The sequence below is a fragment of the Paraburkholderia franconis genome, from assembly GCF_009362735.1.
Classification (GTDB): Bacteria; Pseudomonadota; Gammaproteobacteria; order Burkholderiales; family Burkholderiaceae; genus Paraburkholderia; species Paraburkholderia franconis.
Genome location: NZ_WHNP01000004.1, coordinates 57,672 through 115,342, shown reverse-complemented (window position 1 = coordinate 115,342; position 57,671 = coordinate 57,672). Strand labels below are relative to the sequence as shown.

The following is a 57,671-nucleotide window of genomic DNA, read 5'->3' as shown; positions in this document are numbered from 1 at the left end:
CAAGTGCTGATGACGGCCGCGATGCGCCCCGAACTGTTCGGCCCGATCGTCGTCGCGGGCGCGCCTGTGTCGTATTGGGCCGGCTGGCGCGGCAAGAATCCGATGCGCTATTCGGGCGGCATGCTGGGCGGCTCATGGCTCACGGCGCTGACGGGCGATATCGGCGACGGCCGTTTCGACGGCGCGTGGCTCGTCGAGAACTTCGAGAGCCTGAATCCCGCCAACACGCTGTGGACGAAGCAGTACAACCTCTACGCGAACATCGACACGGAAGGGCCGCGCTATCTCGGCTTCGAAAAGTACTGGGGCGGCCACGTGTTCCTGAACGCGGGCGAAATGCAGTACATCGTCGACAATCTGTTCGTCGGCAACCGGCTCGTCAAGGGCGAGATCGTGACAGCGGACGGCGTGCGGCTCGACCTGCGCAATATCCGCTCGCCGATCGTCGTGTTCTGCTCGTATGGCGACAACATCACGCCGCCGCCGCAGGCGCTCGGCTGGATCACCGATCTCTATCGCGACGACGCCGATCTTCTCGGCCACGATCAGACCATCGTCTACGCGACGCATGACAGCATCGGCCACCTCGGCATCTTCGTGTCGAGCAGCACGGGACGCAAGGAGCATCACGAATTCGTCAGCAATATCGATCTGATCGACCTGCTGCCGTCCGGCCTCTATGAAGCGCACATCGGTGCGAAGACGGAAGCGACCGAGCATACGGACCTCGTGATCGGCGACAACGTGCTGTCGATTTCGCCGCGCACGATCGCCGACGTGCGCGAGATCGTGCAGCCCGATCCGGAAAGCGACCGGCGCTTCGCAACGGCCGCGTATCTGTCGCGCTTCAATCTCGGGCTGTACCGCAGCATCATGCAGCCGTGGGTGCACGCGGGCGTGATGCCGTGGATGGCCGATTTCGCAAGCAAGCTGCATCCGCTGCGCGTGACCTACGAGCTGTGGTCCGATCGCAATCCGCTTGCCGCGTCCGTTGCGCAGGCTGCGCAAAGCGTGAAGGAAGCGCGCGCGCCCATCGAGGCCGACAATCCGTTCCTGCAGATGCAGACGTTCATGTCGCACGCGATCGAAGCGTCGCTCGACTACTATCGCGACATGCGCGACGCCGCCGTCGAGCAGATGTTCGAAACGGTGTACGGCGCGCCCTGGCTGCAGGCGTTCGCGGGTCTTCCGCCGCGAGCGGGCGGCGAGAAAGCGGCGGCATTGACGGAACCCGGCGACACGGAAGAGCGCGAAGCATCGATCGTCGCCGAGCACGCGCGTCTGCGCAACGACATGACGGAAGGCGGCCTTCTCGAAGCGAGCGTGCGCGCGCTGCTATACGTAAAGCGCACGCACGGCGAAGCGGACGAGCGCCGCTTCAACCTCGCGCGAGAAATGCTCAGCACGCTATCGGATCAGGGCATCCTGGCGTTCAAGCACGTCGTGCGCGAGCAGGCCGCGTTGCTGCGCCTCGACACGGAAGCAGCGATCGACGCCCTGCCCAGCATGCTGGCCGACGCGTCCGCCACGCACATCCGCAACGCCGCGCGCGACATCGACAAGATCAGCACGACGCTGCCGCTCGACGACAACGAGCGCGCCGATCTCGCCCGCGTGCTGACGATTTTCGAATCGGCGTCGAAGAAGAAAACGGCGCGGCGCACGGAAGCGGGCCAACAGGTCGAATGAACGATGCATCGACGCAGCGCGAGCGGGTGGCCACAGCCCGCCGCGCGCATCGACGATGCGGGGTCGCTTTTCACACGATGTCACATACGAGGGCACACACGATGGAACCCCAGCGCGAACACAAGCGCGAAAAGTACGAGCGTCTCGTCGACTTTGCTGCAAGCCTTCCGCCGACGCCGACAGCCGTCGCGCATCCATGCGATCACGATTCATTGTCGGCCGTCGTCGAAGCCGCGCGCCTCAAGCTGATCGCGCCGATTCTCGTCGGACCGCGCGCGAAGATCGAGGCGGCCGCGAAGGAAGGCCTGCTCGATCTCGGCGATCTGCCCATCGTCGATGCGCCGCACAGCCACGCGGCCGCCGAATGCGCGGTACGCCTCGTGCACGAAGGCAAGGCACAGGCGCTGATGAAAGGGTCGCTGCACACGGACGAGCTGATGGCCGCCGTGGTTGCGCGCGAAACGGGCCTGCGCACCGAGCGGCGCGTGAGCCACTGCTTCATCATGGACGTGCCGGGCCGCGAAGATCCCCTCATCATCACCGACGCCGCCGTCAACATCTCGCCGACGCTCGACGAAAAGCGCGACATCGTGCAGAACGCAATCGACCTTGCCCACGCGCTGCGTTTTCCGGAGGCGCGCGTGGCGATCCTGTCCGCGATGGAAACGGTCAACTCGAAAGTGCCGTCGACGCTCGAAGCCGCCGCGCTCTGCAAGATGGCCGATCGCGGACAGATCACGGGCGGCATTCTCGACGGCCCGCTCGCGCTCGACAACGCGATCAGCGAAGAGGCCGCGAAGATCAAAGGCATCGTGTCGCCCGTCGCGGGCCATGCGAACGTGCTCGTCGTCCCCGATCTCGAAGCGGGCAACATGCTCGCGAAGAGCCTCACGTTTCTCGCGGGCGCGGACGCGGCCGGCATCGTGCTCGGCGCGAAGGTGCCCATCATCTTGACGAGCCGCGCCGACTCGGTGATCACGCGGCTCGCTTCGTGCGCGGTCGCGTCGATGGTCGCGCTCGCGCGGCGCGAGCAACCCTCGGCCGCCATCGTCTGAGAACGTTTGAGGAACCGGCATGGACGTCATCCTCGTCATCAACGCTGGATCGTCGAGCATCAAGTTTCATGCGTTCGCCGTGAACGGCGCGCAGCTCGATCCCATTGCGGGCGGCAAGATCGAAGAGATCTATTCGAATCCGCATTTCATCGCGAAGCGGCAAAGCGGCGAAGTGCTCGAAGACAAGAGCTGGCCGGAGGGCGAGCGGCTCGGACATGACAACGCGATCGCGTTTCTGCTCGACTGGCTGCGCAGTCATGGCGAGGGCCGCGCGACCTTGCGCGCGGTCGGCCATCGTGTCGTGCATGGCGGCGACCGCTATTCGGAGCCTGTGCGCATCGATGCGCACGTGATGGAAGAACTCGAAACGCTCGTACCGCTCGCGCCGCTGCATCAGCCGCACAATCTCGCGGCGATCCGCTCAATCATGGCGCGCAACGCAAACGTGCCGCAGATCGCGTGCTTCGACACCGCGTTTCATCACACGCAGCCGGCCGTCGCGACACGCTTCGCGCTGCCGCCCGACATCACGAGCCGGGGTGTCAGACGCTACGGCTTTCACGGGCTGTCGTACGAATACATCGCGAGCGTGCTGCCGGACTGCGACGAACGCGCGGCGCAAGGCAAGACCGTTGTGCTGCACCTGGGCAACGGCGCGAGCATGACGGCCTTCGATCGCTGCAAGAGCATCGCGAGCACGATGGGCTTCACGGCCGTCGAAGGGCTCGTGATGGGCACGCGCTCGGGCAGCCTCGATCCCGGCGTCGTGCTGTGGATGCTCGAAGAAGCGAACATGGATGCACGCGCGATCGAATCGCTGCTGTACACGCGCTCGGGCCTGCTCGGCGTATCCGGCATCTCCAGCGACATGCGCACGCTGCTCGCAAGCGCCGACCCGAGAGCCGCCGAAGCCGTCGAGCTGTTCTGCTACCGCATCTCGCGCGAGCTCGGCTCGCTCGCGGCGGCGCTCGGCGGACTCGATGCGATCGTGTTCACGGCAGGCATCGGCGAATACGCTGACGCCGTGCGCAAGCGCGTCTGCGAGCTGGCGGCATGGCTCGGCGTCTCGCTCGACGAAGAGGCGAACGCGCGTCACGGTCCGCGCATCAGCGATGCGAAAAGCGCCGTCGACGTCTGGGTCATTCCGACCAACGAAGAACTGATGATCGCCCGGCATGCGCTCAGCCGGCTGGAGGGTTAAGCATGGACAAGCCAACGGGTCAGCCGCTCGCGCAGCGCAAGGTCCTGATCATCGGGATCGCCAATGAGCACTCCATCGCCTATGGCTGCGCGCGCGCGTTTCGCGAACTCGGCGCGGAGCTGGCCATCACGTATCTGAACGACAAGGCGAAGGGCTACGTCGAGCCGCTCGCGCAGGAACTCGGCGCGTCGATGCTGCTGCCGCTCGATGTGTCGAAGCCCGGCGAGCTCGAAGCCGTCTTCGACGCGGTCCGCGATACATGGGGACGGCTCGACGTCGCCGTGCATTCGATCGCGTTCGCGCCGAAAGCCGATCTGCAAGGCGGCTTGCTGAACAGCTCGCCGGAAGGCTTTTCGGTGGCGATGGACATCTCGTGCCATTCGTTCATCCGCATGGCGCGCCTCGCCGCGCCGCTGATGGACGAAGGCGGCTCGATGTTCGCAATGAGCTATCTGGGCGCGACGCGTGTCGTGCCGAACTACGATCTGATGGGCCCCGTGAAAGCGGCGCTCGAAGCGTCGTGCCGCTACCTCGCGCACGAGCTCGGGCCGAAGCACATCCGCGTGCATCCAATTTCGCCGGGGCCGCTAAAGACGCGCGCTGCGTCCGGCCTCAAGGACTTCGATCTGCTGCTCAACGAAGCGGCCGCGCGAGCGCCCATCGGCGAACTCGTCGACATCATGGACGTCGGCTACACGTGCGCGTTCCTCGCGACACCCTACGCGAGGCGCGTGACGGGCAACACGGTGTTCGTCGACGGCGGGGTCAATATCATCGGCTGAATGCAGGGCGTCATTCGATAATGGCGCCCCGCTCCCGCGTGTAAACCATTCGCGCCTGACAGGCGTTGTACTTCTGCACGCAGCCGCGTCCCTCGGCTGACGCCGGCGAGGACATCTCATAACATGATGGATGGTGCGCGGCCGCCCGCAGCAGCCTACGCGCGCGTTTCAGTCAACGATCCGAAAGCAACACGTAGTCGAAGTGAACGATGCGTCGCATAAGATAACTTCCATTTCCTCTTCGTCGAAAACGCGCGCCGTGCCCACGCCTTCCATCATTCCGGAGCAGGACAACGCGCAGGACGCGGCTTCTGCCGCGCGCGAAGACAAGGTCGCGCATGGCGGCACGCCGTGGGCGATGTTCGCGCTGTCGGCCATCGGGCTGCTGGTCGGCGCGTTTGCCGTCATCGGACCGGAACATGTGTCGATGGCCGTCGCCAAGACGTTGCTGACGGTCGGCTGCCTGGTGGTCGCGGCGCTCGCGGGCATCGTCGCGGCGGACCTTTCCAGAAGGCAATGACGCCCCCACCGCACCACGGCGGCGCATTTCATGCTACATAAAGTGGTGCGCTGCACCACTTTTCTGCTATACTCACAGATTCACTTTTTTCGCACGCGTCGAATTGCGTCCTAACTGGAAGGCACCGCGCGAAGGGTCCAGCGAACGCACGGGCATTTCAGTGCGCTTCGGCGGCCTCCAGCGCATCGTTCCGCGTCAATCGATTCGTGCAACACCCCGCCCTTCCTCACGATCCGACAGGTCACGCTGCCTGCCGCGCGCGTGCGCGCGGGGAAGCGAAACAGCCTGCCGAGGAGAACGTATTGGCAAAGCTTGACCGGGATAACTCCCAGTTCGAAACCACCGCACCGAAGGCGCCGAAGCGCGCCGCAAAGGCGAAGGCCCAACCCGCCGTCGTGCCGCAAGACGCGGCCCTGTTGGAATCCCTCGCTGAAGAACGTCAACGTCAGATGCGCGCGCTGATCGCGCTAGGCCGCGAGCGCGGCTATTTGACGCACGCCGACATCAACGACCACCTCCCCGACAATTTCACCGAAACGGCCGCGATGGAAACCATCGTCAGCACGTTCGGCGAAATGGGCGTCTCCGTGTACGAAACGCCGCCCGACGCGGAAACGCTGTTGTTGAACGACGGCCCGTCGGCTGCCGCATCGGACGATCAGGCCGATGAAGAAGCAGAAGTCGCGCTGTCCACCGTCGACTCGGAATTCGGCCGCACGACCGACCCCGTCCGCATGTACATGCGCGAAATGGGCGCGAGCGAGCTGCTCACGCGCGCCGGCGAAATCGAAATCGCGAAGCGCATCGAAGGCGGCCTGCAGGACATGGTGCAAGCCATCGCAATGTGCCCGTCCATCATCTCGACGATTCTCTCGGACGTGGACCGCGTCGTCGCGGGCGAAATCCGCATCGACGAACTGGTCGACGGCATCAGCGACACCAGCGAAGCCGCCGAGATGGACGACGAAGCAGCCGACGCCGCCGCGGAAGAAGAACTCGAAGCGAGCGCATCGGACGAAGATTCGGATGACGAAGACGGCGATCTCTCCGACGACAGCGGCGAAAAGGCCAACGCCGCGCGCCTCGAACAGCTGACGGCGGACAGCCTCGCGATTTTCGAGCGCGTGCGCGCGCTGTTCGCGAGCGTGCCCGACATGCCCGTCACGGACAAGCGCCGCGCAACGGCCATCGCGAACCTGCGCGAGTCGATCCAGCAGGAACTCACGCCGATCCGCTTCACCGCGAAGACCATCGACCGGCTGTGCGCGGACGTGCAGGCTCAGGTCGCGCAGGTTCGCGCGATCGAACGCAACATCCTCTCGATCGCGGTCGACCGCTGCGACATGCCGCGCGAAGCGTTCGTCGAATCGTTCCCCGGCAACGAGACCGATCTCGAATGGACGACGCGCACGGCCGCGAAGTCGAAGGCGTATGGTCCGGCGCTCGAGCGTCACCTGCCCGCGATTCAGGCCGAGCAGCAGAAGCTCGTCGATATCGAAGCCGCGATCGCGCTGCCGCTGCAACAGCTCAAGCAGATCAACAAGCAGCTGAACTCGGCGGAATCGAAGATGCGCCAGGCCAAGCGCGAGATGATCGAAGCGAACCTGCGTCTCGTCATTTCGATCGCGAAGAAGTACGTCAATCGCGGCATGCACTTCCTCGATCTGATCCAGGAAGGCAACATCGGCCTAATGAAGGCCGTGGACAAGTTCGAATACCGCCGTGGCTGGAAGTTCTCGACGTACGCGACGTGGTGGGTGCGTCAGGCCATCACGCGCGCGATCGCGGACCAGGCGCGCACGATCCGCGTGCCTGTCCACATGATCGAGTCGATCAACAAGCTGAACCGCATTCAGCGCGAGATCGTCCAGCAGACGGGCCAGGAGCCGCATCCGTCCGTGCTCGCCGAGCGCATGGACATGCCCGAGGCGAAGATCCGCAGCATCCTGAAGATCGCGAAGAATCCGGCGTCGCTCGATTCGCCCGTCGGTGAAGATGCCGACACGACACTCGGCGACATGATCGAGGACACGTCCGCGACGTCGCCCGCCGATGCCGCCGTGCACGCGAACATGCGCCGCGCGATCGACGAAGCACTCGACGCGCTCACGCCGCGCGAAGCGAAGGTACTGCGCATGCGCTACGGCATCGACACGGCATCGGAACTGACGCTCGAAGAAGTGGGCCGCCAGTTCGACGTGACGCGCGAGCGTATTCGACAGATCGAAGGCAAGGCGATCCGCAAGCTCAATCACCCGAGCCGCGCGGACAAGCTGCGCCCGTTCCTCGAACGCGGCTAACGACTCGAAGCTGCGCGTCTCCGTGACGTGCGGCACGCGACAACAAAACGCGCGACAGCCCTGGGCTGCCGCGCGTTTTTTATTGCACCCTCAACGCGTGCGTCACGAGTGCATCTGATGCAATCAACGCATCAGTGATGCTCGCCGTACTCCTTGCGAGCCATCGGCGTCGCGCGCACTTTCGCATACTGGAACGCGGGAATCGCCTTCACCGCGTCTTTCGTAGCGCCAGCCCATACCAGCTTGCCACCCGTATAGTCGAGTTGCGCCATCGGAATCGCGACATCGTGCTGCGACACGCCAAGGAACTGATGCGCGGCGACGACTGCAAACGAGGCCGCGTTGTCCGGCGAAATGATGATGTCGTGCAGCACGCCGACCTTCTGGCCCTGCTCGTTGTAGATCGGCTTGCCCAGCAGGCTCTTCTTCGCGCTCCAGCCGTTGATGATGATCGATTCCTGCTCGACGCTCACGCCGATGGTCTGTGCGCCCGCCACCTGTGCGCTGGCTTGACCCGAAAACACGCCGACCGTCGACGCCGCGATCAGAACCGCTGCCCACTTTGCCTTCATAGTTATTCTCCGATGTGAAATGTTGCGAGGGACTGCCGCTACTGTGAGAAGCGACATACCTTACCGCATCAGAAACAAACCGTCGCGGAAGGGTACATGGGCGTGCTTTTCGGTGCGCTACTTCGCGAGGCTCAGCCCTTTCCCCAGCACGGAGCCGTCCTTCTGGTTCACGAGCCAGACGGCCTGAACGCTTGCGTGAAGCGTGGAGGTTCGACGGGTGATGTCGGTGGGCTCTTCGTCGGTCGGATCGCTGTGCTCGCTTGTCTCAGTCAGATACGGCGGCTCCAGCGTGCAGACGAGCACGATCGCGAAGTTGTCGCCGGCGTTTTCGAACGCCTCTTGCGAAAGCATCAGGCGGCCGCGCGCGACGGTTTTCGCCGCACCTTCAGTCTTCAGCTGGATCAGGTCGATGTTCTGGATGAAGCCCTTGGCCTTCGCGTCAGGCGCGATCACGAGCCCGCGCCCCCTCGGGCCGACGATGTTCAGATAGAGCTGGATCGCCTCAGGATGCTCATCGCTGGCAAGCGGCACGTTCACGCTCAGGCGATGCGTCGCCGAGCGGTACAGAATGCCGTGCGGCGCGGGGATCATGAACAGGAACGTGCGCTGTCCGTTCTCCGTGGTCGCCGCATGGCCGTGAAAGATGCGATCGAACGGCTGACGCGCGAGATTGCGAATGCGCTCGCTGAGCGATTGCGTCGCGGCAGCGGGCATCTGGCCAGCGAGCGCATCGCGCACCTTCACGGGATCGTCTGCGGTGACGTGTTCCGGCATGGACGTCGTGCCCGACGCTTCCGGCTCGACGGCTTTGGAGGCGGCATTCGTCGTTGCATTTTTCGATGCATTCGTCGCCCCATAGGCGGCCGCGCCCATGCACAGTGCCGCCGCGATACACAGCTTGAGCCCGACTCCATTTGCCCTGGCAACCGTGCTATTCAGAAAATGCACAACATCCTCTCCGTTGATGATGACGCTATCGGTGCGTCTTGTTCTTCTCACGGTTCGTCTCGACGGGTCGAACGCGCTACCAGTACGCATTCTAAGCGTATTCGATGAACGGGATGCGGCAAGCGGGCTATGGCTCTGGGAAACGTTCTGGCAAGCGTTCTGCCAAGAAAAAACGCCAGGCACCGAAGTACCTGGCGTGCAGTTCGACTACACAGGCGCTCGACGCACCTTTTATTCTTGCCTATATATCGACGCCGAATCGCAGATCTTTAGGCCTTTGCGCATACATTTAATCAGGGAAGAATGAACGCAATGCGTTTAACTTTGCCATCCTCAGCGTATCGAAGCTTGCGTGCCTAATGAGTGAGACTCGCAAACGTTTCCTCCATTCCCCTTCGCACCATTTGACATTCGCCAACTACCACGCCCACTACTGCGCGCCCGAGCCGAGCAGCCCACGCGCGGCGAGATTCGCATACAGCGCGCGCACGCCGAACGTCCACGGCGTGATTTCCGTGCACAGCTGCACGGTATTGCGCAACGCGCCGAGTTGCGGCGTCGAGATCGTCACGATGTCGCCGAGGTGATGCGTGAAGCCGCCGCCCTTTGCATCGCGGTCCTTGATCGGCGAGAACATCGTGCCGAGAAACAGCATGAAGCCATCGGGATACTGATGATGCCGGCCGCACGTCTGCGCGACGAGATCGGCGGGATCGCGGCTGATCTCCGACATATGGCTCACGCCTTCGAGCAGAAAGCCGTCGTCGATGCCTTCGACGCGCAGCGCGACGCTCGCGCGCCGCACGGAATCGAGCGTGAATTCGCCGTCGAAGAGCCGCACGAACGGCCCGATCGCACACGAGCCGTTGTTGTCCTTGCACTTGCCGAGCAGCAGCGCCGAGCGCCCTTCGATGTCGCGCAGGTTCACGTCGTTGCCGAGCGTCGCGCCCACGACCGTCCCCTTGCTGTTGACGGCGAGCACGATTTCCGGCTCGGGGTTGTTCCATGTCGATGCCGCCAGCAAGCCGACGTCATCGCCGAAACCGACCGACGACATCGGCTGCGACTTCGAGAACACTTCCGCATCGGGGCCGATGCCCACTTCCATGTATTGCGACCACGCGCCCCTCCGTTCGAGCTCCTCCTTCAGGCGCGCCGCCGCTTCCGAGCCCGGCTCGATCTTCGACAGGTCCGCGCCGATCAGCGTCGCGATGGTCTGCCGCACTTCATCCGCTTTCGCCGGATCGCCGCCCGCCTGCTCTTCGATCACGCGCTCGATCAGGCTCACCGCGAACGTCACGCCACATGCCTTGATCGGCTGCACGTCGCACGGCGCGAGCAGATACACGGGCGCAGCCGGATCGGCCGCGAGACTCGCCGCGATCAGCTCCGCCGCCGTGCCCAGACGCTCGCCCGGCGCATTGCGCGCGACATCGACGGCATCGTCGCGTTCGAACAGATCGGCCGTGGTCGGCGCGCTTGCCGTGATGTCGAACACGTCGCCGTTGCGCACGGCGACGACGCTCGGGCCTTCATAACGCGGCGTCTTGCGCCACACGCGGCCGATCAGCAGCGCGCGGCCGAGGTCGTCGGGCAGATAGTTCGTTTCGGTCGATGCGGTCATGACAGGCGATCCTCCGATGATGTACGGCCCCTGCGCCTTGCCATGCGCGACAGGCCGATGGTCCGATGAAAAGCGTGCTACGCGCTCTCGCGCGCGATCACGCTGAAGTCGATCTTCACGCTCTTGCGCGCCGAAGCGCGCGTCGATCCTGCCGCGCCGTCCTGTGCCGCGAGCGCGGCCAGCAACGCTTCGCCCGTGCGCGTGCCGATGCCGTACGCGTCGACGGAAATCGTCGTGATGGTGGGCGCGCAGCACGCGGCCACTTCGAAATTGCCGAAACCTGCGACGGCGATGTCGCCCGGCACCGACAGGCCGCGCCGGTGGCATTGCATGATCGCGCCGAACGCGGACATGTCGCTCACGCACATCACGGCATCCGTATCGGGCCATTGACGCAACAGCGCATCGAGTGCGGGCGCGCCGTGGCTCATCGTGACGGGCGACTCGCCGAGACGCACGACGCGCGGCTCGCCCAGGCCCTGCGCCTTCACTTCCTGCAGATAGCCCTTCAGGCGGTCGAGGCCGCGCCGGTCGAGCTCGCTCGCGCCGCCGAGAAAGCCGATGCGCCGATAGCCGCGCTCAACCAGATAGCGGACCATCTCGCGCGCGGCCTTCGCGTTGGAAAAGCCCACGGCCGCATCGATCGGCGAGGCGGGCAAATCCCACATCTCGACGACGGGCACGCCCGAGCGCAACAACAGCTCGCGTGTCCCGTTCGTATGCTGCGCACCCGTCAGCGCGATGCAGCGCGGCTGATGGCGCAGCATCGAGCGCACGAGCCGCTCTTCGCGTTCGAGATCGTAGTCCGTATCGCCGATCAGCAGTTGCAGCCCTTGCGGCTCGAGCGCGGCCGTGAGCCCGCGCACGGTGTCGGAGAAGTTGGAACTGGCAAGCGACGGCACGAGCACCGCGGCGAACGCCGAACGGCCCGACGACAACGCGCCCGCCGCAGCATCCGCGACGTAGCCGAGTTCGTCGATGGCCCGCTGCACGCGCTCGCGTGTGGCGGGCGCCACGCCGCGGCCGGCGAGCACACGCGACACCGTCATCTTCGATACGCCCGCGAGCGCCGCGACATCCGACATGCGCGGCGGTCCCGCGAGCGCGTTGCGTGTTTCGATGGCGCGTCTGGTGCTGCGTGGAGTGCTGGACATGCTGATCGTTTGGGGTCGCGTTCTTTATCAGCCGCATATGATAACGGCAACCTCGCGCGCGGCCCGTCCGTCTGCGACAGACGCGACACGAAGCATCGTGAACGCAGCGCCGGGTTCGACGCGTGCGCGATCGCCCATTCAATCCGTCACGCGCAACGCGCTGCGCTTTTCGATCAGCCCCGGCACGAATACACGCATCGCAAAGACCCCGCCCGATTGCGGATACTGTTCGAGTTCCTCGGCGGGACGGCCCTGGCGCGCGGTGGTCACATAGAGCGTGCGCAGATCGTCGCCGCCGAACGCGCACATCGTCGGGCAGCGCGCCGGCAGCGGATATTCGCCGACGACCTTGCCTTCCGGCGAAATGCGCACGACCCGTCCGCCTTCGTACAGCGCGGACCAGTAGCAGCCTTCGCTATCCACTGACGCACCATCGGGACGCCCGCGATCCGTCGGCGTCGGCTCGAACTTCACCCAGTCTTCGCGCGGTCCGACCTCGCCGTTGTCGACGTCGTACGGGTGCCGGTAGATCGTGAAGCGCGGCGTATCCGAGTGATAACACCAACGGTAGTCGGGACTGAACGCCATGCCGTTCGACGTCAGCAGCCCCGCGTCGATCTTCGTCAGCTCGCCGTTTGCATAGCGATACAACGATGCGGCATTGCCCGCCTTGGGTTCGTCGAGCGTGCCGAGCCAGAACCGGCCATGCGCATCGCAGCGGCCATCGTTGAAGCGGCTCGTCGCGGGGTTCTCCGGGTTCGCGCAGAGCTTGCGCACGACCTGCCCTTTCGCGTCCAGCAGAAAGATGCCCGTGCGCATGCCGGCAATGAAACTGTCGTCTTCCGTCAGCGAAAAGCACGCGATGTTCTCGGGCATCGGAATCGCCACGTCCTGCCCTGTCTTCGGATCGAAACCGTGCAGCGCGGGCGCCTGGATATCGACCCACCACAGCTTCGCGCGGCGCTCATCCCAGCGTGGACACTCGCCAAGCGCGGCGGCAGCGGGCAATACGCATTCGAACGTCTGCATGATGATGGTCCTCTCTCGTGGCTCTGGAAAACGCACGCGGCGCGGATCGATCAACAGTAGCAAACAATCATGCAACGTTCAGCGTCGAAGCCGTTCTTCGCACACAAACCGTCGCGCGAACCATTCTGCGCGCATCGCCGCGCTGCATCCGCGCGCGCGTCCCGCGCCGCTCCCTGAGCCGTTCGGGACGCATGCTCGCGCCATGACGCTGGCGGCTATCCTCTTCTTCGCTCGCGGGGGCGGCCACGGGCACGCGATCGCGGGTGAAGAAGTCGATCAACGTCGAGAGGCGCTGCTTCATTTCGTCTCCAGGTGCTTGTCATGCCGCGTTCGTGTGCATTCGACGCGAAGAACGCGCGAGAGTAAACGCCAACGGCGTCCCGCCAGTCCGGTTCGAAGACCAGACCGAGGGGACGCCGTTGTCCAATTCGATGCTGCGGAATGCTACGAAGGTTTGCTGCGGCGCGGCTCGTCGTTGACGCTGCGGCAGTTCGATGCAGCAAGTCATATGCCATGCGCGACATTTCGGCGGACAGCCGCGCGAGCAGGCGATGTGGCGATTCATTTGCCTTGAAAGCAGCCCCGCGCGGCGAATCATGATGATGCTCGAAAGCACTTTCGTGGTGCGCCGCAGCACTGCACGGGTGCGCTACAAGGCGCGATCCAATCATCAGACGCAATGCATCGCACACTCGATTCGCCCGCTCGCAACGAAGCCTGCCGCGCCTTGCACGCATGAACGCCTCGAGCGTTTCGGCGACTGGCCTCGTTCTTGCGGTAACACCGTTCGCCGGCAAAGGCGCCGGCATCCGGTCCGGGCGAGCAGCCCCACTGAAACAGGTTAAGAAAGCAGACAGGACAGCGGCGTCCCCTTCGTGCAAGCACGAGCGGGACGCCGTTTGCATTGGCGGCATCGACTGACGAACACACGCGATGGAGAAACGGATGAACACGGGCAAAGTCACACTGGTCAGCGCGGGACCCGGCGATCTCGACCTGCTCACCTTCAGGGCGGCGAAGGCCATCGCGGCCGCCGACGTGCTGCTGATCGACGATCTCGTCAATGACGAGATCACGACGCTGAAGGCGGCGCATGCGCGCGTGATCAAGGTCGGCAAGCGCGGCGGCTGCAAGTCGACGCCGCAAGCGTTCATCCAGCGCCTGATGCGCCGCTATGCGCTGCAAGGCCGGCACGTCGTGCGGATCAAGGGTGGCGATGCACTGCTGTTCGGCCGCGCGGGCGAAGAGATCGCCGATCTGCGCAGCGCGGGAATCGACGTCGATATCGTCAACGGGATTTCGTCCGGCTTTGCGGCGGCGGCGGGACTCGGCGTGTCGCTCACGCATCGCGATCATTGCCAGGGCGTGATCTTCGTGACGGCGCATCTGCGCGACGGCAGCGAACCCGACTGGGAAAAGCTCGCGGCAACGGGCATGACGCTCGCGATCTACATGGGCGCGAGCCGCATCGAAGGCATCAGCGAAGCGCTCGGCAAGACGCTGCCCGTCGACACGCCCGCCGCCGTCGTGCAGTGGGCCGGCACGTCGCGCGAAAAGCGCGTGTGCGCGACGCTCGGCGAGATTGCGGCGCGTGCCGCGTCGGAAAACATTGCGAGCCCGGCCGTGATTCTGATAGGCGGGGCGATCGGAGAAGGCGTGGCGCAACTGGCCGCGCGCAGCGAGTCGATGTGCCGGTTGAGCGCGTAAGCGCGCTGATTTATTGCTGATTAATCGCTTATGGGTGGCTTAGCAGCCGCTCATTGCCCGCACATGATCTTCATGATGTCGGCCTGTGTGAGCACGCCGACCACACGGCCGCCCTCGCCCAACACGGGCAGGTGGTGATGCCCTTCTTTTTGCGTGAAGAGCGGAATGACATCGGTAAGCGGCGTCGTTTCCGCCACGCAGCGGACCTGGCGCGACATCACCGTGGTCACGGGCCGCTGGCGCCGCTCGCTCTCGGGCACGGTGGTATCGGATGCGAGCTTGAGGAAAGGCAGGACTGCATCGAGCGGCTGCAAGTCGACATGCGTCACCACGCCTTTCAGACAGCCCTCTGCATCGACGACGGGAAGCAGCTTGATATGGTGCGAATCGAGCACCTTCAACGCTGCGCCGATCGTATCGTCGAGGGTCACGGTGACGGGTGGCTTGCGCATCACGTCCGCGCAGGTGAGCCGCAGCAACTGCTGGAAATAGGCCTGCCGTTGCAGCTCGCCAAGCGCCGCTCGCCGATCGTCCTGTTGCTCCCGCGCACTGCGATCACCGCGGCTCGTTTCGCCGTCGCCCTTCGCGCGGTCATCCGCGGCCCCGACGTGATGGCTCGGGTTCCCGAAACACCAGTTCAATACCGACGAGATTGACATGTTGGCCCTCCCCAAGGGTACGTTGACCGTGCATGAAACGGCAATTCCAGTGATGCATATCAGCTTTCATCGCTTGCTGGCAGTTTACATCATAACGTGAGGCATTTGCGCGCGACGCTCTGTCGCTGTTCGAACACGGAAAAGGCCGGCAAAAACGGGGCAAAAACGCCGACATGCGATAATTGCGTATTACGTCGCGCCGCGACGGCCCGTGTGCCCCAACCCTTGAAATCGCTTCTCGCCCCGCTCGACCAGATATCGGAGTTCGACGAAATCGTCGATGTCCGCACGCCGCTCGAATTCGCCGAAGACCACATTCCCGGCGCAATCAATGCGCCCGTGCTGTCCAATGAGGAACGCGTCATCGTCGGCACGATGTACAAGCAGGTGTCGCCGTTCGAGGCGACCCGGCAAGGCGCGGCCATGGTGTCGCGCAACATCGCCGCGCACCTCGAAACGACCTTTGCGGACCGTCCGCGCAACTGGCGGCCGCTCGTCTACTGCTGGCGCGGCGGCAAGCGCTCGGGGTCGATGACAACCTGGCTCAACCTGATCGGCTGGCGCGCGCGGCAACTGGACGGCGGCTACAAGAGCTACCGGCACGCCGTCGTCGAGTCGCTCGACACGCTGCCGGGGCAATTCCGCTACGTGGTTCTCGCGGGCCATACGGGCAGCGGCAAGACGCGGCTCCTGAACGCCCTTGCCGAAACCGATGCGCAAACGCTCGATCTCGAAGGGCTCGCATCGCATCGCGGTTCGATTCTCGGCATGCTGCCGAACGAGGCGCAACCTTCGCAGAAGGCCTTCGATACTGCGCTTGTATCGGCGTTGCGCGGGTTCGACCCGGATCGGCCCGTATTCGTCGAAGCGGAAAGCCGGCGCATCGGTTCCGTATCGCTGCCCGTCTCGTTGACGGAGCAGATTCATCGCGGCACGTGCATCCGGGTGGAAACGGAGCGCGGCGAGCGCATCCGCCTGCTGCTGCAAGACTATGCGCACCTGTTCGACAACCGCGAGTTCTTCAAGGCGCAACTCGCGAAGCTCATCGAGTTGCACGGTCGCGCGAGAATCGTTGAATGGCAGACAATGATCGACGAGGACAAACGCGTCGAACTCTTCGAGCAGTTGATCGACCTGCACTACGATCCCGCCTACTCGCGCAGCACTGGCAAGCATTACGCGCAGTTGCCGGAGTCGATGCGCTTCGCGCTTCGACCCACGGACGCCGATATCCACGAACAGGCACGCGCGCTGCTCGCGCAACTGCGCTAGCGCATCAACGCATCGATGCGCTGGAGCGCTAGCGCGCGCGACGTATCACCATTGCTCGGCCGTCGGCCACGGCAGACGCCGCAGCGACCAGTCCAGTTCCGCGCCGACCACGCAGCGCCCCTCGGGCGACTGCAACGCGACCGTCACCGCGATGCACGGCCTGCCGCTCGCGAGCGACAGATACGGGCTGCTCGTGACGGGCACGCCCGGACGCAGCACGGCATTGCGGAAATACGGCCGATGATCCCAGCGCGCATCGCGCGGATTCGCGACGGGATACAGCGACCCGCCTTCGACCGCCGACGCCCTGCCCATCACTTCCTGTCCGATCTGCCGCCCCGTATCGTCGAGCACGAAGCAGCTGACGCATAGCTCCAGTTGCGCAAGATCGCGGAACGCTTCGTCGAGCGGCACGCCTTTGAGCCATGCGTCGACGCCCGCATCGAGCGCCTGCCGGTACGGCCGCACTTCCGATTCGAACAGCGCATGCTGATGCGCGCGCCCTTGCGCGATCACATCGAATGCGTGATCGATGCGCCGGTGCACGGCATCGGGCGGCGTGATGGACGGCGACGGCCGGCCAAGCAGAAAGCCTTGCGCGAAGTCGACGTTCGATTCGACGGCGAGAATCAGCTGCTCCGTCGTCTCGACGCCTTCCACCACGACCAGCATGCCCGCCTGATGCAGCAGCGAGACGAGCTTCGGCAAGATCGGCTGCTCGACGCCCGGGCTTGTTGCGCGTATCAGCTCGCCGTCGAGCTTCACGAGATCGGGCCGGATGCGCAGCAGACGATCGAGGTTCGAGTGGCCCGCGCCGAAATCGTCGACGGCAATCAGAAAGCCGTGCTCGCGATACTGCCCTGCCGCGCGCGACATGTCGTCGACGCTGCCGCCGTGCGACTCCAGCAGTTCGAGCACCACGCGATCCGGCGCGAGCCCCGCTGAGCCTACGAGCTGCGCAAGCTGACCGGCATAGCCGTCGGCGATGAAAGTGGCAGGCAGGATGTTGAGAAAGAGCCATGCGTCGTCGGGAATCAGGCGGCGCGCATTACCGAGATGCAATGCGTGGCTCGTGCGGTCGAGATCGCCCTGATCGCTGAACGGCCTCGGCGAGAACAGCACGGCGGGCGGCACGTGCGAGCCGTCCTCGCGCTCGCCGCGCAACAACGCCTCGAAACCAACCTGCTTCTGGTGCGAAAGGCTGTAGAGCGGCTGGAAGTGCGAGTTCAGCCAGAAATCGTCCCACAACTGGCGAAGCGGCTCCGACGACGCGCCGTCCACGAGATCATGCGCCCATGTGAGACGCACGGGATCGACGGGCGCCGCGCGTTCGACGCACACGCAGTCGCGCCCCGTATGCTTCGCTCGCAGCAAGGCCTCGTCGGCGCGATCGAGCAGCGCCATCATGCTCTCGCCGCGCCGGTATTGCGCAACGCCGAAGCTCGCGCTCAAGAGGCCATCGGGACGCGCAATGCGGCCGATCGCGCTGCGCAACGTTTCAGCGAGCTGCGCGGCGGGACGCAAGGCCGCGTCGTGCAGCAGCACGAATTCTTCTCCACCGATGCGGCCCACGATGTCGGCCGGCGTCGTCATCTCCTTCAGCACGCGCGCGACGTTCGACAGCGCCTGATCGCCGACTGCATGGCCGAACCGGTCGTTCAGCGACTTGAAGTGATCGATGTCGAGAAAGACGGCGCTCACTGTCGCATCGCCATCCAGCTTCGACAGACGCATCGCCGCCTGGTCGAGAAACGCACGGCGGTTGTGCAGTCCGGTCAGCGGATCGGTTGCGGCAAGGCGCGCGAGGCGGTCTTCGAGCAGAAAGTGATTGCGTCTGAAGCGGTAAAAGCCGAAATGAAACACGGCGGCCGTCGGCAGCGCGATGGCGAGCCACATCCACCACGCGACGCTCGCATCGCCTTGCGCGCGCGGCAAGCTCATCAGCAGCGGCACACCCGTTGCGCAAAAGAGCGCGCTGCCGATGAAAAAATGCATTGGCTTGAGCCACAGCGGCGCCGCGCAGACGGGAATCGCCACCATTGCGGGCAGCACCCACACCAACGGCACGTCGAGCCCGTCGACATTCAACGCGAGCCCCGCGAGCAGCACGAGCATATACGCGACGCCGATCGCGCCGAATTGCGATGTGGTCTTCGCGCGGGCAATCGCGGCGACGAGCAGCGCAAGGCACGCGGCGCACCCAAGCCGCCAGATGAGCGGCACGGCCGGCCCCGTCGCGAAGCAGCGTGCGAACGCGAACGCCACGAATGCGACGACGGTAAACGCCATCGTCATGGTCGCAAGGGGTCGCTGATGTTCCAGTGAACGTCGGTGAAACCGGTGTTGCAATCCGGCGTCGGACGTCCGATCCGTTAGGGAGGAAAGCATTATTAGCTCAGGCCAGTTCCGGTGACTCTGCCGATGTATAACGGCAACTCTGGCCCGAGGTTGATACTTCATATGAAAACAGCGATGCACGTTGGCATCGACTGATGCTGCATTTGACAATTGCACGCCTCGCGAGCGCGAACCGTCTGCATCAAATGTCAATTGCGTCGCGGGTGCAAGCTCATGCTCTCTCAGCGTGAGATCGAGAGCGATCGAGCACGTCCTCCTTCCCCTTCAGAGAACGAGTTCGAGAAAGCGAGTCCCTGCAACGGGATTCGCATAGTAGGCGGCCGTTTCGGTAAACCCCATGCGTTCGTACAAACGCTGCGCGAAGGCCGTTTGAGGAACCGAATCGAGCACGAGCTTCGCATATTCCAGCGCCTTCGCTTTGCCGATCACCGATGCAACGAGTTGCTCTCCAAGCGACAGACCACGATATGCAGGACGCACATAAAGCCGCTTCACTTCGGCAATTTCATTTGAATGACGCAGCAGTCCCACGCAGCCCGCTAAATCGCCGTCTGCTTCCGCGACGAAGAACATGCCCGATGGCAACGCGTATGTCTGCTCGAAAGACTGCATTTCACGTTCGAAGCCGCGATACGACAGGTCCATGTCGAGCCATTGCACGTACTCGCGAACGATCGCGACAAGAGGCGCCGTATCGGCCGGAAAAACGGCTTCGCGAATTGAGGGAAGCACTTGATGCGTGATTGAAGCCGACATGTCGTCCTCGCGCTGAATACCCGGATCATCCGTACGGGACTCAGCGTAGTGCTCGCGACTGCGCACAGTCTTGAACGTTTGTGCAAACGCGCAGCGCACTTGCATTCCCACTATCCGACGCAGAACGCTAACGCGCGGCACGGCGCGCGACACACAACGAAACGCGGCGAAAGGCGTATCGTCCTTCACCGCCGCAGTCCGCATCAGTGTGCTGTGATGCCCCCTTCACAGCACGCCGAGCACCGCCTTCGGTTCGAGAAACGCTTCGAGTCCGAACGTGCCGTACTCGCGCCCGATGCCCGACTGCCTGAATCCGCCGAACGGCGCGGCGGGCTCATGCGCAAGCGTGTTGACGAGCACGCGACCCGCGACAATGCGCGACGCCACGTCCCGCGCGCGCTTTGCGTCCTGCGAGAACACATAGGCCTGCAGGCCGTAGTTCGTATCGTTGGCAATTGCGATCGCTTCTTCGGTATCGCGGTACGCGATGATCGACAGCACGGGGCCGAAGATTTCCTCGCGCGCGATCGTCATGTCGTTGGTGACGTCGGTAAAGACGGTCGGCCGCACGAACCAGCCCGCATCGAGACCATCGGGACGCCCCTCGCCGCCTGCGATCAGACGCGCGCCCTCGTCGATGCCGATGCGGATATAGCGCTGCACGCGCTCCCATTGCTTCTGGCTGACCATCGGGCCGATCGTCGTGCGTGGATCGCGCGGGTCGCCTGACTGCGTACGCGCCACTTCGTCGCGCACGCGGGCCTCGAACTCCGCGAGACGCTGCTGCGGCACGAGAATGCGCGTGCCCGCGATGCACGCCTGGCCGCTGTTCATGAAGCCCGCCTGAATCGCGAGCGGCACGATCTGATCGAAGTCGGCGTCGTCGAGCACGACGACGGGTGACTTTCCGCCGAGTTCCAGCGTCACGCGCTTCAGCGTGTCGGCGCCCGTGCGCAGGATCGTCTTGCCGACGGCCGTCGACCCCGTGAAGGATAGCTTCGCGACGTCCGGATGCGAGCTGATCTGCGCGCCGACGGTCTCGCCGCGCCCCGTGACGATGTTGAACACGCCGGGCGGCAAGTCCGCTGCATGCAGCGCTTGCGTCACGATGCGCGTCTGGATCGCGCTCATCTCACTGGGCTTGATGACGGCCGTGCAGCCCGCCGCCAGCGCGGCCGCGAGCTTCCCGCAGATAAAGCCCGCGTTGCTGTTCCAGGGCGTGATCAAGCCGGCGACGCCGAGCGGCTCCATCGTCACTTCGGCCGTGCCCGCGCGCCGCGTGAACTCGTAGCCTTCCAGCACCTTCGCCGCTTCGAGCAGCACACTGCTCGCATGCTGCGCCATCCAGCGGCCGCGCGACACGGGCGCGCCGTATTCGTCGACGATCGCCTCGTATAGCTCGTCCTCTTTCGCAACGATGGCGGCGTGCATGCGCTTGAGCATGTCGATGCGCTCGCGCTTGCCTGTGCGTGAAAACGACGCGAATGCGCGCTTCGCCGCCGCGATCGCATCGCGCGCATCCTTCGCGTCGGCGAGACGCACGCGGCCGATCACGCTCTCCGTCGCCGGATTGAAGAGGTCGAACATCTCTTCGCCATGCGGCGTGACGAACGCGCCGTTGATATAGATCCTGTCGATTGTCTGCATCTGTCTGTCCCGTAACACACGTTTAGTGGCATACGATAGCGGCGCCGCATTGAACGGACTAGCCGTACAATCAGGCATGACCTATTGAGCGAAACAGGATAATGAAAACCACAGGACTCGGCGAACTGGAAGCGGTGCTGGCCGTCTCGCGTCATCGCAGCTTCCGTGCGGCCGCCAATGATCTGGGCGTGTCGACGTCGGCGCTCAGTCATGCCGTCGCGTCCCTCGAAGCGCGCATCGGCGTGCGGCTCTTCAACCGGACGACGCGCAGCGTGTCGCTGTCCGAAGCGGGCGCTCAATTCGTCGACAGCGTCGCGCCCGCGCTTTCGACGATCCGCGTCGCGCTCGAACAGGCGGGCAGCTTCCGCGATACGCCGAGCGGCACGCTGCGCATCAACACATCGGTGGGCGCCGCGCATCAGGCGATGCCCGTTTTCATCGCGTTTCTGCAGCGCTATCCGGAGATGAAGCTCGACATCGTCACGGAAGGCCGGCTGATCGACATCGTGGTCGAAGGGTTCGATGCGGGCATCCGTCTCGCGGAAACGGTACCGCAAGACATGATCGCCGTGCCGTTCGGCGACAAGCAGCGTTTCGCCGTGGCGGGCAGTCCCGCGTACTTCGCGCAGCACAAGCCGCCGCGCACGCCCGCCGATCTCCATCAGCACGACTGCATCCGCACGCGTCTGCCAAGCGGCGCGATCTATCAGTGGGAATTCGAGCGCCACGGACAGACGCTGCGCATCGACGGCAAAGGCGCGCTCACGCTCGACGAACCTGGCCTGATGCTCGCCGCCGCGCGCGCCGGTCTCGGCCTCACGTACCTGACGGAATGGACGCTCGCGGCGGATCTCGAAGCGGGCAGGCTCGTGCGCGTGCTCGAAGACTGGACGCCGCCGCTCGACGGACTGTGCCTGTACTATCCGGGGCGGCGGCATGTGCCCGCCGGATTGCGCGCACTGATCGCGATGATCCGCGAATGGGCCGACATGAACCGGACCGAAGCGGCAAAAGCGGCCGACGCGACGATCAGGCGCAAGGCGAGCGCGAAACAGGTGCCCGCTGTATCGAAGAAGACGGCGGCGAAAGCGCCACGCACATCGACGCCGAAGCGGAAATCAGCGGACAAAACGCGTCGAACGGAGCGAGCGAACTGAACCCGTCCGACGATCGTCAAACGTTCGCACGCTGTCGATTTCAGCTATCGTCGATCGTCGTAACGATGAAAGCCGCCTGATCGCGGCTTCGACAACCCATTCGAGGAGAAGCAACGATGAAAGTGATGGTGATCGTCAAGGCCACGAGCGATTCGGAAGCCGGCAAGATGCCGGATACCGAACTTCTGGCCGCCATGGGCAACTTCAACGAAGAACTCGTGAAGGCGGGCGTGATGCTCGCGGGCGAAGGCCTGCATCCCAGCTCGCGTGGCAAGCGCGTGCGCTTTTCGGGCCCGCAGCGCACCGTGATCGACGGTCCGTTCGCGGAAACGAAGGAACTGATCGCCGGCTTCTGGCTGTGGCAGGTGAAGTCGATGGAAGAAGCCGTCGAATGGGTCCGGCGCTGCCCGAACCCGATGGAAGGCGAATCGGAAATCGAAATCCGTCAGATATTCGAAGCCGACGATTTCGGCGCCGAGTTCACGCCCGAGCTGCGCGAACAGGAAGACCGCTTGCGGGCCGATATCGAACGGCAGGCGCACAAGGCGAAGTAACGCTCCGCTCGTCGGCGGAGCGAAACGCGCTCAACGTGCGCGGAGGGCATCGACGATGCTCATACGCGCGGCGCGCATCGCGGGCAGGAATCCGCCGACGAGTCCCATCGTCATCGAAAACGCGAGCGTCTTCACGACGATGGCGGGCGTCAGGATGAAGCGGAACGACAGGTCCGCGAAGGTCTGGAAGTTGGTCGTCGAAAACGACGCGAACTGCATGAAGGCCGCGCAGCCCAGGCCCGCCATGCCGCCGACGAATCCGAGCAACATCGCTTCGACGAGAAACGCGGCGAGCACGTTCGAGCGCCTGAAGCCGAGCGCGCGCAACGTGCCGATCTCCGCCACGCGATTCGCGACGGACGCATACATCGTGATCATCGCGCCGATCATCGCGGCGATCGAAAAGATCGTCGACAGCGTGAAGCCGAGAATGTTGATGAACGTCGAGAGCGCCTTCGACTGGTCGCTGTAGAACGTCTGCTCGCGCTTCGCTTCATCGGCGAGGCGCGGATCGACGTCGAGATCCTGTTTGAAGCCATCGAACTGATCGGACTGCGCAAGGCGCACCACCATCGACGAATAACTGGTGCGGCGAAACGATTGCATCAGCTGATCGACGTCGCCCCAGATTTCCGAATCGAAGCCGCTGCCACCGGCATCGAACGTGCCGACCACCGTCCAGTCGCGCTGCGCGAAGTGCAAATGCTCGCCCGGCTGTGTGCCGCTGAAGCTCTTCGCGACGCCGCTGCCGACGATGATCTCCGACGAGCCGGGACTGAACATGCGCCCCGACGCGAGCTTCACTTGCGGCCGCAAGCTCATGCCGGCGGGCGACACGCCGCGTATCACGACGTTCGACGGTTTGCCCGTGCTGAGCTTCAGCAGCGAAATCAGCACGACGGATTCTTTCGACGCCATGCGCCTGCCATCGCTGCCCATCGCAACGGCAGGATGCATTTCGATCACGTTGGCCTGAGCGCGGTCGATCGCGCTCTGCACTTCCGTTTCGGCGCCCTTGCGGATCACCACGACGTTGTCCTCTTCGCCCGTCGAAACGAGCGTTTTCTTGAGGCCCGCATCGAGCATCAGCACGGTCGCGAACACGAACACGACGAGCGCGAGTCCACTCGCGGTGAGCGCCGTGGTCAGACGGCGCGTCCACAGGTTGCGAGCGATGTACGAGAGCGGGATCGCCACGATAGACCTCGCCTCTAGCCGATTGCCCGCAGGCCTTCGACGATTCGCACGCGCGCCGCCTGCATCGCCGGAATGATCGCGGCAGCGAGCCCGACGGCGAGCGCGCACGCGGCCTGCAACAGCATCGTCTGGTGCGATACGACGAACACGGGAAACACGCCGCCCGTCGCCTGCTTGAAGAAGCTCGCGGCGGGCGGCGTCGCGAGCATGCCGAGCGCGCCGCCCACCGCGCTGATCGTCACCGATTCGCCGAACATCAGCAGCGCGAGAAAGCCAGGCCCGAAGCCGAGCGCCTTGAGCGTCGCGTATTCGACGGTGCGCTCGCGCGCGCTCATCGCCATTGCATTCGCCATCACGGCCATGATGATCACGATCACCACATACGACACGAGACGAATGGCCGCGATGATCTGATTCGACATCGCGACGAATCCGAGCTGGAATGCCTGCTCCGTCTCCGTGAGCGTTTCGGCGAGCGAGTTCTTGAACACGGCGTCGACGTTGCGCGAGATCGCGGCGGCATCGTCGGGGCTAGCGATGCCGAGCACGTACACGCCGACCTGATCGGCTTTGCGCCCCGGCATCTTGCGCACCGTTTCGTTCAGATAGTCCCAGTGAAAAATCAGCTGGCGCGTGATCGTCGATTCGTCGCGCCCATCGAGAATGCCGCGCACCGTGAATTCCCACGTGCCCGGATAGATCGTGCCCTTGATGGGGATCACGTCGCCGACCTTGAAGCCAAACGCGTTCGCAAGCTGCCTGCCGATCAGACAGCCCTTGCGGTCACGTTCGTAATCGCTGCGCTGCTGCGCGGGCAGAATGAATTCCGGGTACAGGTCCAGATAGTTATCCGACACGGCGAACTGCGCGAAGAAGTTTTTCGGCTCGCGATAGATGCCGCCGAACCAGCTCGAACGCGCGACCATCGTCACGCCGTCGACGCCTCGAATGCGGTTTTCGTAGCTAAGCGGCAGCGGGAACGTGAGCGAGATCGCATTGCGCGTGACGAGCCGCGCATTCGACGCCGCCGCCGCGCCCGCGTACCACGCGTCGACCACCGTATGCAGCAGCCCATACGCGAGCACGGCGATCGTCAGCCCGAGCACGGTCAGCATCGTGCGCAGCTTGTGACGCAGCGCGTTGCGCGTGATCAGCTTCAGCAGATGCATGGCAGCCTGCGATTGCGCGCTTCATTGGGCATTTCAGCGAGCCGTTCCATCGATCAGCTCCCCTTTCTCCAGATGCACGAGCGCCCTTGCCGCGCCCGCCGCATGTGCGTCGTGCGTCACCATAATGATGGTCTTGCCCAGCTCGCGGTTGAGCCGCTGCAACATCGACAGCACTTCCTCGGCGGACGCGCGGTCGAGGTCGCCCGTCGGTTCGTCGGCGACGATCAGCGTCGGATCGGTGATCAGCGCGCGGGCAATCGCGACGCGCTGCTGCTGGCCGCCCGACAGCTCCGACGGATAATGATGCGCGCGGTCCGACAGATTGACCATGTCGAGCACGAGCGCCACGCGCTCGCGACGGTCCTTGCGCGTCAGGCGCGTGAGCATCAACGGCAGCTCGATATTCTCGAACGCCGTCAGCACAGGCATCAGGTTGTAGAACTGGAAGATGAAGCCGACGTGCGCCGCGCGCCACTGCGCAAGCGCCGCTTCGGAGAGCCGCGTGATATCGACGCCGCCGACGCGCAGCTCGCCGCCGTCCGGCCGGTCGATGCCCGCGATCAGATTGAGCAGCGTGCTCTTGCCCGAGCCGGACGGCCCCATCAGCGCGATGAAATCGCCATCGCCAATGGCAAGCGTGATGTCCGACAGCACGGGCACCGTCTGCACGCCGCGCCGATACGACTTCACGAGGTGCCGGATGTCGACGAGGGGCATCGCCTCTTTCAGTGCCGCGCTCGCGTCATGACTCATGTCGTTCACGGCTTCTTCGCCACGGTGACTTTCGCGCCGTCCTTGATGTGCTCGTTGGGCGAGCGCACGAGCACGTCGCCGGGACGCACTCCGCTGACGGCGACCAGTTCGCCGAGCGTCGCGCCCGTCATGACGGGCACTTCGCGCACGGCATCGTCCCTGATAGCGAACACGACCTTGCGTCCGCCGCGCTCGACGATGGCGGCCGGCTGCACCGCGACCACCGGCTGTCTGTCCTGCGGCGGCACGGGCTTCGACAGGAACGCAATCTTCGCGCTCATGTCGGGCAGCACGCGTTCGTCGCGATCGACGAAACGCACCTTGACGAGCACGGTCGCCTTCGAGCGGTCGACGGTCGGCACGATGCGCGACACGCTTCCCGCGAGGCGAACCTCCGGCAGCGCGTCGAGCTGGATCTCGCACGGCTCGTTGACGGTGATCTTCGCGATGTTCGATTCGGCGACGTCGGCCTCGACTTCGAGCGTTGCCATGTCGGCGATCGTCACGACGGCACCCTTGCTGTCGGACGCCTGCGAAAACGGCGTGATGTTGTCGCCGACGTTCGCGTGCTTTTCGATCACCACGCCGTCGAACGGCGCGCGGATCACCGTCTGATCGACGGAGACCTGCGCAGCCTGCGCGTTCGCCTGCGCCGACACGATTGCGGCGCGGCTATTGTCGATCGACGCCTTCGCCTTGTCGTAGCGTGCGAGATCGGCGTCGTACTGGGTAGCGGGAATGGCGCCGTTCGGCGCGAGGATCGCCGAGCGGTGCAGATTGATTTCCGCGTTCTTCAGTTCCGCTTCCTGCAGCGCGAGATTGGCCTGCGCGACCTTGACCTGCGCCTTCGCCTGCGCGAGTGCGGCCTCGACGTCATTGCTCTCGATCCGCGCGATCACCTCGTTCTGCTTGACGCGCGTGCCTTCGAGCACGCCGAGCCATTCGAGCCGCCCTTGCGCCTTCGACGCCACGGCCGCCTTGCGCTGCGGCACGACGTAGCCCGTCGCGTTGAGCAGCGTGTAGGTTTGCGAAGGGTAAGCGGACACCACGGTCGTGGTGTCGACGGTCTGCGGCCCGGCGAGCCGCAGGCCGGCAAAGAGCGCGCCGGCAAGCAGCAGCGCGACGGCCCCGTAGCCGATCCAGTTGCGCCGGCGGCCGCCCGTAGCGACGGCCGGCCGGTCGATTTTGAGCCGCTTCAGATCGTGATCTGCCAATTTATATGTCGTCGCCGGATGGCTCGTGCAACCCTGGACGCCTCATGTGATGAAGAGCGCATTGGGCGCACCGCCATGCCGGCTACCTGTCCTGTAGTCGGGCCCACAGTATAGCGCTGCGCACCATCCCTACTTTTGTCCGCAGGCATGCGATTGCTTTACAGTCTTGTCGTCGACATTCGATTATTCGAAGGGAGAAGATCATGCAGGACAAGCCGACGGTGGCGGCCGACAGCACCGCTGTACGCGTCGCGTTGTGGCGGGCCATGCATGTGCAGGTCGATGCGCCGCCGCACGTGCTCGTCGACGAGATCGGCTTGCGCCTCGCCGCGCCCGACGAAGGCTGGCGCAACCGCCCCGACATGGACCCGCAGGGCACGCGCGGCTATCGGGCATCGATCGTCGCCCGCGCGCGTTTCATCGAAGACCTGGTGACGCAAGAGGCGAACCACGGCGTGTCGCAATACGTGATTCTCGGCGCGGGGCTCGATACGTTCGCGCAGCGCAAGCCGGAGATCGCGTCGCGGCTGCGGGTGTTCGAAGTGGATCGTCCGGGAGCCGAAGCGTGGAAGCGGCAGCGCCTGATCGAACTCGGCTACGGCATTCCGCCGTGGCTACGGCTCGTGCCCGTTGACTTCGAAGCGGGCCAGTCGTGGTGGGACTGCCTGTCGGGCGCGGGCTTCGAAGCGGGCGCGCCGTCCGTGGTGGCATCGACGGGCGTGTCGATGTATCTCACGCGCGACGCGAACCTCGCGACGCTGCGTCAGATTGCGAAGCTCGCGCCGGGCTCGACGCTCGCGATGACTTTCCTGTTGCCGCTCGAACTCATCGATGCCGCCGAACGCGCGCAGCATCAGGCCGTGTACGAACGGGCGCGCGCGGCGGGCACGCCGTTCGTCAGCTTCTTCAGCCCCGACGAGATGCTGGCGATGGCGCGCGAAGCGGGTTTCAGCCAGGCCCGGCACGTATCGACGGCCGACCTGACCGAGCGCTATTTCTCGCATCGACGGGATGACCTGCGGCCGGCGACGGGCGAGGCGTTTCTCGTTGCGAGCACCTGAGTGCCGATCACCAGGCCCGCGACGCGTTCGACGCGCCTCGGGCCGTTGGACCCGCGGTTGGTCGAACCGGCGGCCCGCGGTTGGACCCTATAACAACAAGGTGTCGAGCATGCGCGATACAACTGAAAGTCCCGCACGCCTGAGCGTTCTGAAAGGCCTGCTGCCCATCGACCGTACCCGGGCGTTGCGCGATGTGTTCGCGGGCATATCGCTCGCGTCGATGGACATTCCTCAGGTGCTCGGCTACGCGCGCATCGCCGGGATGCCTGCCGTGACGGGGCTTTACACCGTCTTTGTGCCGCTCGTCGCGTTCGCGTTCTTCGGCGCGTCGCGTCACCTCGTGGTGGCGGCCGACTCGGCCACGGCCACGATCTTCGCGAGCCGCGCATCGGCGCTTGCGCCGATGGGCAGCGCCGAATATGTGGCGCTGGCGGGCACGGTCGCGCTGCTCACCGCAGCGCTGCTGCTGCTCGCGCGCATCTTCAAGCTCGGCTTTCTCGCCGACTTCCTGTCGCGCACGGTGCTGGTCGGCTTTCTGACGGGCGTCGGCATTCAGGTGTCGATTGCGATGCTCGGCGACATGTTCGGCATGACGGTGCCCTATCCTTCGTCGCGAAGTCTCGCGCAGTTCGCGTACGTGATCGGCCATCTCGCTCTCGCGCATCTGCCGACGCTGGCGCTCACGGCACTGGTGGTGGCGGCCATCCTCGGCTCGAAGGCGCTGTCGCCGCGCTTGCCGATACCGCTCGTCGTCGTGGTCGGCAGCATCGCGGCAAGCAAGACCTTCGACTTCGCGTCTCACGGCATCTCCGTGCTGGGGCCGCTTGCGGGCGGCTTGCCGCCGCTGCGCTTTCCGGACGTCACGTGGCAGCAGTTTCTCGATCTCGTGCCCGTCGCGGCATCGTGTTTCGTGATGGTCATCGCGCAAAGCGCCGCGGCGGCGCGCGTGTTCGCGCAGCAGTATCACGAAGACGTCGACACGAACGCCGACATCCTCGGGCTGGCCGCCGCGAACGCAGCCGCTGCGTTCAGCGGCACGTTCGTCGTCAACGGCAGCCCGACGCAGACCGCGATGGCCGAACGCGCCGGCACGCGCAGCCAGCTCGGGCAACTCGCGTTCGCCGCCGTAGTCGTGGTCGTGCTGCTGTTCCTGAGCACGTGGCTGCAATATCTGCCGCACTGTGTGCTGGCGGGCATCGTGTTCACGATCGCGATCGGCATGATCAACGTGCAAAGCCTGATAGCGATCCGCAGCGAGAGTCCCGGCGAGTTCACGCTGGCGCTCGTCACGGCGGCCGCCGTCGTGATGGTGGGCGTCGAGCACGGCATTCTGCTCGCCGTTGCGCTGTCGCTGATGCGGCACGTGCGGCACAGCTACCGTCCGCATACGATGGTGCTGGAGCCCGCGCCCTCGACGGGACGCTGGCTGCCCGTGCCCGCGCAGCCGGGAACGATGACGGCGCCCGGGCTGATCGTGTACCGCTTCGGCTCGGATTTGTTCTTCGCGAACGATCACTTCTTCACTGCCGAAGTCTCGCGGCTGATCGACGCGGCGCCGGGTCCGCTGCACTGGTTCGTCGTCGATGCGGGCGCGATCACCGATCTCGACTATTCCGCCGCGCGCACGTTGAACGATCTGATCGACAACCTGCACGAGCGGCGGATCGGCGTGCTGTTCGGACGGGTGAACCGCTATCTGCGCTCCGATATGGACCGGCACGGCATCACGCAGACGATCGGCAATTCGAACATATTCGAAACGCTGCACGAGGCGCTCGCGGCGGCGGGCGTCGGGAGTCCGTCGGCGCACGAGCCCGGCGTGCTGTAAGGGTTGCGCCGCGCGGACATGCGCCGCAGAAAAGTACGACATGCCGTGCCATACTTGCGAACCGTCCTCTTCACACGTCAATGCGATGACCGCCCCTTCCGCTTCCATCGGCTTCAACCTGAACCCGCTCGACCGCCGCTCCGACAAGCGCGACGACGACGCCTTCATCGAACGCCTGCGCAGCGATCCCGCCGCGCGCTTTTTCGTCTTCGATGGCGACGTCCCCTTGCTCAAGCGCGGCGACGAACAGGATGCGTGGTTTCTCGCCGGTGAAGTGGCTGCATTCGGCGAGCCGCTGCAAAGCGTGTTTCTGGGGCAGCACGACGACGGCAGCGGCCGCTTCGCGCTCGGCTTCACGCTCGGCCTGGAGCCCGGTGAAGGGCAGACGCAAGGCGTGCTGCACGAGCGTATCGATCTGCGCTCGATCGCGATGCGGGGCCTCGTTGCGCCTGAGCTGGTCGGCATGCTGGGCCAGGCGAAGTCGATGCTCGACTGGCATCGCCGCCACAGCTTCTGCGCGAACTGTGGCGCGGCCAGCCGTTCGGCGGCGGCAGGCTGGCAGCGTGTATGCGACGCATGCGGGACGCGTCACTTTCCGCGCGTCGATCCCGTCGTGATCATGCTGGCGGTCGACGGCGAGCGGTGCCTGCTCGGACGCCAGCGCCAGTTTGCGCCGGGCATGTATTCGGCACTCGCGGGTTTCGTCGAGCCGGGCGAAACCGTCGAAGATGCCGTGCGCCGCGAAGTGCTGGAGGAAGCCCACGTGACGTGCGCGCAGGTCGTCTACTTCGCGTCGCAGCCGTGGCCGTTTCCTTCGTCGATGATGATCGGCTGCTTTGCGCGGGCCGCCGACACGGAGATCGTCATCGACGAGGCGGAGCTCGAAGACGCGCGCTGGTTCACGCGCGCGGAAGTCGCCGCGATGCTGGCGGGCACGCATGCGAACGGACTGTCCGCGCCGAAGCCGTTTGCGATCGCGCATCATCTGCTGCGGGCCTACGTCGAACACGGCGAGGCGGTGCTGCAACGCGATGGCGATCAGACTATGGCGCCTTCGAGGGCCTCGTCATAACCCTGAAACGCCGCGCGCTCGCGCGCGAATAGGCATCCCGCGTCAGTCGATGACGGCCACGACATTGACGGTTCCCTGGCGGGCCATCTTCGCGTAGGGACACAGGCGCTCGGCATTTCGCACCATCTCTTCCGCCACGGCCCGCTCGACGCCCGGCATCCGCACGCGGACATCGATGACCAATGCGTAGCCGCCGTCCATCGGATCGCGGCCGAACGCGACCTGCACCTCGACGGCCGTATCGTCCAGCTCCAGCTTCGCGCGCTTTCCGAGCAGATTCAGCGCGCCATGAAAGCACGCGGCAAAGCCTGCTGCGAATAGCTGCTCGGGATTCGTTCCGTTGCCGGGGCCGCCGAGTTCCGTCGGCAGCCGCAGATCCACGACGAGATTCCCGTCATCCGAACGGGCCACGCCGGATGCGCGGCCGTGTCCCGTCTCGCCGCCGGAAACCGTGACGGTCGTCGTGTACAGCGGCGCGAAATCCCGGCCCCGATACCGGTCGAGCAGCGAAAGCGGAGGAGCCTGCAGTTCCTCGTTGTCTTTTTCGTTGTCCATGTTGCCCCCTGGCTCGGCGACAAGCGCTCTGATTTTCAGCAGACAAGCGTACCGGATTGGCTTCTGCCCCGGTATCGGCGAATCCGCGCCCGCCTTCGTCGATTTGAGCAAAACGAACGATCGTATAGCTGGCGTCGGCCTTCTGCATGTTTTTCGCCTGGACGCGTCCGTTGCGGAACAAGGTGTCCTGACGGCGCAACCAACATGCTAGGCGAGCGCGGACCGAGGCGGTAGAGCCCTCCACGGCCTCACGGTGTTTCCCGTGCGGCGTCAATCGACAAGACGGCCGCCAGAACGCTGTACCGCATCTCTTCAACGTGTCCTACACTACGAAAGCCAGCCGAAAGCCGCGCCGAATTGCTGCGGCTGCGCGAAAACTCCCGATACCCAAATACAAACAGGCACCCCCGACGGCTCAGCGATGCCGGTGCCCACAGTCGGAGCCCTCAATGGATCAACCGGATATACCGCAGCATGGTTTTCGCGTTGGCCTGCCCAATCCCGCTGACGCCTTGTCGACCTGTTTTGCGACGAGCTACGCGGGCATCATCTCGTTCATGGCCGTCGCCACGGAAGGAAGCTTCGCCAAGGCGGGCGAGCGATTGGGGATCGGGCGCTCCGCCGTCAGCCGCAATGTCCAGAAGCTCGAAACGCAACTCAGCACGCGCCTCTTTCTGCGGACGACGCGAACGACCCATCTGACGCGCGAGGGCGAGCGGTTCTTCGAGAACTGCAACCGGGGCGTGACCCATATCGTCGAGGCGATGAACGACATGCTGGATCTTCGCCACGGCCCGCCGCGCGGCTTGCTTCGCATCAGCTCGACGGTGGGATTCGGGCGCAAGGTGGTTGCGCCGCTGATTTCCACGTTCACCGAAGCCTACCCGGATATCGCAGTCGATCTGCTTCTCGATGACCGGCCTACGGATTTCGCCGCCGAACAGATCGATGTCGCGTTTCGCGACGGGCGCATCGAGGACTCCAGCATCATCGCGAAACAGCTGATTCCGATGCAGATGGTGCTCTGCGCGTCCCCTCTCTACGCCGAAAAGCGGGGGCTGCCGTCGACGCTCGAAGAACTGGGCCAGCATGAGTGCATCAACTTTCGCTTCTCCAGCGGGCGCGTGTTCGAATGGGAATTCAAGGTCGACGGCCTTATGCGAAAGTTTCTGCCGACGGCCAGACTGACTTTCAATGACGTGGACCTGGTATTGCGCGCGGTCCTCGACGGACATGGCATCGCGCAAATGCCCGGCTACCAGATATGCGATCACATCGCGCGGCACGAACTCGTGATGGCTTTGAAGCGGCATGTGCCGGACGATCGCGGCCACTACATCTGCTACCTCTGCCGACAGCATCTGCCATCACGCATCCGCGTGTTCGTTGATTTCATGACCGAGCAGATCCGGGCGCTCAATCTGCTTTGCTTCGAAGATTTTTATACGGAATGTCCTGAGCGCGAGCATCAGGCATGAAAGCCGTCCGTGCCGTGGCGATCGTCTCTGCAATTGATGCCGCTACGGAAACGGTGAGTGTTGCGATGTGCCTCTACTGAAGCAGCGACTCGAGGTCTACGATTCGGACATGGTAACGCGGTCGACCGACTCGGTTGAAGAGCCGTCGAAGCCGTGAGTGGAGAACATCATGTCTCGTTTCGGACCTGCGCTCGTATTCGCCGGCTGGATCATCCTCACTGCCGTCAATATCGGACTTGCGCTTGCGGTCTCGTTCAGCGGCGTCGTCTGAACGGTTGGATGTCGACAGGTTATCGATGAATCGTCGATGGGTTGTCCAACCGCGGGCGAACCGCGGACCGGCCGCAGAGCTACGCGCCGCAACCGACCGCGATCTTCGTTCCGCGCACTGCACGCGCTACTGCGCCGCCGTGAGTTTCAACCCCGCAGGCCGCAACGACGGCGGTACTTCCTGGTGCCCGCGCCGGTCGTCAGAGACCTGTTCGATGCCTTTCTTCTGCACTTCCTCGCAGAACGCGATACGCGAGCGGTAATAGTCCGCCTGCATCTGCGCGTCGAGGACACGTTGCTCGGCCTGGTAGAGTTCCATCCGAAGGTCATGCAGCGCACGTTCGGCCTGTCTTTCAGGGGCAGCAGAGTGATGTGACGCCCAGCGGATCAGCCATTGCAGCATCGTGGAGCCCTCCTCTTCGCAGTTGTGCTTTTGCGGCATGAAACGCGCGCGCACTGTTCCTGTTCACCACGGCTCTAGGCTATCAAAAATAAGATAGGCACTTGTGTGTCTTATCGCACGTGTTGCGAAAACGATACCTCGGCAAATCCCCCGTTGCGCATTGCTGCGGATTGCGGTGAGCATCCCCGCCCACCGCGCGGTTCAACTCGCGGCCCCGGTCACTGATTGCGGATGGTTTGCACAATCATCTCAGCCGAGTTTTTCCTTCAGGAACGCGACCACGTACGGCGTCGCGGCAGCCGCGACCGTCGACGCGACAGCCGGATCGATTCCCATCCTCTGCGCGAGCGACTCCGCGACGCGGCCAGTCAGGATGCCTTCGCCGCCTTCCTCGATCGACTTGAAAAAACCATCGCCTCTGACGAGGCCGGCCGCGAATGCCGCAAAGAAGCTCTTGCCCGGATGCTCCCCCATCAGACCGGCGCTCTGCTCTTCGACATGCGCATGCGCCGTCTCGGCCACCTGACCCAGCATCTGCTGCGCATCGGCGGGACTCACGCCCTGCTCCGCGAGAGCCTGCGCGGCCTGATTGCCATGCTCAGACGCAAGAAATTCGGAAACGAGTTGCTGTACGTCCATGGAACGCTCTCCTACGAAAGTTACGCATTAAGGACCGGTGACGGAGTCGACGTGACAATTAGCTGACGCTTTGCAAGACGATGTCACGGCTGCCGACGAGGGTGTGTCGGGGACACTCAGACTAGCCGATTTCGGGGGATGGGGAAAGCCGTTGCTGACGACCGCCCACCACAACGCGATCCGCGAATCGCAGGGTCTAGTTCGTACACGTCGCATACGGCTGGATGACAGAGCCGTACTACAGACTTCAAATGGATTCACGCTCACAATCCCGAATCGCAGCAACCTGTCATTCAGTATGCCGAACTAAATTTCTGCCCCAATCGGAAAGGAACGAAAAATCATGATACTTGAATCGTGTTGTCGTAAAGCTGGTATGGCGGCCGTTGTCACGGTCGCAATGGTTTTCAGTCTCGCTGGCTGCGGAGGCGACAGCGGCACCGACATCGCCGATGCCGCCAGCGCCGCAACGGCGAAGAGTGCGGCATTGGCAGCGGTTGCCAGTTCGGCTCCCGATCCCGAACCGCTCATCGACATGACGGGCGTGCGTAATACGGGCGCCGGCTCTGTACGCGTCGGAACGGCCGCATATGCGGTGCCTTCAGGCGCCGTCATCTATGTTTCGCCGAGCGGATCGGACACGGCGGCGGGCACGCTTGCGGCACCTCTTGCCACGATACAGCAGGCCGTCAACAAAGCTTCTGCGGGCGCAACGATCGTGCTGCGCGCAGGCTCTTATCACGAACGCATCACGACGAACCGGCAGGTAACGATCCAGGCCTACCCGCGCGAAACGGTATGGCTCGAAGGCAGTTCCGTTGTGAGCGCCTGGACGCGTACCAGTTCGGCATCGAAGTACGTATGGGCTGCGGGCTGGAACCATGTGTTCTCGCATGATCCGACTTTCACCCGCGGCGCAGCCGATGGTACGGGCAGCGGGCAATTTATCAACCCGGCTTATCCAATGGCAGCGCATCCGGATCAGGTGTGGGTGGATGGTGTGGCACAGACTCAGGTTGCGTCACTCGGCCAGGTGACGCCCGGCAGCTTTTTCTACGACGAGACCGGCGCGAAGCTTTATCTCGGAGCCGATCCGACGGGACACGTAGTGCGCGCCAGTGATATCCAGGTCGCCATCACCGACAACAGCACGGGCAGCACGTTCCAGGGCTTCGGTGTCCGGCGTTACGCACCGTCCGTGCCGGATATGGGCGCTGTCCAGCTTCTGGGTTCCGGCGTGACCTTCAGGAACGTCGCCGTCCTCGACAACGCGACGACAGGACTGTTCGTCGGCAATGCCAACGCGACGGTGCAGAACGTGACCGTCGCACGTAGCGGTCTGCTTGGCGTTGGCGGAAACCGGACTGATGGACTGCGCATGCAGGGGTTGCTCGCGGTGGCGAACAATCAGGAACACTTCAACATGTCGCCCGTAGCAGGCGGCTTCAAGACATCGCATTCACGCCATGTAGTCGTGAGCGACAGCGTGTTCCTCAGAAATCTCGGTACGGGCTTGTGGTTCGATGAATCGTCGTATGACATCAAGATATTGAGCAACGACTCGATCGGCAACGCCGGGCATGGCCTTGATACCGAAATCTCGGACACGGCGCAGTTCGTCAACAACCTGGTCGTCTCGAATGGCGGGAGCGGCATCAAGGTCATCAACACGAGTGACGTCGATATCTGGAACAACACGCTTGCAAAGAACAGCACGACTACCAGCGAGCGCAATCTCAACATCGTGATGGATACCCGGCGTTGGGCCACGGCAACATCATCCAGCCAGAAGGATTTGCGTCCGAACGTGGCGACGCCTCCTGACATGACGTGGATCACAGGGCCGACCAATGTCCACAACAACGTCATTACCGGCGGCTCCGGCAACTGCCTGATCTGTATGGAGGACTACTCGCATCAGTACACGGCCGCGCAACTCAAGACCACCCCCGACAACAACGTCTATCAGCGGTCGTTGGTCAATGCTCCTACCTGGGTCGCCGTGTGGTCACGTGGGCAAATCAACGTGAACCCTGCCGTCTATACGACATTGCGCGCTTTCAGCAGCGATACCGGTCAGGAAATGCATGGCTTCTTCCTCGACGGACCGGCCGCGCTCGATGCAAGCTACAAGCTGACACCCGCTGTGAGCTCGGCTATCAACACAGTTTCTGCGCCGCTTCCGCCTGAGATCGCCATGCTGATTCAGAAGCCGGCCGGAATACGAGCGCTTGGCGTCTGGTGGTAGCCAGCCAACTCCGTTGACATCAGTCCGGCACGGTCACGCTGCTGTGCCGGACCGGCAATGCCGTGAAGCACTGCGCGATCGAACCGATCGCGCACGACACAATACAGAGCACAAAACACGGCACAACCAGAACCACTACCCCGCCAGCCCCACAAGCTGCGCGTGAAGCGCATCGGGAATCTCGATCCCGTCGCGCGCGGCCGCATCGGCGAGACTGCGCCGGCGCTCACCTGGCAAGCGCACGTCCGCATCCTGAAGCATCGCGGCGATCAGTGCCTCCACTCTCGACAGGTACGCTTCACTGCCCGCCAGCGCGCCCGGATCGATCGCCCAGAACAGATGGCCGATCTGCGATTTCTCGCCCTCTTCCGTCAGGAACGAGCCCGCCTCGTAGCCGAAATTCGCGCCCGCAAGCGCTGCCACGAGCAGTTCAACCATCAGCGCTAGCATCGCGCCTTTCGCGCCGCCGAACGGCAGCATCATGCCGTCGAGCGCGGCCTTTGCGTCGGTGGTCGGCGAGCCGTCGCGCGTCGTCGCCCAGCCTTCGGGAATCGGCTTGCCCTCGCGCGCCGCGACCATGATCTTGCCGCGCGCGACGTTCGACAGCGACAGGTCGATCAGCAGCGGCGCTCCATCGCGGCGCGGAAATACAGCCGCAATCGGATTCGTGCCGAACAGCGAATGACGTCCGCCCCACGCGGGCATCGCAGCGGGTGCATTGCTGAACGCGAGCCCCACCAGGCCCGCCGCGCCGAGCGCTTCGAGGTGATATGCGCCGACGCCGAAATGATGACTGCGCCGCACGCTCGCGACCGCGCTGCCATGCTCGTGCGCGCGGCCAATCAACGTTTCGATCGCGAGCTCGCAGGCCGGAAACGCCATGCCGTCGGCGGCGTCGATCAGCACGGCCGCGTTGCGCGCATTCGCGATGAACGCCTGCGCCTGCGGATCGACGCGGCCGTTGCGCAACTGCGCGACGTACATCGGCAGACGCGCGACGCCGTGCGAAGACAGCCCGCGCTCGTCCGCGTAGACGAGCGCGCGCGCCGTCGCCGAGGCCGTCTGCTGCGTCGCGCCCGCAGCCAGCATTGCGCGCGTGGCGAGCGCGTACAGGTCGCCGGATAAAACACGCGTCATGTCGAAACTCCTTCCCGTCGTTGTGAACCACGCTCGCCTTCGAGCAGCGCCTGCGTCACGCGCGCCGCCACGAGCGTGCTGACGCGTTCGTTCGATTGCACTGTGAGTCCCGCGATATGCGGCGTCAAGATCAGGTTCGGCGCGCCCGCGAGCGGCGAGCCCGCCTTGAGCGGCTCGTCGGCGAACACATCGAGGGCCGCGCCGCCGAGGCGCCCGTGCTTCAGCGCATCGGCGAGCGCGCTTTCGTCGATCACGCCGCCGCGCGACGTATTGATCACCACGGCGTGCGGCTTGAGCATCGACAGTTGCGCGGCGCCGAGCAGATTGCGCGTGCTGTCGACGAGCGGAACGTGAACCGACACGACATCCGCCGCGCGCAACGCGTCGTCGAATGTCAGGCATTGCGCGCCCGTCTCTTTCCAGCACGCGGCGCTCGCCGGCTGCTGCGGATCGTAGCCCGCCACCCGCATGCCGAGCGCGCGCGCCAGTTGCGCGACGAGCTGCCCGATCCCGCCGAAGCCGATCACGGCCAATGTGCTGCCCGCCGCTTCGCGTCCGTTCGACAGCGCGGTGCGCGGCCATTCGCCCGCCGCCACCGAAGCGCTCGACAGATACGCGCCGCGCAGCAGCATCAACGCCGTCGCGATCACATACTCGGCGACGGCGCGCGCATTCGCGCCCGTCGCGGGCAGCACCTGCACGCCGCGCTGCGTGCACGCTGCGAGATCGATATTGTCGAGCCCGACGCCCAGGCGCCCGACGGCCACCAGTTTCGGCGCGCCATCGAGCAACGCCTGCGTGACCTGCGTGCGGTTGCGCACGATCAGCGCATCTGCATCGGCGAGTTGGCTGCGCAACGTGTCGGGATGATCGACGAGCGATGCGTTCGCATGCACGTCGAAATGTTGCTGCAGCGCTTCGACGGCGGACGCGTCGATAAACTCGCTAACGACGACTTTCTTGCGATCGTTCTTCAATTCGAGCGCTCCTGTGCATAGGCGGGCGTTCTTTCGCTGATCTTTTCGGCCGTTTCGGCTTCTTCGTCCACGCTGCTTATGGCGAGCGGCTCGGCGAGGATCTTGCGCGCGGCTTCGGCATCGAACGCACCTTCCCAGCGCGCGACCACGAGCGTCGCCACCGCGTTGCCGATCATATTGACGATCGCGCGAATCTCGTTGAGCACGCGGTCGATGCCGATGATCAGCGTGATGCCCGCGACGGGGATGATGTCGTGCGTCGACAGCGTCGCCGTCAGCGCGACGAGCGCCGCGCCCGCGACGCCCGCGCCGCCCTTCGACGTCACCATCAGGATCGCGAGCAGGCCGATCTGCTGAAGTAGCGACAGATGCGTATTGGTGGCCTGCGCGATGAAGAGCGATGTCATCGTCAGATAGATCGCCGCGCCGTCGAGGTTGAACGAGTAGCCTGTCGGCAGCACGAGGCCGACGACGGGCTTCGGGCAGCCGAGGCGCTCGAGCTTTTCCATCAGCCGCGGCAGCACCGATTCCGTCGTCGACGTGCCGAGCACGATCAGCAGTTCTTCGCGCAGGTACTTGAGCAGCGGCCACAAGCCGACGCCCGTCCAGTGGCAGATCGAGCCCAGCACGAGCACGATGAACACGATGCTCGTCAGATAGAAGCAGACGATCAGCAGGCCCAGTTGCTGCAACGTGCCGATGCCGTATCTGCCGACCGTGAACGCCATCGCGCCGAATGCGCCGAGCGGCGCGAGCCGCATGATCATCTCGACGATCTTCATCAGCGCTTCGCCGCACTGCTCGATCACGCGCGACAGGAAGCGGCTGCGGCGCGACATGATCGACAGCGCGATACCGAACAGCACCGAGAACAGCAGCACCTGCAACAGGTTGCCGCGCGCGAACGCGCCGACCACGGAGTTCGGCACGATCTCTTCGAGAAAGCTCTGCGACGCCGCCGTATGCACTTCCGCCACGTAGTGACTGACGGCGTGCGCGTCGAGCGTCTTCGGGTCGATGTTCAATCCTTCGCCCGGATGCAGCACGTTCGCGACGATGAGACCGATGACGAGCGCGAGCGTCGTCACTGCTTCGAAGTAGAAAATCGTCTTCAGACCGACACGGCCGACGTGCTTGAGATTTTCCATCCGCGCGATGCCCACCGACACGGTGCAGAAGATCACCAGCGTGATCAGCATTTTGATGAGGCGGATGAACGTGTCGCCGAACGGCTTCATCTGCACGCCGAGATCCGGCGAGAAATAGCCGACGAGAATTCCGGCCGCAAGGCCGATCAGAACCTGCACATAAAGATGTTTGAGCACGCGCAAGATGGTGTCTCCTCCACTCGCTGCTGCTTGAAGTGAACAGCGTCACGCATCGTGCGTCGGCCTGATGTTCTTCTGTGGCCGGTGCCGCACGGAGCGCGCGCTGTAGCGAAACTGCGTTCGCAAAGCCCGCCGCACTCGGCAAAAGCGGGCGGGCTTCATGGGGACAATGCCTGGTTGGCGATCAGGCAGATCAGGCGCTTTCGAACAGACGCGTCAGCACGAACTCGCGATGTCCCAGCGCCTCGGCCGATGTCCAGCGGCCATTCGCCGTGGCGAGCATCGACTCCAGCAGTTTGTCGCCTGCCTGATCGAGATTCTGTTCGCGCTGCAATAGGCCCGATACGTCGACGTCGATATGCTCGCTCATCGTGCGCACGGTGCGCGGGTTCGCGCAGATCTTGATGACGGGCACGATCGGGTTGCCGATCACATTGCCCTGCCCCGTCGGGAAGAAATGCACGGCGAAGCCGGAGGCCGCGCACAACGTAACCATTTCCGCCGCCGCCGACGATGAGTCCATGAACCACAGGCCCGAATGCGTCGGCATCTCCGCCTTGTCGAGCACGCCGTCGACGCGGCACTTCTTGCCGATCTTCTGGATGTTGCCCAGCGCCTTCTCTTCGATCGTCGTCAGGCCGCCCGCGATGTTGCCCTTGGTCGGCTGCGACTCCGACAGATCATCCGTCTTCCAGCGGTTGATCATGTCCTGGTAACGGTCGAACATGAACTGGAAGCGCTCGCGCACCTGATCGTTCGCACAGCGCGCCGCGACGAGCTGCTCGCCGCCCGTCAGCTCCGACGTCTCGCCGAACACGAGCGTGGTGCCGAGGCCATAGAGCTTGTCGAACGCATTGCCGACAGTCGGATTCGCGCCACAGCCCGACGTGGTATCCGATTCGCCGCATTTGGTCGATACCCACAGGTCCGAGATCGGGCACGCTTCACGTTCGAGCGACGTCGCGTACTGCACCATCTCCTTCGCCGCTTTCGACGCGCGCATGATCGTGTCATGGTCGCCGTGCAGCTCGATGCCGAAGCCCATCACCGGCTTGCCCGACTGCGCGATGCCGTCGACGACGCGCTTGGTCCAGCCTTCCTCGATGCCGATCACGACGACGGCCGCGACGTTCGGGTTGCAGCCCGCGCCGATCAGCGTGCGGAAATGCAGGTCGAGGTCCGCGCCGAATTGCAGGCGGCCATACGGATGCGGCAGCGCCATCGTGCCTTTGATGTTGTTTTCGACGGCTTGCGCGGCCGCATTCGACAGATCGTCGACGGGCAGAATGATCACATGGTTGCGCACGCCGACGCGTCCATTCGAACGGCGATAGCCGTGGAAAGTAGTGTTCTGGTCAATCACGCTCATGGTGGGTCTCTTTGATCGGTCTCTGTTCAGTGAGGGAGTGGCTGGTGCCAAAAAGGGACGCGTGCGTGGGGACGCATGCCCCTCGCGCCGCCTTACCAGCGTTTCGTCTTGATGTTGTGCACGTGAGCGTGCTCGCCCGCCTTGATGGGCTGCACCACCTTGCCGATATCGACGCCGTACTTGTAGACAGTGTCGCCCACGGCCATGTCCTTGAGCGCCACCTTGTGACCGATGGGAATGTCCTGCTTCGCGGAGACGGTGATGACTTCGTCGTCGTCCATGATCCACGCATTCAGCTGCGTGCCCGCCTTGATGCCTTCGACGACCGCGACACCAACGGTGTCTTTCGCTTCGTGCAGCACGATATGAATCGTCCTGCGCTCCTGCGATGGGTTGCCGGAAGCTCCAGAACCCGTTTGCGACCCACCTGCTGCCGTGTAGCTCATCGTTTGTCTCCAGTCTGGTTGACAGGTTGTGTTTCGTCTCCGTGCAAACCATCTTAGGCAGCACTCATCCATATGTCAACCAGATCATCTATATGTGTTTGATGAGCCGGATGAAGTAGAATAATTTGCAAAGAAGCGAGAAGAGCGGCATTGTCCGCTGCACAAGCAACAACAACGCACCGACGAAGCACCATGCACGAGAGGACACAGCCATGAATACGTTGACGATCGGCTCGAACAGCGCCAGCGGCACCATGGGCACGCCCACCATCGGCGGCACACGCTACAAGGAAGTGAAGAACGCGATGCTCGCGGCGCTTTCCGCGCAGGAATGGAAAGGCGGCGAGGCGATACCGTCGGAAAAGCGTCTCGCGGAACGCTTCGGCGTTTCGATCGGCACGCTGCGCAAGGCAATCGACGAACTCGTCGCGGACAACATCCTCGTGCGCCATCAAGGGCTCGGCACTTTCGTCTCACAGCATCAGCGCGACCGGCACTTCTTCCGCTTTTTCCGCATCGTGCGCCAGGACGGCGACAAGACCTACCCGACCGTGAGCCTCGTGTCCTTCAGGAAGGCCAAGGCGACGCGCGAAATCGCCGCGATGCTCGGCACCGAGCCGAACGCGCGCGTCTTCACGTTCGTCAACCGGCTGGCGCTGCACGGCGAAACGGTGATGATCGACAACATCGCCGTCGCCGAAGCGCGTTTTCCGGGGCTGACGGAAGCGGCGCTGCGCGAACGACCGAGCACGCTGTACAACTTCTATCAGGATTCCTTCCACATCAACGTCGTCGGGACGGAAGAGCGCCTGCGCGTCGCCACGGCCGACGACGCCGAAAGCAAGCTGCTCGAAGTGCCGCACGGCACGCCGCTGCTCGAAGTGCGGCGGGTCGCGTACTCGTATCATCACGCGCCCGTCGAGGTGCGCATTTCCCATGTGAACACCGCGCGCTACGAATACGTCGGGCCGTCCGCTTCGCACGAAGAACCGCTGTAACCGCATGCACTACACGCTTTAAAGCGTTCAGCAATCACACGACAAAAGGGACGTGCCAGCACGTCCCTTTTTCACGTTTTCCCGCAGTTGCAATCGGCAAGGGCATCACCTACACTCGACACTCATACAGATGAGTTAAATCACAAGGCACTTAACGCACCGCGTGCACGGTGCCCGACAACAGACCATCAAGGTACCGGGTTCCAGTCGTGCGCCGCCATGCAACGCTTCGCGGCGCGAACGAACGGAACACAAGGAGACACTCGCGATGCGTACCCTGCCTCATCGTCGTCCCGCACATCCGTTCCATCGTCAAGGGCCACGTCCGCATTGCCGCGCGTCTGTCTGCGCGCGGTTCGCCATCGTTTGATTCCGTCGCGCGTGCGTACCGGCTTGCCCGGTGCGCACGATTGCCTGTCGCGCACTCGCACTATCCGACCGCCCCGCCGTGTTTTCTCACGCACGGCAACTACAAGGAGTGACCCGCAATGAGCCTCCGCAGACTTGTCGTTTTCTTCTCAACGCTGCTCGCGCTGTGCGCGATGCTCGCAAGCGCGCCCGCGCGCGCCGAACTCTCCGAGATCCGCATCGCGCGGCAATACGGCGTCAGCTATTTGCCGCTGATGATCATCCAGGATCAGAAGCTGCTCGAAAAGCACGCGGCGCAACTCGGCATGCCGAACCTTAAAGTGTCGTGGGTCGAATTCGCGGGCGGCAACGTGATGAACGATGCACTGCTGTCCGACTCGCTGCAGATCGCGTCGGGCGGCGTCGCACCGCTTGTGCTGCTGTGGGCGCGCACACACGGCACGCCCGTCGAAGTGAAGGCGCTCGCCGCCATCAATTCGATGCCGCTGCTGTTGAACACACGCAATCCCGCTGTGAAGACGCTGAAGGATTTCAGCAGCAAGGACAAGATCGCGCTGCCCGCAGCGAAGGTGTCGATTCAGGCGATCACGCTGCAGATGGCCGCGGAAAAAGCATTCGGCGCGGGCAATCAGGGGCAGCTGGATAAATACACAGTGTCGCTCGCGCATCCCGACGCGCAACAGGCGTTGCTGTCGGGCAATAGCGAAGTGACGGCACATTTCGGCTCGCCGCCTTTCCAGGAACAGGAACTTGCGCACGGCGGCGTGCGCACCGTCGTCAATTCGTATGACGTGCTCGGCGGCAAATCGACGTTCAATCTCGTGTGGTGCACGTCGAAGTTCTACCAGCAGAACCCGAAGCTCGTACAGGCGTTCATGGCCGCGCTCGACGAAGCGCAAGCGCAGATCAACAAGGACAAGCACGCGGCGGCGCTCGCGTATCTGCGCATCAGCAAGGACAAGAGCAATGTCGCGGACATCGAGAAGATGATCTCGTCGCCCGACGTCGCCTTTACGACGACGCCGGAAAACACCGTCAAATACGCGGACTTCATGGCACGCACCGGTCTCATCAAGGCGAAGCCCGCTTCGTGGAAAGACATGTTCTTTCCGACCGTTCAATCGCTGCAAGGGAGCTGACGATGTCACGTACGCGCGCAGCAGCCAGATCCGATACGCGATCGCATGATGGCGGACCATTGCTCGATGTCAGCGGCGTCACGTTGCAATACAAGACGCCGAAGCATCTCGTGATGGCCACTTACCGTGTCGACTTCAAGGTATTCGAAGGCGACCGCTTCGTGCTGCTCGGTCCGTCCGGCTGCGGAAAATCGACGCTGCTCAAGAGCGTCGGCGGCTATCTGCCGCCGACGGAAGGCACGATCACGCTGAAGGGCAAGACCGTCACGAGGCCCGGCCCCGACCGGATGATGGTGTTTCAGGAATTCGACCAGTTGCTGCCGTGGAAAACGGTCAAGCAGAACGTGATGTTTCCGCTGCAGGCGTCGCATCGCTTGTCGGGACGTGAAGCGGAAGAGCGCGCGATGCATTACATCGACAAGGTCAACCTCACGAAATTCGCCGACAGTCATCCGCACACGCTGTCGGGCGGCATGAAGCAGCGCGTCGCGATCGCGCGCGGCATGGCGATGGAGCCCGACATCCTGCTGATGGACGAACCGTTCGCCGCGCTCGACGCGCTCACGCGCCGCAAGATGCAGGACGAACTGCTCGCGCTGTGGCAGGACACGCATTTCACCGTGCTGTTCGTCACGCACTCGATTCCGGAGGCGATCAAGGTCGGCAGCCGGATTCTGCTGCTGTCGCCGCATCCGGGCCAGGTCAAGGCGGAACTCGACACGGCAGCCGCCGGCGAAACGCCTGCCACGCTCGAAAAACGCATCCAGCACATGCTGTTCGAAGACGAGATCGAAGAGGCCGAGAATGTCTGAAGCTACTGCACCTGGCGCAGCAACCGTTCATTCGACGCGGCGCGATGCCGGCACACGCACGCCGCGCGCCGAAATCATCCGCGAGCCGAGCGACGCCGCGCATTTCAGCGTGGTCGAGAAACCGTTGTCGGCTTTCGAGCGGCTCTATAACCAGGGATGGCTGCGCAAGGCGATGATTCTCGCCGTGCTCGCGATCATCTGGGAAGCGTACGCACGCTGGCTGAACAATCCGCTGCTGTTCCCGACCTTCACAGCGACCGTCGAAGCGTTGTTCCGCAGCATTGCGAGCGGCGAACTGCCCGGCAAGGCGTGGGCATCCATTCACGTACTGCTGATGGGCTATGTATGCGGCGTGGTGCTCGCATCACTGCTGACGGCGGCCGCGATCACATCGCGCATCGGCACCGACTTTCTCGAAACGATGACGTCGATGCTCAACCCGCTGCCCGCGATCGCGCTGCTGCCGCTCGCGTTGATCTGGTTCGGGCTGGGCAACGGCAGCCTGATCTTCGTGCTGGTGCATTCCGTCACGTGGTCCGTTGCATTGAATACGCACTCGGGCTTTCTCTCCGTCAGCAATACGCTCAAGATGGTGGGCCGCAATTACGGACTGCGCGGCGGCGCTTACGTCGCGAAGATACTCGTGCCCGCTGCGTTTCCGAGCATCCTGACGGGCCTGAAGATCGGCTGGGCTTTCGCATGGCGCACGCTGATCGCGGCGGAACTGGTGTTCGGCGTCAGTTCGGGTTCGGGCGGCCTCGGCTGGTTCATCTACGAGAACAAGAACCTGCTCGACATCGCCAATGTATTCGCGGGCCTGTTCACGGTGATCCTGATTGGCCTCGCTGTCGAGAACCTGATCTTCCGCGTGCTCGAACGGCATACGGTGCAGCGTTGGGGCATGCAGTCGTAGAGGCTTCATACGTTTTAATCAATAGAAAAACGGCGGGCGCAATTGAATGCGCCCGCCGTTTTTTATTGCCCGCCTCCCGATGCAGGCGGCATATCTTTCGCCCGTCCGGGCAATTTTCGAATTCTTCTGATATTGCCCGCGAGCCGATTGCGGTTCAATCCATGCGAAATCTAGACGGGAGTCAAGTTAGTTATGCTGACGTTTCTGCAAAGGCGCACGCTTACGATAAGCGGTCCCGCACTGCCCGTATTGCTCGATGGCACCCCCGCGTTATTGCTGAGTGCAATCAGGGGTGAGGAATCACTCTCGACGGTCTACGAGTACGAACTCTTCCTGACCACGCAACTGGATATGCCCGATGCGGAAGCATCCGCGATCAACCTCAAGGCGCTGGCCGGCACCGAACTCACGGTCGCAATCCAGCTTGATGGAATGGGTACGTTTTCAGCCGGCCAAACCGGGCTCGCGGGCAGGGCGGATATCGGGGCGGGCACCCGTGAGATCAGCGGCCTCGTGATGGAGGCGGGCTTCGTCGGCCAGCTCAACCGCCAGTACCGCTACCGTGTGCTCCTGCAACCTTGGCCCGCCCTTATGGCCTTGCGTTCTGACTTCCGTATCTACCAGCGCAAGACGGTGGTGGATATCCTCGAAGCGATCTTCGGGGCGTACATGTATTCGTACGACCTGCGTCTGGGCGGCACGTATCCGGTGCTCGACTACCCGGTCCAGTATAGCGAGACGGACCTCCATTTCGCCCAGCGCCTGATGGCCGAGAACGGCATCTACTGGTTCATCGAGCACTCGGACACCTTCCACCGTATGGTGCTCGTCGCATCTGGACCACGAACGACTACCACTTCAAGAAGCCGAAGGCGCAGCTTCAGGCGCAGAACGAACTGCCACAGGACACCGCGCACAACCAGCTCGAACGCTACGAATGGCCGGGCGACTATACCGAACCGGAGGACGGCGAGCAGTTCGCGCGCGTGCGCATGGAGGAACTGTACGCGCAGGGCGAGCGCGCACGCGGCAGCGGCAACGTGCGCGATGTGGTGTGCGGCACGACCTTCACGCTCGCGGGCTACCCGCAGGCAAGTGCGAACCGCGAATACCTGGTGCTGCGCGCGAAACTGGAGGCCGAAGAGGTTGGTGAGTCCAGCGGTAGCGCGGCGCACTACCGCATCGCCACGACCTTTGACGTGCAGCCCGCCACGACGGTTTTCCGGCCCGAGCGGAAGTACGCGAAGCCGCGTACCACCGGCCCGCAGACGGCCATCGTGACTGGCCCCGCCGGGCAGGAAATCTGGACCGATCAGTATGGCCGTGTGAAATTGAGCTTTCACTGGGACCGTCACGGTTCAAAGGACCACACCTCGTCATGCTGGATACGCGTGTCGTATCCGTGGGCGGGCAGCAACTTCGGCGGCATCCACATTCCGCGTGTCGGCACCGAAGTGATCGTCGACTTCGAGAACGGCGACCCTGACCGGCCCATCGTGATAGGGCGCGTCTACAACGCGAAGACGATGCCGCCGTGGGACCTGCCCGGCAACGCGACACAGAGCGGTATCCTCACGCGCTCGTCGAAGGACGGCGGCTATAGCAACGCAAATGCGATCCGCTTCGAGGACAGGAAAGGTGCGGAAGAACTGTGGTTGCAGGCCGAGCGCGACATGCGTACCGAGGTCGAGAACGACGAATCGCACGCGGTCCGGCACGACCGGATGAAGACCATCGAGAACAACGAGAGTACCACCATCGGTCACGATCGATCCGAGACAGTGGGTCACGACGAACAGGCGGACATCCACCATGACCGGCGTCACCGCATCGGTGAGGATGCGTTTCTCGAAGTCGGACACAACCATACGTCGCAGGTCGGCAAGGACCGCATCGAGAAGGTCGGGAACCATCGCAAGGACCAGATTACGGCGGACCATCTGGTGGAGATTGGCTGTCATGCCGAGCATACAGTGCAGGGACATTATCGGCTGGAGGCGGGGCAACTGGCTGGAGTGAAGAGCCGGGTGATCCAGCTCCAGGCCGGCGACGTGGCGAAGATTTCCGATCCTGCCGGGACGATAACGCTTGACGGCAACGGCATCACGCTGGAGGCCGTACGGATCACGTTGAAGGGGCCAATCCAGTCGAGTACAGGATGGGTGAAGAACGCGCTGGACCTGCGCTCCGATGCGCGTGAAAGGGTTGCCATTCGATCTGGAATCCTTCTCGTTTTCCGGCTAACGCGGACGAACAGTATTCGAATGTTCCCGAGAACCTGAAACTACAAAAGACAGCCGATGATTATTACTTTCCCGTTCGAAGACGACCCTTACTACAGTGCACCTCAGCCCGTCTCCTATACGCAGTCGAAGTCGGCCGCGCTGACCACGCCCGCCCTTGTGAAGAAATACCTCGATCTGGCGCGTAGCGTGGCGGGTGGCGTGTTCCCGGTCGGCACGAATCGCTTCTGGCACGGCGGGGTGCACCTGAAGGGCACGAAGCCGGTGCGGGCCGTGGCCGATGGAACGATCGTCGCGTATCGCCTGGACACCGATTACACGGAAAGCGCGCTCGATGCGCTGATCAAGAGTAGCGCCCCATCTGCGCCGTCATCGAAGACGAAGGCGAAGTCGAAACCGGCGCCACTCCGTCAGTTCAGCGGCAGCTTCGTGCTGATCCGTCACGAGTGCGAGAAGAACAATGGCGCGAACCCGGTGAACCGCTACACGGGGGCGCATTTCTATTCACTGTTCGCAAACCTGATGCCCGCGCGGCAACTGCATGACAAGGCCCTGTTGCCGCCATTCGTGACGACGGGCGAGAACATCCTGCTGGTCAGTGCGTTGCGTGGCGACGAGGTGACGGTGCTGGCCGTGAACGGCGATGCCCACCGGATGGCGAAGGTGCGCGCGACGGATATCAACAGTGGCAGTGCGGTCGAGGGCTGGGTGGAGCACATGTATCTCGACCTGGACCCGGCAAAACCGCTGGCGGTGTCCGCGAAGGTCAGGCTCAGCTATCCGATCTTCGCGCTGTATGCATGCCATCCATCAGAGCGGAAGTGGCGCACGCTCGACACCGTGAAGGTGATCAGCCATCCGGTGCGTGCCGGTGAAGTGATCGGCTATGCGGAGAAAACCGACAGCCAGTCCGGCGCGCTGCCGGACAGCTTCCATTTCGAGATTTTTACCACCGACAAGGGACTGCTGAAACCGATGAAGTCACTTGAACCGCCGGGTATCGTGAATCCCGCCACGTCGCATCAGGACTATGTCGACGGCAGCAGGAGCGATGGCATGGGGAAGGTTTGGTTGACGAGGAATGCGGACCTCGCAAGGGATAGGCTCATTCATGACGGCGTTCCGGCAACTCCCGACATCATCCAGTTTCCCGCTGGATCATGCTTTGTATCAGCGATTCCGGTTAGAAAGGATGGCAACCCGACAGATATTCCAGCCAAGAATGTTTGCTTCAAGCTGTACGACCTTAGCGGAACCAGTTACTACGCCTATGCCTCGCAGGCTCACGCAACGGCAGACGGTCGCGACTTTGTGAATAACGCCTGGGTGACGCTGACCACCGACAGCGACTGGATCGCACGTGGCTGGCAGGCGTACGAAGACAAGGAACTGAATACCACCGATGACGCTTTCGTCGAGGACGATGATGCGGTGATGCAGCAGATCCTCAATGCCGCATGCAAGCTTCCAGTAGCCCTGAACCTGAATGATCTGCATAGCGAGGGTGTCGATGCGATCCTGCGCAACACCGCCGTGCGCTTCCATACCGAGTGGGACAAGGACCATGCCGTAACGCGCTACCAGAAGCTGAAGACGGGCGGGCATCCGCCGCTGCCGCAACTCACCGATGCGCAGTTCAATGCGTTCCTGCAGGACGCCGAAAGGCAGCAGTTCTGGACCGAAGCGCGGGTTGATACAGATGGGGTGAGTGGTCCCGGCCTGACGCCCTTGCCGGGAAAAATGGATGCCAAAAACTGGCATTACCATCCGGTCGGATTTCTGGCGCAGATGCGCGAATGCCTGGCGACCGACGTGCATCTTTCGGAAGAAGCCTTCGAACAGGAAATCCGCAGCAGCTGGAACACGGGGCTGAAACTGATCGAAAAGCGGCTAAAGCAGCTCGAACCTTGGAAAGACGCGAATGCGGTACTGCCGTCGCCGCCTGCCGCGATGCCGGTCATTGTGCGCGAATACGCGACCACCCACGATATTCACAACGTCAAGCATACAAAGCTGTGGGAAAACTTCATCTACTGGTTTGGCGTCGATCCCAATACGGTTGCCTCGCCTGAAACGCTGCATGGGTCGCTTGCTGCGGCCCCGGCGGGTCATCACGTGTATGCCTATCTGAAAGGGATGCGGGACTTTTTCCGCCATCTGTCCATGCAGCGTGTCGTGAAGGGGGCGCTTGGCTTCGAGGCGGGGGCGTGGGTGCATCCGGCCACCTATCCTGGCAGGCCACTTGTGCCAGCCCAGGCGGAGTTCCAGATGGAGTGCATCAACATCGGCTGCCAGTATGGCCTCTTCTTCAGTGCATTCAGCAACACGGCTCCCGTGGACCAGAACCGGATGGAGGTGCAACTGCATGAGGTGGCGCATCTGCGCAACACAGCACATGCAAAGGATCAGACCATCGCGCTACCTGCAGCAACCAGCGATCCAAAAAACTTCAATGGCCGCACGGCCTATGGCGCACTGGCCGCGCGGGTGCTGGCCGAGTTCGCGCCGAACCGGGCACTGGCCAATGCGGAAAACATTGCATTCTTTATCGAGAGCGCGAAACATGAAGCCGACATTACGGCGTGACCGCTGGTGGACACGATGCGCATTTGCGTTGTCGGGTCTGGCCATCCTGGCCGCATGTACCACACATCTTTCAACATCCCCAGACAGTGACGGGAACAGGACCATGACCAATACTCAACCCGCTTCCGGTAACACTGCCGACAGGATTGGTATCCCCGATAACCGGATCAACTGGACCAAGAACCCGCTGGTCACGCAGATCAGATTTGCCGGCTCGTCGTTGTACAGCGATGCTGTTGAAGTGCGGTATAACATTTCGATTGCCAATCCTACCGACAAAGACGTTCGGGCAACGGGCATGCCGACACCGGACGACGGACCGGTTCGGCTCTACTGCGAAGGAAAAGAGATCGACCCGTCGCCGCCGCGTGATGACGGAGTAATGGCGATCAAGGCTCCGCCCCGTGACGATGAGGTCAAGCGCTATCGCTATACCCTGAAGGCACACGATGGCTGGAAGAGTCCCATACCTTACGAGTTCACGATAAAGAACAGCCAGTTACTGACCGGCACGCACATTTACGAAATGGTCTACTGGCACAGCCAGCTCGACTGGATCGATGTGCGCGAAGTGCTGGCGCGCACCGACGCGCAGGGCAAGGGCCGCATGGTCTACCCGATCACCGACAACGCGCCATCGAACCGCCTGTACTTCAAGGTCTACAAACCTACCGACGAGGAGGCTGCGAAGGGCCACAAGATCGAGTTCCTGGGCGAGGTCGATGCACGCACCCAGGTGCCGCCATTCCCGCGTGCCCGGCCCGGCGACTTCTCACCGCGAACCGGCTACTGGTATGCCGTGGGTCAGACGATCGACCTGATCGGCGGCTACCACGAGGTGTTCGTGAAGGAAGGCGATTCAATGCCGAACCTGCCGGGTAAGGTCGGCGTGGACCCGTTCAGCTTCGAATGGAAGTATGCGGGTGAACACCCCAGGGCAGCGGGTCAATAAATTTCTATCGCGGAGAGGTTTTCATGCGTCCGGTTGTTCTGGTGGGTCACCGCCATATGTGCCCGGTTCATGGGATGGGTACGGTCGTGACGGGTACGAGCGGAGTGATCATCGGTGGTCGCGCCGCCGCCCGCATCGGCGACGTAACCAGTTGCGGAGCCATCATCACTTCGGGCTCGACCTCGGAGTTCGATGGTGCTGGTATTGCCCGGAAGGGCGACACAACCAGCCATGGCGGGACACTCATTGAAGGCGACAGCGGCTGGGTGCTTGAATAAGCGATCAGGTAAGTTCAAGGTTTCACCACTCCTTCGGGCGCGACGATCTTTATTGCGTTAGTGCTTTTTCAGCCGCGAACCGCGCCAGCCTCGACACTCTTTTCACACTCATCCAGAATCGTTTCGCCCGGCCTGACACGTGTGAACGTCACGGGCTCTTGCGAAATGCAGATCTCTCCTTGCTGACGGCGAACCGTAGTAAATGCCGATCTTGAAAGATCGCCCGCATCCGGAAAGTCTTCTCTGAAATGCGCGCCCCGGGAGTTCTCGCGAGCAATCGCCGCTTCCGTGATCACCTGGCTGACCGATATCAGGTTCTTCAAATTGAGCCAGTCGTGCCATTGCAGATTCAATGCGCGATCGCCATCGGCAACGCCCGTGCGCATCAACTGACCGTAAAGATCTCGCAACGCCGCTCGTGCGCGAAGAAGCCCGTCGCCGTGACGAATAATGCCGACGTCCTTCCACATACATTCGTAGAGCGCTTCCCGAATGTGCTCCAGATCTTTGCCATGCTGTTTGAAAGGCGCTTCCGCTTCGCTGACGGCGGCCCGTAGTGCGTCATCGTCGGGGGCATGATACTCACCGTGTTCGCTGACCCACGTCGCCATGCTGTCCCCTGCAATGCCGCCGAATACGGTGGAGTTCGCGACGCCATTGCCACCCAGGCGGTTCGCGCCATGCACTCCGCCCGTATCTTCGCCCGCCGCGAACAGGCCCGCGAGTTCTGTGCGGCAATCGGGCTGGAAAACCACGCCGCCCATCATGTAGTGTGCGGTCGGCACGACCTCGACGAGACCGCCCGCAAGATCGAAGCCGCAATCGGCGCAGCGTTCCACCATGCCTTTGAACTGCTTACGCACCTTGTCCGGTCCGAGATGGCCCATCTGAATGTACACGCCGCCATTCGGCGATGTGCGGCCCTCTCTCATTTCCGAGTAGATGCCACGCGATACGATGTCGCGCGTCGCACGCTCGCCGCGCGCGTCGTAGCGATGCATGAAGCGCTCTTTATCGCCGTTCAGCAGATGACCGCCCGCGCCGCGCAAGCCTTCTTCGAGGACCGTGCCCGTCATCCGCGTGTGGCTTCCTGCGAGCAGACCTGTCGGATGGAACTGCACCATTTCCATATCGCGCAGTGGCAAGCCTGCGCGCAGCGCCATCGCAAGGCCATCGCAACTCTTGTCCCCCGACGGCGTATGAAACTTGTACATCGTCGGTCCGCCGCCCGTCGCGAGCAATACCGCTCGCGCCTGCACGAACACGAACTGCCCCGAGCGCATGTCGATCATCAGGACGCCCGCGAGGCTCTTGCCGTCGCGGCTTCTGATCAGCTCGATTGCGCGATGCTCTTCGAGCCGGTTGATGCCACGGCTCCACACCTGCTCGGCAAGACGGTTGATGATCTCGATACCCGTCAGATCGCCCTTGTGCACGGTCCGATCGAACGTCTGTCCCGCGAATGCCTTTTGATGAATCGAGCCATCGGGATTGCGATCGAAAAAGCAGCCCAATTCGTTTTCGAGTTCACGAACGCGCTCGACGGCCGTGCTCACCAGTGTCCACGCGAGATCCTGATTCGACAGCCATTTGCTGCCCTCGATCGTGTCCATGAAATGACGCTCGACGGAATCGCCCGGCGCCAGCGCCACGTTGTATCCGCCCTGCACCATGCGCGTGCAGCCGCACTTCCCTAACAGCCCTTTGACAGCGACGGTAATCGAGAGCTGAGGCGCGGTCTGATGCGCGTGCAACGCTGCGAAGAGACCCGCGCCGCCGGAGCCGAGTATCAGGATATCCGTCCGGATGTGCGCGATATTCATTTGGCCCGTACTCCAAGACTGGCGAGCACGGCCGCGCGACGGTCGGCTGCGTCGTGCTTCACTGCGTCGTAAAGACTCCCGCCATGGCTATCCATCGCCACGAGCAAGGGACCGAAGTTGCTGATCCTGAATCGCCACAGCGATTCAGGATTGAGATCGTCGAGGTCGACGGCTTCGATCTGCTCGATCCATGTCGTCTCGAGCGCGGCCGTGCCGCCGATGATCGCGAGATAGACGCCGCCCAGATCGCTGAACGTCCCTTGCGATGCTTCGCGCAGCCCGCCTTTGCCGACGATCATGCGCACGCCGTATTGCTCCATCAGCGGCCGCGTGAAGCGCTCCATCCGGTCCGACGTCGTCGTGCCGATACAGATCGGCTGATAGCCCGCCGGATAGTCGTCGCTGATGGGAACCTTGCGCACGTTCGGCGCGGTGTGAATGACGGCATGGCCGCGAAGATCGAAATGCGTCGTGCGCCCTCGGTCGAACATATGGATTTGCGTCGCATCCCGAATGCCGTAAAGCGTTCGGTGCAGTGTCACCGTATCGTTCACGTGCAATTGCCGGATCTGTGACTCGTCGACGGGCGTGAAGAGATCGTAGTGGGCCATTTTCAGAAACCGTATGAAAGTCCATCGGCAGAGAACACGGCTCTTGCACGCCGCGCCGAGTGACATTGCATGTTCACTGCGATGGGATTCATCGTGATGTGCGTCGAAGCGAGTTCGATGTGGACGGCGAATGCCGTGCTGTCGCCGCCCAGACCTTGTGGGCCGATACCGAGCTGGTTCACGGCCGCCGACAGTTCCTCTTCGAGCGCCGCGCCGTCGGGATCGTCGCAACGTGTGCCGAGCGCCCGCGTGGCCGCCCGTTTCGCGAGCGCAATCGAAAGATCGGAGGTGCCGCCGAGTCCGACGCCGACAATCGTCGGCGGGCAGGTCTTGCCGCCTGCAGAAAGCACGCAATCGACGACGAACGTCTTGATCGCATCGATCCCTTCGGCAGGAACGGCCATCTTCAGAAACGAATTGTTTTCGGAACCGCTGCCTTTAGGCACCATTTCGATGGCCGCTGTATTCGCGTCGCCGGAAAAGTCGATGTGAATGACGGGTACTTCAATGCCGCAAGACGTGTGATCGTTCTTGCGCGTCAAGGGATGCACGACCGACGAGCGCAACGGATGCTCGCGCGTCGCTCGCTCACAGCCCTTGCGAATCGCGGCCTTGAGTTCGAACCCGTCGAACTCGACATTGCGCCCGATCACGACGTTGTAAATGGGAATGCCCGTGTCCTGGCAAAGCAGGTTGTCGGTTCCCTCCGCCACCTGAATGTTCGTGCGCATCGTTTCGAGCACGCGCCTTGCCACGGGCGACGTATCGGTTGCCGCGAGCCTGTCGATACCCAGCTTCACATCCGGCGGCAGCAGTTTCAGCGCGCGGATATAAAGCTCTTTAGATGCTTCCTCGACGGCGCCGAGATCCAGTTTCATGGTCATGTCCTCCCGGATAGCGTTTCGAATCCAGATCTCGCTGGCTTCGAAAAACGCGGCATCAGTACATCAGTGCATGAGTGCAAGTAGAAACGCGAGACCGGCGCACGTGCTCGCTCCCACCCCCAACGCGAGCCAGTTCTTTCGCAGCCCGGTCCAGGGGAGAAACTCGATCAGCAACAGCCGGATGCCGCCCATCAAATGAAGCGAAAGCAGGACCACGAGGCCCCATTCGCCGAGCTTGAAAAGCGGCTGGTCAGTGACACGAATGAAATTTTCGAGCGCACCCTCGCCGGCAATCGACTGCCCAAGCGCCCAGAAATGAACAGGTAAAAAGAGAGCAAGTCCGAGACCGGACAAGCGGTGTACGAGAAACGCCCAATACGCCGGGTGCGTACGCGCGCGATAGTCGTTCTTGCGCATCATGCGACGACTCCATAGACCGCGCGCAGTCCCATGAAAGCCAGCACGACGGAAATCGCAACGCTCGCCGCCACTGCTGATTTACCGCGCCATTGCAACCACTCTTCCGCGATCCGCAGAACACCAATGGGGACGTGAATCGCGCACGCGATCACAAACAACGTGTAGAACGCGCCAAAGAACCAGTTGCCATGCGTGCGGCCAAGAATCGCAGAGGCAGTCAGCCCCTGATGCACTGCGTACACGATGACGGCGATGTGAACCAATACGCAGCACGCGAGAACCGTCGCGCTCATTCTCTGCCAGTACCACAAACGCGCTTGCGTTTTCAGCGACATCGCGTTCATCACAACTCCCCTTCGAGCGCGGCCTTCATCGTCATCCGCTTCAGGCCCGCAATGCCAGCCGTCGGCGAGATGTGCTTGGGGCAACGCTCCGTGCAGGTCGCCTGCGTATGACACGAATGGCATCCCGCATCGCCCGCGACCGCGCGAAGGCGTTCTACACGCTTGCTGTCGCGCTCGTCGTTGACGAGCGTCCATGCGCGGTTGAGCGCGGCAGGCCCAAGGTAATCGGGACGCCAGGTCACGACATCGCACGACGAATAGCACACGCCGCAACCGATGCACTCGACACCCGCATCGGCCGCTTGCCGCCGGGGACTGTCCGGCTGCACGCGCGCGAAATCATCGCGGCGCGTACGTTCCCCGCTGAATTGCCCTTTGGCCTGAGCCCATTTATCGAAGAAGCGGCCCATGTCGGTCACGAGATCCTTGATCACGGGGAGGTTCGACAGAGGCGCAATTTCGAGCTGATTGCCCGCCGCCACTTTTGCGACATGCGTGCGGCACGTCCACCGCGCCTTGCCGTTCACGTTCATCGCGCAGGAGCCGCACATCCCCACGCGGCACGCGAAGCGATAGGCGAGATCGGGTTGAAGATGACGCTGGATATAGGTCACGACGTCCAATACGGTCTGACTTTCATGGCGAGGCACTTCGTAGGCGACCAGTTCGCCTTCCGTGCGACCTCTCCAGACCTTGACGCGTAGTGTGTCCATATCGACAGTGCCTTTAATGAGGAATGACCCATGCAATAGCCAATAGCGGCTTTCTAGTCGCTAGTGTTCTGCATCCCGAGATAAACGAAAAGCGAATATTTCTTGGCTTGAGAGAAAGGATCGCTTTTCATCAATCGACGCCGCGAGTGAGGTGTCTTGCAGGAAAGAACAGCGCGGCATGCCCGCCAAACGGCGAGATCACGCCAGCATTCCAATTGAAGAGCGGACGATGAGATTGGCTCCCGCCAGAATCAGCACGGCCCAAAGAAGCGTCGACACTCTGGCGGCCGGTACCTTCGTGCGCAACAACGCGCCCGCGGCAAGACCGAGCGCGCCGCAAGGCAAGAGCCATCCCGCCAGCGGCAACACCACCGGGTTCTTGTACAAGCCGGATGCACTGAATAGAAAGAGCCGCGCGACAGCAGTCGCGGTGATCAGCATGCTGACGGTTGCACGCC

52 protein-coding genes and 1 pseudogene (2 of these 53 cut by a window edge) are annotated in these 57,671 nt (G+C 63.2%); 24 read left to right on the top strand and 29 right to left on the bottom strand.

Going from position 1 to position 57,671, the window contains the following annotated elements:
* From GCT13_RS05535 to rpoD, 6 genes are all read left to right on the top strand, one after another.
* Positions 1–1,689, top strand: partial view of a DUF3141 domain-containing protein gene (locus GCT13_RS05535; protein WP_407670754.1) — the 3' portion only. The gene continues 543 nt to the left of window position 1, outside the view; 1,689 of the gene's 2,232 nt are visible here — the last part of the coding sequence; its start codon lies beyond the left edge, outside the window; the stop codon is at positions 1,687–1,689.
* Between the two features lie 77 nt (positions 1,690–1,766).
* Complete coding sequence (locus tag GCT13_RS05530; protein WP_152755740.1) at positions 1,767–2,744, top strand: phosphate acetyltransferase; 978 nt, start codon at positions 1,767–1,769, stop codon at positions 2,742–2,744.
* Between the two features lie 19 nt (positions 2,745–2,763).
* Positions 2,764–3,945, top strand: a complete 1,182-nt coding sequence (locus GCT13_RS05525) for an acetate/propionate family kinase (protein WP_152755738.1) — start codon at positions 2,764–2,766, stop codon at positions 3,943–3,945.
* 2 nt (positions 3,946–3,947) lie between these two features.
* Positions 3,948–4,727 carry an enoyl-ACP reductase FabI gene (fabI, locus tag GCT13_RS05520; protein ID WP_152755736.1) on the top strand — a complete coding sequence of 260 codons (780 nt, stop codon included), beginning with the start codon at positions 3,948–3,950 and terminating at the stop codon, positions 4,725–4,727.
* A 259-nt stretch (positions 4,728–4,986) separates the two neighbouring features.
* Positions 4,987–5,247 (top strand): hypothetical protein, encoded by a 261-nt coding sequence (locus GCT13_RS05515; protein ID WP_227746727.1) that lies wholly within the window; start codon positions 4,987–4,989, stop codon positions 5,245–5,247.
* A 302-nt stretch (positions 5,248–5,549) separates the two neighbouring features.
* On the top strand, positions 5,550–7,547 hold the full coding sequence (rpoD, locus tag GCT13_RS05510) for an RNA polymerase sigma factor RpoD (RefSeq protein WP_152755734.1): 1,998 nt from the start codon (positions 5,550–5,552) through the stop codon (positions 7,545–7,547).
* A gap of 131 nt (positions 7,548–7,678) precedes the next feature.
* Here rpoD and GCT13_RS05505 read toward each other — a convergent pair whose 3' ends face one another.
* From GCT13_RS05505 to GCT13_RS05480, 6 genes are all read right to left on the bottom strand, one after another.
* Complete coding sequence (locus tag GCT13_RS05505) at positions 7,679–8,119, bottom strand: PRC-barrel domain-containing protein (protein WP_152755732.1); 441 nt, start codon at positions 8,117–8,119, stop codon at positions 7,679–7,681.
* 117 nt (positions 8,120–8,236) lie between these two features.
* Entirely contained in the window at positions 8,237–9,118 is an 882-nt protein-coding gene (locus tag GCT13_RS05500) for a hypothetical protein (RefSeq protein WP_321574201.1), read from the bottom strand.
* Positions 9,119–9,497: 379 nt separating this feature from the next.
* Positions 9,498–10,691 carry a fumarylacetoacetate hydrolase family protein gene (locus tag GCT13_RS05495; protein ID WP_152755728.1) on the bottom strand — a complete coding sequence of 398 codons (1,194 nt, stop codon included), beginning with the start codon at positions 10,689–10,691 and terminating at the stop codon, positions 9,498–9,500.
* Between the two features lie 77 nt (positions 10,692–10,768).
* The gene (locus GCT13_RS05490; protein ID WP_152756104.1) at positions 10,769–11,776 is read right to left on the bottom strand and encodes a LacI family DNA-binding transcriptional regulator; all 1,008 of its coding nucleotides are present in this window, start codon (positions 11,774–11,776) and stop codon (positions 10,769–10,771) included.
* A gap of 207 nt (positions 11,777–11,983) precedes the next feature.
* Positions 11,984–12,874: an SMP-30/gluconolactonase/LRE family protein gene (locus GCT13_RS05485; RefSeq protein ID WP_152755727.1), complete on the bottom strand. Its 891-nt coding sequence runs from the start codon at positions 12,872–12,874 to the stop codon at positions 11,984–11,986.
* Between the two features lie 67 nt (positions 12,875–12,941).
* Positions 12,942–13,175 carry a hypothetical protein gene (locus tag GCT13_RS05480; protein WP_152755726.1) on the bottom strand — a complete coding sequence of 78 codons (234 nt, stop codon included), beginning with the start codon at positions 13,173–13,175 and terminating at the stop codon, positions 12,942–12,944.
* Positions 13,176–13,819: 644 nt separating this feature from the next.
* Between GCT13_RS05480 and cobA the strand changes: the two genes are divergently transcribed.
* Entirely contained in the window at positions 13,820–14,581 is a 762-nt protein-coding gene (gene cobA, locus GCT13_RS05475; protein WP_152755725.1) for a uroporphyrinogen-III C-methyltransferase, read from the top strand.
* A gap of 50 nt (positions 14,582–14,631) precedes the next feature.
* On the opposite strand, the gene GCT13_RS05470 is transcribed toward cobA, so the two are convergent.
* Positions 14,632–15,240, bottom strand: coding sequence for a CBS domain-containing protein (locus GCT13_RS05470; RefSeq protein ID WP_152755724.1), 609 nt, complete (start codon positions 15,238–15,240; stop codon positions 14,632–14,634).
* 225 nt (positions 15,241–15,465) lie between these two features.
* On the opposite strand from GCT13_RS05470, the gene mnmH reads away from it, so the two are divergent.
* Complete coding sequence (gene mnmH, locus GCT13_RS05465) at positions 15,466–16,512, top strand: tRNA 2-selenouridine(34) synthase MnmH (protein ID WP_152755723.1); 1,047 nt, start codon at positions 15,466–15,468, stop codon at positions 16,510–16,512.
* 45 nt (positions 16,513–16,557) lie between these two features.
* Here mnmH and GCT13_RS05460 read toward each other — a convergent pair whose 3' ends face one another.
* From GCT13_RS05460 to GCT13_RS05450, 3 genes are all read right to left on the bottom strand, one after another.
* Complete coding sequence (locus GCT13_RS05460) at positions 16,558–18,900, bottom strand: bifunctional diguanylate cyclase/phosphodiesterase (protein ID WP_152755722.1); 2,343 nt, start codon at positions 18,898–18,900, stop codon at positions 16,558–16,560.
* A gap of 234 nt (positions 18,901–19,134) precedes the next feature.
* Positions 19,135–19,626: a GNAT family N-acetyltransferase gene (locus GCT13_RS05455; protein WP_152755721.1), complete on the bottom strand. Its 492-nt coding sequence runs from the start codon at positions 19,624–19,626 to the stop codon at positions 19,135–19,137.
* A 225-nt stretch (positions 19,627–19,851) separates the two neighbouring features.
* Positions 19,852–21,273 carry an aldehyde dehydrogenase family protein gene (locus GCT13_RS05450; RefSeq protein WP_152755720.1) on the bottom strand — a complete coding sequence of 474 codons (1,422 nt, stop codon included), beginning with the start codon at positions 21,271–21,273 and terminating at the stop codon, positions 19,852–19,854.
* Positions 21,274–21,374: 101 nt separating this feature from the next.
* On the opposite strand from GCT13_RS05450, the gene GCT13_RS05445 reads away from it, so the two are divergent.
* Positions 21,375–22,430: a LysR family transcriptional regulator gene (locus GCT13_RS05445; protein ID WP_227746726.1), complete on the top strand. Its 1,056-nt coding sequence runs from the start codon at positions 21,375–21,377 to the stop codon at positions 22,428–22,430.
* A 116-nt stretch (positions 22,431–22,546) separates the two neighbouring features.
* Positions 22,547–22,984: a YciI family protein gene (locus GCT13_RS05440; RefSeq protein ID WP_152755719.1), complete on the top strand. Its 438-nt coding sequence runs from the start codon at positions 22,547–22,549 to the stop codon at positions 22,982–22,984.
* 30 nt (positions 22,985–23,014) lie between these two features.
* Here the strand turns inward: GCT13_RS05440 and GCT13_RS05435 are convergent, their stop codons facing one another.
* From GCT13_RS05435 to GCT13_RS05420, 4 genes are read right to left on the bottom strand one after another with little or no spacing between them, the layout of a single operon-like run.
* Positions 23,015–24,181 carry an ABC transporter permease gene (locus tag GCT13_RS05435; protein WP_321574200.1) on the bottom strand — a complete coding sequence of 389 codons (1,167 nt, stop codon included), beginning with the start codon at positions 24,179–24,181 and terminating at the stop codon, positions 23,015–23,017.
* Between the two features lie 14 nt (positions 24,182–24,195).
* A complete protein-coding gene (locus tag GCT13_RS05430) occupies positions 24,196–25,350 on the bottom strand; it encodes an ABC transporter permease (protein WP_152755718.1) in 1,155 nt (384 codons plus the stop codon).
* A gap of 33 nt (positions 25,351–25,383) precedes the next feature.
* On the bottom strand, positions 25,384–26,103 hold the full coding sequence (locus tag GCT13_RS05425; protein ID WP_227746731.1) for an ABC transporter ATP-binding protein: 720 nt from the start codon (positions 26,101–26,103) through the stop codon (positions 25,384–25,386).
* Between the two features lie 5 nt (positions 26,104–26,108).
* Positions 26,109–27,317: an efflux RND transporter periplasmic adaptor subunit gene (locus GCT13_RS05420; RefSeq protein WP_152755717.1), complete on the bottom strand. Its 1,209-nt coding sequence runs from the start codon at positions 27,315–27,317 to the stop codon at positions 26,109–26,111.
* A gap of 203 nt (positions 27,318–27,520) precedes the next feature.
* On the opposite strand from GCT13_RS05420, the gene GCT13_RS05415 reads away from it, so the two are divergent.
* From GCT13_RS05415 to nudC, 3 genes are all read left to right on the top strand, one after another.
* Positions 27,521–28,378, top strand: a complete 858-nt coding sequence (locus GCT13_RS05415; protein ID WP_152755716.1) for a class I SAM-dependent methyltransferase — start codon at positions 27,521–27,523, stop codon at positions 28,376–28,378.
* Between the two features lie 109 nt (positions 28,379–28,487).
* Positions 28,488–30,206, top strand: a complete 1,719-nt coding sequence (locus tag GCT13_RS05410) for a SulP family inorganic anion transporter (RefSeq protein ID WP_152755715.1) — start codon at positions 28,488–28,490, stop codon at positions 30,204–30,206.
* A gap of 85 nt (positions 30,207–30,291) precedes the next feature.
* Positions 30,292–31,278 (top strand): NAD(+) diphosphatase, encoded by a 987-nt coding sequence (nudC, locus tag GCT13_RS05405; protein ID WP_152755714.1) that lies wholly within the window; start codon positions 30,292–30,294, stop codon positions 31,276–31,278.
* A 42-nt stretch (positions 31,279–31,320) separates the two neighbouring features.
* Here nudC and GCT13_RS05400 read toward each other — a convergent pair whose 3' ends face one another.
* The gene (locus tag GCT13_RS05400) at positions 31,321–31,833 is read right to left on the bottom strand and encodes an Ohr family peroxiredoxin (RefSeq protein ID WP_152755713.1); all 513 of its coding nucleotides are present in this window, start codon (positions 31,831–31,833) and stop codon (positions 31,321–31,323) included.
* A 449-nt stretch (positions 31,834–32,282) separates the two neighbouring features.
* On the opposite strand from GCT13_RS05400, the gene GCT13_RS05395 reads away from it, so the two are divergent.
* A complete protein-coding gene (locus GCT13_RS05395; RefSeq protein ID WP_152755712.1) occupies positions 32,283–33,311 on the top strand; it encodes a LysR family transcriptional regulator in 1,029 nt (342 codons plus the stop codon).
* A gap of 397 nt (positions 33,312–33,708) precedes the next feature.
* Here the strand turns inward: GCT13_RS05395 and GCT13_RS05390 are convergent, their stop codons facing one another.
* Together GCT13_RS05390 and GCT13_RS05385 are read right to left on the bottom strand one after the other, a co-directional pair.
* Complete coding sequence (locus GCT13_RS05390) at positions 33,709–33,984, bottom strand: hypothetical protein (protein WP_152755711.1); 276 nt, start codon at positions 33,982–33,984, stop codon at positions 33,709–33,711.
* Between the two features lie 249 nt (positions 33,985–34,233).
* On the bottom strand, positions 34,234–34,623 hold the full coding sequence (locus tag GCT13_RS05385) for a hypothetical protein (protein WP_152755710.1): 390 nt from the start codon (positions 34,621–34,623) through the stop codon (positions 34,234–34,236).
* 376 nt (positions 34,624–34,999) lie between these two features.
* Here GCT13_RS05385 and GCT13_RS05380 point away from each other — a divergent pair, with 376 nt between their 5' ends.
* Positions 35,000–36,871, top strand: coding sequence for a right-handed parallel beta-helix repeat-containing protein (locus tag GCT13_RS05380; RefSeq protein ID WP_193727579.1), 1,872 nt, complete (start codon positions 35,000–35,002; stop codon positions 36,869–36,871).
* 135 nt (positions 36,872–37,006) lie between these two features.
* Here the strand turns inward: GCT13_RS05380 and GCT13_RS05375 are convergent, their stop codons facing one another.
* The 5 genes from GCT13_RS05375 to GCT13_RS05355 all read right to left on the bottom strand — a co-directional run bounded on the left by GCT13_RS05375 (position 37,007) and on the right by GCT13_RS05355 (position 42,044).
* Positions 37,007–38,008, bottom strand: a complete 1,002-nt coding sequence (locus GCT13_RS05375; RefSeq protein WP_152755708.1) for an Ldh family oxidoreductase — start codon at positions 38,006–38,008, stop codon at positions 37,007–37,009.
* On the bottom strand, positions 38,005–38,985 hold the full coding sequence (locus tag GCT13_RS05370; RefSeq protein WP_152755707.1) for a hydroxyacid dehydrogenase: 981 nt from the start codon (positions 38,983–38,985) through the stop codon (positions 38,005–38,007). The genes GCT13_RS05375 and GCT13_RS05370 overlap by 4 nt, the downstream gene beginning before the upstream one ends.
* Positions 38,982–40,316, bottom strand: a complete 1,335-nt coding sequence (dctA, locus tag GCT13_RS05365) for a C4-dicarboxylate transporter DctA (protein ID WP_227746725.1) — start codon at positions 40,314–40,316, stop codon at positions 38,982–38,984. Before dctA ends, GCT13_RS05370 begins: the two co-directional genes overlap by 4 nt.
* Positions 40,317–40,506: 190 nt before the next feature.
* Entirely contained in the window at positions 40,507–41,682 is a 1,176-nt protein-coding gene (locus tag GCT13_RS05360) for a UxaA family hydrolase (RefSeq protein ID WP_152755706.1), read from the bottom strand.
* A 92-nt stretch (positions 41,683–41,774) separates the two neighbouring features.
* Complete coding sequence (locus GCT13_RS05355; RefSeq protein WP_235851095.1) at positions 41,775–42,044, bottom strand: UxaA family hydrolase; 270 nt, start codon at positions 42,042–42,044, stop codon at positions 41,775–41,777.
* A gap of 296 nt (positions 42,045–42,340) precedes the next feature.
* On the opposite strand from GCT13_RS05355, the gene GCT13_RS05350 reads away from it, so the two are divergent.
* From GCT13_RS05350 to GCT13_RS05315, 9 genes and pseudogenes are all read left to right on the top strand, one after another.
* Positions 42,341–43,126 carry a GntR family transcriptional regulator gene (locus tag GCT13_RS05350; protein WP_227746724.1) on the top strand — a complete coding sequence of 262 codons (786 nt, stop codon included), beginning with the start codon at positions 42,341–42,343 and terminating at the stop codon, positions 43,124–43,126.
* A 488-nt stretch (positions 43,127–43,614) separates the two neighbouring features.
* Entirely contained in the window at positions 43,615–44,634 is a 1,020-nt protein-coding gene (locus GCT13_RS05345) for an ABC transporter substrate-binding protein (RefSeq protein ID WP_152755704.1), read from the top strand.
* A gap of 2 nt (positions 44,635–44,636) precedes the next feature.
* Positions 44,637–45,446, top strand: a complete 810-nt coding sequence (locus GCT13_RS05340) for an ABC transporter ATP-binding protein (protein WP_152755703.1) — start codon at positions 44,637–44,639, stop codon at positions 45,444–45,446.
* Positions 45,439–46,359, top strand: a complete 921-nt coding sequence (locus tag GCT13_RS05335; RefSeq protein WP_152755702.1) for an ABC transporter permease — start codon at positions 45,439–45,441, stop codon at positions 46,357–46,359. Before GCT13_RS05340 ends, GCT13_RS05335 begins: the two co-directional genes overlap by 8 nt.
* Positions 46,360–46,551: 192 nt before the next feature.
* Positions 46,552–48,188: pseudogene (locus GCT13_RS05330) on the top strand (type VI secretion system Vgr family protein); the annotation flags it as partial.
* Positions 48,165–48,641 (top strand): bacteriophage T4 gp5 trimerisation domain-containing protein, encoded by a 477-nt coding sequence (locus GCT13_RS51135; protein ID WP_407670753.1) that lies wholly within the window; start codon positions 48,165–48,167, stop codon positions 48,639–48,641. The pseudogene GCT13_RS05330 and the gene GCT13_RS51135, both read left to right, overlap by 24 nt.
* Before the next feature lie 18 nt (positions 48,642–48,659).
* On the top strand, positions 48,660–51,188 hold the full coding sequence (locus GCT13_RS05325; RefSeq protein WP_152755701.1) for a hypothetical protein: 2,529 nt from the start codon (positions 48,660–48,662) through the stop codon (positions 51,186–51,188).
* Positions 51,189–51,291: 103 nt separating this feature from the next.
* Positions 51,292–52,140 (top strand): immunoglobulin domain-containing family protein, encoded by an 849-nt coding sequence (locus GCT13_RS05320; RefSeq protein WP_152755700.1) that lies wholly within the window; start codon positions 51,292–51,294, stop codon positions 52,138–52,140.
* 23 nt (positions 52,141–52,163) lie between these two features.
* On the top strand, positions 52,164–52,418 hold the full coding sequence (locus GCT13_RS05315) for a PAAR domain-containing protein (protein ID WP_152755699.1): 255 nt from the start codon (positions 52,164–52,166) through the stop codon (positions 52,416–52,418).
* 68 nt (positions 52,419–52,486) lie between these two features.
* Here the strand turns inward: GCT13_RS05315 and GCT13_RS05310 are convergent, their stop codons facing one another.
* From GCT13_RS05310 to GCT13_RS05280, 7 genes are all read right to left on the bottom strand, one after another.
* On the bottom strand, positions 52,487–54,241 hold the full coding sequence (locus GCT13_RS05310) for an L-aspartate oxidase (RefSeq protein WP_152755698.1): 1,755 nt from the start codon (positions 54,239–54,241) through the stop codon (positions 52,487–52,489).
* On the bottom strand, positions 54,238–54,852 hold the full coding sequence (locus tag GCT13_RS05305; RefSeq protein ID WP_152755697.1) for a fumarate hydratase C-terminal domain-containing protein: 615 nt from the start codon (positions 54,850–54,852) through the stop codon (positions 54,238–54,240). Before GCT13_RS05305 ends, GCT13_RS05310 begins: the two co-directional genes overlap by 4 nt.
* A gap of 2 nt (positions 54,853–54,854) precedes the next feature.
* Positions 54,855–55,730: a fumarate hydratase gene (locus tag GCT13_RS05300; protein WP_152755696.1), complete on the bottom strand. Its 876-nt coding sequence runs from the start codon at positions 55,728–55,730 to the stop codon at positions 54,855–54,857.
* A 69-nt stretch (positions 55,731–55,799) separates the two neighbouring features.
* Positions 55,800–56,153, bottom strand: coding sequence for a succinate dehydrogenase, cytochrome b556 subunit (gene sdhC, locus GCT13_RS05295; protein WP_152756096.1), 354 nt, complete (start codon positions 56,151–56,153; stop codon positions 55,800–55,802).
* Positions 56,153–56,500, bottom strand: coding sequence for a succinate dehydrogenase (locus GCT13_RS05290; protein WP_152755695.1), 348 nt, complete (start codon positions 56,498–56,500; stop codon positions 56,153–56,155). Before GCT13_RS05290 ends, sdhC begins: the two co-directional genes overlap by 1 nt.
* The gene (locus GCT13_RS05285; protein WP_152755694.1) at positions 56,500–57,213 is read right to left on the bottom strand and encodes a succinate dehydrogenase/fumarate reductase iron-sulfur subunit; all 714 of its coding nucleotides are present in this window, start codon (positions 57,211–57,213) and stop codon (positions 56,500–56,502) included. The genes GCT13_RS05290 and GCT13_RS05285 overlap by 1 nt, the downstream gene beginning before the upstream one ends.
* Before the next feature lie 198 nt (positions 57,214–57,411).
* Positions 57,412–57,671 carry the final stretch of a sulfite exporter TauE/SafE family protein gene (locus tag GCT13_RS05280; RefSeq protein ID WP_152755693.1) on the bottom strand. The gene runs 526 nt beyond the window's last position, so only the last 260 of its 786 coding nucleotides appear in the window; its start codon lies beyond the right edge, outside the window — the gene reads right to left on this strand; it ends in the stop codon at positions 57,412–57,414.

Excerpts from the sequence above, each read along its gene's own strand:
- GCT13_RS05530 (WP_152755740.1), top strand. The coding sequence starts at position 1,767 with ATGTCACATACGAGGGCACACACGATGGAACCCCAGCGCGAACACAAG.
- GCT13_RS05525 (WP_152755738.1), top strand. The coding sequence starts at position 2,764 with ATGGACGTCATCCTCGTCATCAACGCTGGATCGTCGAGCATCAAGTTT.
- fabI (WP_152755736.1), top strand. The coding sequence starts at position 3,948 with ATGGACAAGCCAACGGGTCAGCCGCTCGCGCAGCGCAAGGTCCTGATC.
- GCT13_RS05505 (WP_152755732.1), bottom strand. The coding sequence starts at position 8,119 with ATGAAGGCAAAGTGGGCAGCGGTTCTGATCGCGGCGTCGACGGTCGGC.
- GCT13_RS05495 (WP_152755728.1), bottom strand. The coding sequence starts at position 10,691 with ATGACCGCATCGACCGAAACGAACTATCTGCCCGACGACCTCGGCCGC.
- GCT13_RS05490 (WP_152756104.1), bottom strand. The coding sequence starts at position 11,776 with ATGTCGGATGTCGCGGCGCTCGCGGGCGTATCGAAGATGACGGTGTCG.
- GCT13_RS05485 (WP_152755727.1), bottom strand. The coding sequence starts at position 12,874 with ATGCAGACGTTCGAATGCGTATTGCCCGCTGCCGCCGCGCTTGGCGAG.
- GCT13_RS05480 (WP_152755726.1), bottom strand. The coding sequence starts at position 13,175 with ATGAAGCAGCGCCTCTCGACGTTGATCGACTTCTTCACCCGCGATCGC.
- cobA (WP_152755725.1), top strand. The coding sequence starts at position 13,820 with ATGAACACGGGCAAAGTCACACTGGTCAGCGCGGGACCCGGCGATCTC.
- GCT13_RS05470 (WP_152755724.1), bottom strand. The coding sequence starts at position 15,240 with ATGTCAATCTCGTCGGTATTGAACTGGTGTTTCGGGAACCCGAGCCAT.
- GCT13_RS05460 (WP_152755722.1), bottom strand. The coding sequence starts at position 18,900 with ATGCTTTCCTCCCTAACGGATCGGACGTCCGACGCCGGATTGCAACAC.
- GCT13_RS05455 (WP_152755721.1), bottom strand. The coding sequence starts at position 19,626 with ATGTCGGCTTCAATCACGCATCAAGTGCTTCCCTCAATTCGCGAAGCC.
- GCT13_RS05450 (WP_152755720.1), bottom strand. The coding sequence starts at position 21,273 with ATGCAGACAATCGACAGGATCTATATCAACGGCGCGTTCGTCACGCCG.
- GCT13_RS05445 (WP_227746726.1), top strand. The coding sequence starts at position 21,375 with ATGAAAACCACAGGACTCGGCGAACTGGAAGCGGTGCTGGCCGTCTCG.
- GCT13_RS05440 (WP_152755719.1), top strand. The coding sequence starts at position 22,547 with ATGAAAGTGATGGTGATCGTCAAGGCCACGAGCGATTCGGAAGCCGGC.
- GCT13_RS05430 (WP_152755718.1), bottom strand. The coding sequence starts at position 25,350 with ATGCATCTGCTGAAGCTGATCACGCGCAACGCGCTGCGTCACAAGCTG.
- GCT13_RS05425 (WP_227746731.1), bottom strand. The coding sequence starts at position 26,103 with ATGAGTCATGACGCGAGCGCGGCACTGAAAGAGGCGATGCCCCTCGTC.
- GCT13_RS05415 (WP_152755716.1), top strand. The coding sequence starts at position 27,521 with ATGCAGGACAAGCCGACGGTGGCGGCCGACAGCACCGCTGTACGCGTC.
- GCT13_RS05410 (WP_152755715.1), top strand. The coding sequence starts at position 28,488 with ATGCGCGATACAACTGAAAGTCCCGCACGCCTGAGCGTTCTGAAAGGC.
- nudC (WP_152755714.1), top strand. The coding sequence starts at position 30,292 with ATGACCGCCCCTTCCGCTTCCATCGGCTTCAACCTGAACCCGCTCGAC.
- GCT13_RS05400 (WP_152755713.1), bottom strand. The coding sequence starts at position 31,833 with ATGGACAACGAAAAAGACAACGAGGAACTGCAGGCTCCTCCGCTTTCG.
- GCT13_RS05395 (WP_152755712.1), top strand. The coding sequence starts at position 32,283 with ATGGATCAACCGGATATACCGCAGCATGGTTTTCGCGTTGGCCTGCCC.
- GCT13_RS05390 (WP_152755711.1), bottom strand. The coding sequence starts at position 33,984 with ATGCTGCAATGGCTGATCCGCTGGGCGTCACATCACTCTGCTGCCCCT.
- GCT13_RS05385 (WP_152755710.1), bottom strand. The coding sequence starts at position 34,623 with ATGGACGTACAGCAACTCGTTTCCGAATTTCTTGCGTCTGAGCATGGC.
- GCT13_RS05380 (WP_193727579.1), top strand. The coding sequence starts at position 35,000 with ATGGCGGCCGTTGTCACGGTCGCAATGGTTTTCAGTCTCGCTGGCTGC.
- GCT13_RS05375 (WP_152755708.1), bottom strand. The coding sequence starts at position 38,008 with ATGACGCGTGTTTTATCCGGCGACCTGTACGCGCTCGCCACGCGCGCA.
- GCT13_RS05360 (WP_152755706.1), bottom strand. The coding sequence starts at position 41,682 with ATGAGCGTGATTGACCAGAACACTACTTTCCACGGCTATCGCCGTTCG.
- GCT13_RS05350 (WP_227746724.1), top strand. The coding sequence starts at position 42,341 with ATGAATACGTTGACGATCGGCTCGAACAGCGCCAGCGGCACCATGGGC.
- GCT13_RS05345 (WP_152755704.1), top strand. The coding sequence starts at position 43,615 with ATGAGCCTCCGCAGACTTGTCGTTTTCTTCTCAACGCTGCTCGCGCTG.
- GCT13_RS05340 (WP_152755703.1), top strand. The coding sequence starts at position 44,637 with ATGTCACGTACGCGCGCAGCAGCCAGATCCGATACGCGATCGCATGAT.
- GCT13_RS05335 (WP_152755702.1), top strand. The coding sequence starts at position 45,439 with ATGTCTGAAGCTACTGCACCTGGCGCAGCAACCGTTCATTCGACGCGG.
- GCT13_RS05325 (WP_152755701.1), top strand. The coding sequence starts at position 48,660 with ATGATTATTACTTTCCCGTTCGAAGACGACCCTTACTACAGTGCACCT.
- GCT13_RS05320 (WP_152755700.1), top strand. The coding sequence starts at position 51,292 with ATGACCAATACTCAACCCGCTTCCGGTAACACTGCCGACAGGATTGGT.
- GCT13_RS05315 (WP_152755699.1), top strand. The coding sequence starts at position 52,164 with ATGCGTCCGGTTGTTCTGGTGGGTCACCGCCATATGTGCCCGGTTCAT.
- GCT13_RS05310 (WP_152755698.1), bottom strand. The coding sequence starts at position 54,241 with ATGAATATCGCGCACATCCGGACGGATATCCTGATACTCGGCTCCGGC.
- GCT13_RS05305 (WP_152755697.1), bottom strand. The coding sequence starts at position 54,852 with ATGGCCCACTACGATCTCTTCACGCCCGTCGACGAGTCACAGATCCGG.
- GCT13_RS05300 (WP_152755696.1), bottom strand. The coding sequence starts at position 55,730 with ATGAAACTGGATCTCGGCGCCGTCGAGGAAGCATCTAAAGAGCTTTAT.
- sdhC (WP_152756096.1), bottom strand. The coding sequence starts at position 56,153 with ATGCGCAAGAACGACTATCGCGCGCGTACGCACCCGGCGTATTGGGCG.
- GCT13_RS05290 (WP_152755695.1), bottom strand. The coding sequence starts at position 56,500 with ATGAACGCGATGTCGCTGAAAACGCAAGCGCGTTTGTGGTACTGGCAG.
- GCT13_RS05285 (WP_152755694.1), bottom strand. The coding sequence starts at position 57,213 with ATGGACACACTACGCGTCAAGGTCTGGAGAGGTCGCACGGAAGGCGAA.